Consider the following 55631-nt stretch of genomic DNA (forward strand, 5'->3'; position numbering starts at 1 on the left):
GAATTCGGATGGGCGTTTGCGGTGGCTGCCCTACACTTGACTGGATCGTTCGCGCTGACGGCGCTCGGCATGTGGACCGCGCGCGTATGGCTCGCGGCGGCCTGAGCGTGCCGCCATCGGAGGGTGCGATGGACAAGATCTTCCTGCGCTTCTATGTGCACGAGAAGCACCGGCTGCACTGGAAACCGTTGTGGGAATGGCTGCTGGAGGAGGCGAACCGGATGGGCGTCGCGGGCGGTTCCGCGTTTCGCGCGATGGCCGGGTTCGGCCAGCATCGCGTGCTGCACGAGGACCGCTTCTTCGAACTGCAGGGATCGCTCGCGATCGAGATCGAATTCATCGTCACCGAGGACGAGGCGCAGCGCTTGCTCGACCGGCTGTCGCACGAGAAGGTGCGCGTGTGCTACGCGATGATGCCGGCGCGCTTCGGCGTGATCGACACGCTTGACGCACCGCCGGCGCAGGGGCCGGCGGCGTAGGGTACGGCGTCAGATACCGAACATCGTCAGCGACACGGCGGCGCGCGTGACGATCATCAGCAGCACCTGCACGATCACGAACAGCAGGATCGGCGACAGGTCGATGCCGCCGAGATTCGGGATGACGCGGCGCAGCGGGTTCAGGAACGGCGCGGTGAGCTGGAAGAGGATCGGCATCGCTGGCGAACGCGGGTTGAGCCACGACAGCAGCGCCATCAGGATCGTCATCCAGATCACGAGATTGAGCGCCCACTTCACGACGGTGAGCAGCGCGACCACGACGAGCGTCGCGATTACCGACGCCGGGTCGAAGCCGGCCATCACGACCATCAGCACGACGTAGACAAGCGCGGTGAGCAGCGCGGCGACGACGCTGGCCCAGTCGATGCCGCGCACGCCCGCGATCACGCGGCGCAGCGGCAGTACGAGCCAGTTGGTCGCCTGCAGCACGGCCTGCGTGACGGGGTTGTACGGTGGCACGCGGACGGCCTGCATCCAGACGCGCAGGATCAGCGCGGCGCCGAACAGCGTGAAGACGGTATTGAGCAGAAAACGGGCGATCTCGCCGAACATCGTTGGCATCCTTTTTATACAGTCAGTAGCGTGCGGCCGCCAACGCCGGTTGGCGGCGCATCGGCCGACACCTTATCACGCCTCGTCTCGCGACGGGGAGGGGTGCGCGGCGGTGCGCGCGAGCGACGTTTCGACGGCTTCGGCGAGCGCCGGCAGCGATGCCGGCGGTGTGGCGCGCTGCGCCGCGAGCGCGACCGCGCGGCGGGTCAGCAGCGCATACAGCGTCGCGTGATCGCCGCCGCGCGTTTCAAGCAGTGCCAACTGGCGTTCGACGATGCCCGTATCGCCGCGCGACACCGGGCCGGAGAGCGCATTCGCGAGCCCCTTGTCGCGCGCGGTCTCGATCGTGCCGGCCAGCATCGGCAGCAGCGCGCGCAGCGCGGCTTCCTCGTCGAAACCGAGGCCGCGCCACAGCTCGACCGCTTCCGCCAGCCCGCACAGCGCGAAGCTCGCCGCGTAGTGCGCGGCCGCGTGATAGAGCATCCGGCCGCCGGCCGGAATCGACAGCGGATGGCAGCCGAGTGCGGCAGCAAGTCGCATCAGCGTCGCATGCAACGCGCCGTCGGCTTCGATCGTGACCGAGCAGCCGTCGATGCGGGCGAGGTCGGCGTCGGTGCCGCCGAACAGGTAGAGCGGATGGAAGCCGCCGGTAGCTGCGCCTTGCTCCTTCGCCGGATCGAGCAGTGCGACCGCCGACGCGCCGCTGCAGTGAACGACGGCCTGCTGCGTCGCGCGCGAAGCATCGAAGTGCAGCGCCGCGGCGGTCGATGCGAGATGGTCGTCGGGCACCGTCAGGAAGATCAGGTCGGCGGCGTCGGCGACCTGCTGCGGCGAGTCGACCGCCTGGCAGCCGTCGATGCGCGCGGCCAGCGCCGCGGCCGATGCGGGCGTGCGGCTCGCGATCGCGACGACCGGGAAGCCGGCCTGCGCGAAGCGCTGCGCGACGCAGCGCGCGAGACGGCCGGCGCCGATGAAGCCGAGGCGGGGTGTGTCGGGGAGGGACATGGCAGCGGGCGTAAGCGAAAACGAAGCAACCGCCAGTATCGCAGGAATGACGGCGGGGCCGCGAAAGGGCCATTTCCATGCAGGCAAGTGCCTGGCTGACCGGTATGCGGCGCGGTATCGAGCGTGTATCGACGCCTGGCGTCACGGTCGATTCACGATCCTGGAATCCGACCCCGAAACATATCGCACCCGTATCCGGATTGAAATGTCGGCATCTTGTCTCAAATTTGTAATCGTTCATTACGGTTGCGTGCCCGCTGCGCGCGCCGTATCCGGTAAGACTGACCGGCCAGGATGTTGCGACCCGACTCGTCGGACGGAATCGCGCGGCCCGCAAGGGTCGCCGCAGGCGCTGCAAGCCACGCCGCACGGCGGCGCCGGCCGCGTGCAATTGCAATTTGCAACAAATGCACGACACGTGAGGGGCGGGTTTTCGCTACATTGCTTCCATGCGACGTGCATGCCCGCCGTTGCCGACAGGGGCGCATAAAATACCGCTCCAGCAGGAGAATCGAAGTGAAAAAGCTCATTCCGTTCATCGCCGCCGCCGCGCTGGGCCTGGGTGCCGCAAGCGCCGCGCAGGCTCACGTGTCGATCGGGGTCGGCATCGGTATCCCGGTCGCGCCCGCGTATCCCGTCTATGCACCGCCGCCGCCCGTGTACTACGCGCCGCCGCCTCCGCCCGTCTATTACGCACCGGCGCCGGCCTACTATGCACCGCCGCCCGCCGTGGTCGTCGGCGGCTATGGTGGCTACTATGGCCGTCCGTACTGGCGTCATGGTTACGGCGGCTGGGGCCATCACGGCTACTGGCGTCGCTGATTTATGCCGCGCGGCTTGACCGCGCTTGGCGAAACGGCGCAACGTCCCGAGTGGGGCGCTGCGCCGTTTTTCTTTTGGGGCCGCCGCCCGGCATCGGCTCGCGGCCCATGCAGGCTGGCCTCGATTACACCGCGTGCACGATCAGGTCGCGGTAACCACCGACGATCACGCTGTACGAGAAATACGCGAACAGCAGCGCCGACGCGACGTGACACGCGCGCATCAGCCCGGCGCCCGCGCGCTTGCGGCCCTGGCTTGCGAGCGTGCACATGAAGAGCGTCCACGCGAGGCCGCCGAGGAAAAAGCCGGACAGGAACACCGACGCGGTGGCCGGCGTGGTCGCGCCGGCTTTCGCGATCAGCGCGCCGCCGACCGCCGCGAACCACAGGATCGCGCTCGGCGACGACATCGCGAGCAGCATCCCGCGCAGGAAACTGCGCCGCGCGTTGGCGCGCGGTTGCTGCGTGTCCTCGGCATCGTCGCCGTTCGCCTTGGCCGGCGTGAGCGCTTCGCGCGCCATCTTCCACGTGAGGAACAGCAGTACCGCACCGCCGCCGATCCACACGATCCAGCGCACCGGCTCGAACTGCAGCAGCACGGCCATCCCCGCGAGCGCGAGCGCCGCGTAGACGAGATCGCCGACGCAGGAGCCGATGCCGAGCCAGAAGCCCGGCCGGAAGCCGTGCGACAGCGTCAGCGACAGCATCGCGACGTTTACGAGGCCGATGTCGAGACACAGCGACAGCGACAGAAAGAAGCCGTCGGACAGCATGGAGGCGGGCGGAAAGGTCATCTGCGTTGTTCTTGTAGCAATGGCACGCCATGGGCCGGCAGGCGCCGGCCGCATGGTGTCAGAGACCGATCTCCTGCCAGAGCCGGTCGACGCGCGCCTTCACGGCGGCATCCATCTCGATCGGGCGGCCCCATTCGCGGTTGGTTTCGCCGGGCCACTTGTTGGTCGCGTCGAGCCCCATCTTCGAACCGAGGCCGGCAACCGGCGACGCGAAGTCGAGATAGTCGATCGGCGTGCTGTCGACCATCACGGTGTCGCGCACGGGGTCGACGCGCGTCGTGATCGCCCAGATCACTTCCTTCCAGTCGCGGATGTTCACGTCTTCGTCGACGACCACGATGAACTTCGTATACATGAACTGACGCAGGAAGCTCCACACGCCGAACATCACGCGCTTCGCGTGGCCCGCGTAGCTCTTCTTCATCTGGACGATGGCCATCCGGTAGCTGCAGCCTTCGGGCGGCAGGTAGAAGTCGGTGATCTCGGTGAACTGCTTCTGCAGCAGCGGCACGAACACTTCGTTGAGCGCGACGCCGAGCACCGCGGGCTCGTCGGGCGGCTTGCCCGTGTAGGTCGAGTGGTAGATCGCATCGCGGCGCATCGTGATGCGCTCGACGGTGAACACCGGGAACCACTCCTGCTCGTTGTAATAGCCGGTGTGGTCGCCGTACGGACCTTCGAGCGCGTGCTCGTACTTGGCCGATGCATTGCCGGCCGGGCGCGGCGGTGCGCCGGCTGGAGCGGGGGCGGGCGAGCCTTCCTGCGGATAAATGAAGCCTTCGAGCACGATCTCCGCGCGCGCGGGCACCTGCAGCGTGTCGACGCCGGGCGTCAGGCACTTCGCGAGCTCCGTGCGGCTGCCGCGCAGCAGGCCGGCGAACTGGTATTCGGACAGCGAATCGGGCACGGGCGTCACCGCGCCAAGCGTCGTGGCCGGATCGGCACCGAGCACGACCGCGACCGGATACGGCTTGCCGGGGTTCTGCAGCGCGAACTCGCGGAAGTCGAGCGCGCCGCCGCGATGCGCGAGCCAGCGCATGATCAGCTTGTTGCGGCCGATCAGTTGCTGGCGGTAGATCCCGAGGTTCTGCCGCGACTTGTTCGGCCCGCGCGTGACCGTCAGGCCCCACGTGACGAGCGGCCCCGCGTCGCCGGGCCAGCAGGTCTGGATCGGTAGCCGGTTCAGGTCGACGTCGGCGCCTTCCCAGACGATCTCCTGGCACGGTGGCGACGACACCGATTTCGGCGCCATGTCCCACACGGCCTTCGCGAGCGACAGCAGCTTGCCGGCGTCCTTCAGGCTCTTCGGCGGATCGGGTTCCTTCAGCGCGGACAGCAGGCGCCCGAGATCGCGCAGCGAACCGAGCGCGGCGTCGTCGCCTGCATCGACGCCCATCCCGAGCGCGACGCGGCGCGGCGTGCCGAACAGGTTGCCGAGCACCGGGAAGTCGTAGCCGGTCGGTGCGTTGAACAGCAGCGCAGGGCCGCCGGCGCGCAGCACGCGGTCGCACAGCTCGGTCATTTCGAGCACGGGCGACACGGGCTGCGTGACGCGCCGCAGTTCGCCGAGCGCCTCGAGGCGCTGGATGAAATCGCGTAAGTCTTTGTATTTCATGAAGATGGTCCGGGCCACCCGCAAGGCGGGCAGCGATGGGCGGGTGCAGCGGCCGGCTGCGACCCCGAATCGACCGACGATTTTACCCGCGCTGCCGCATGCCCGCCCGGCGGAGAAAAAAGTCGACCGCGCGCAAACCCCCTACGGCACGGGGCTCGCGATCTGAAGAGCGCCTTTAAATTACTTTTTGTTATGATTTCAATGTTTTATAGTGTTGACGATCTATAAAACCCTGCTAGAATCCGCTCACATTGGCTGCAGGGTAAAAGGCTTCGAGCCGCCAATCACCGATCTTTGACGCAGCGCGTCACCGTCCGCCGAAACCTGCACGGCGTATCCGACGGCCTTTAGTTGTAGTCACAGCCAGCGCCCCCAGGACGCTGGTTTTTGCGTGGGTGCCACCGCGTATGCCCGCCTCGCCCAGTGTGCGAAGGTGCCGGCCCTCTTACACCGTGGCCTCGAACGGTACTTATACCGTTTCCCCGATGCTTGCACGCCCCAACCAAAGCGTGCGGCGTCGTGATTCCGCGGCGCGTTACCTGTCTCGCCATCGAGCTGAGCGAGCCGCACGAGTCATGTTCATGGGAGATGATCTGAATGAACGCTTGGTTATCGTGGCGTCCTAGTGAGCAGCATGCGCAGTTCGTGCGCAGCATGCTGCGTCGCGGGACGCGTGTCAGTCACCATCTATTCAGCGTTGTCGGCTGTCTCGCTGTCGCAGTTGCGCTTGCACTGTGGCTGCTGCCAACCGTCCGCGGCACGCTCGCCGCGAAGCTGATGCCGGTCGTATCCGCGGCCGTGCAAGCCGGCCCGGCCCGTCTGCTGACCGGCCATCCGCTGCCGAACTTCGCGCCCGCCGGCGCGCAGCCGCAGCAGGAAGACAACGGCCCTGAAACGGACGCGCTTGCGGTCGGCCTCGACGTCGCACCGGAAGCCGCCGCCACGCAGGGTGATGCGTCCAACGGCCCGTCGCCCGTCGCGCTTGCGAAGCTGATCCCGACCCAGCGCGTGGCGGCCGATGCGCGTGACGACCGTGCGCTCGCATCGAATCGCGAACAGGCGCTCGTCGCGACCTACCTGTCGCGCCGTTACCGCGTCGCACAGGAGCCGCTCGGCCAGCTCGTCAAGGCTGCGTTCCAGACCGGCCGCGACGTCGGCCTCGATCCGCTGCTGCTGCTGTCCGTGATGGCGATCGAGTCGGGCTTCAACCCGTACGCCGAAAGCGGCGTCGGCGCGAAGGGCCTGATGCAAGTCATGTCGAAGGTCCATTCCGACAAGTTCGAGTATTTCGGCGGCACCGATACCGCGCTGCAGCCGCTCGCGAACCTCCAGGTCGGCGCACTCGTGCTGAAGGACTGCATCGCACGTGGCGGCTCGCTCGCGAACGGCCTGCGCATGTACAACGGGTCGACGAACCCCGAGGACAACGGCTACGGTTCGAAGGTGATGGCCGAGCGCGGTCGCCTGCGTGACGTCGCGCGTGGCCGTAGCGTGCCGGTCAATGCGCCGCAGGCGCCGGCTAAGCCGATCGTCACGGCCGCGGCCGTGACGGCAGCAGCAGGCGGCGCGAAGCGCGTGCATGCGACGCTCGAAACCTCGGCGAAGTCGACTGCATCGAAGGAAGCCGCGTCGCAGGACGACGCGAGCGTCGATACCGCGAAGCAGTCGCACGGCGATCGTTCGGAGCTCGGCGCGTAACTTGCGCGCGGCTCCAGCCGGCAGAAAATGAAAAAGGCACCCGATCCGGGTGCCTTTTCTTTTTTGCGGTGGGCGGAGTGGCCGCCGCGCCAGCCGCGTGTCAGTGCTGCCCGAACAGCGTCGCGAGGCGTTCGACCGCTTCCTCGAGCCGCGAGTAGGCGGTCGCATAGGACAGCCGGATATAGTCGCGCGGTGCATGGACACCGAAGTCCATGCCGGGCACCAGCACGACTCCTGCGTCGTGCAGCATCGCCGTCGTGAGCGCGGCGCTGTCGCCGGCGGCCGGGTGGGCGACGCCGCCGCAGTGCGCATACACGTAGAACGCGCCGTCCGGCATCACGGGCACCGTGAAGCCGAGCCGTTCGAGCGCCGGTGCGATGAAGTCGCGGCGGCGCTTGAATTCGAGCCGGCGCGCTTCGTAGATGTCGAGTGCGGCCGGCTCGAAGCACGCGAGCGCCGCGTGCTGTGCGAGCGCGGACGGGCAGATGAACAGGTTCTGCGCCAGCTTTTCGAACGTGCCGACCAGCGCAGGCGGCACGACCAGCCAGCCGAGCCGCCAGCCCGTCATGCTGAAATACTTGGAGAAGCTGTTCACGGTGACGACGTCGTCGCCGAACGACAGCGCCGACACGGGCGCCGCGTCGTAGCTGAGCCCCTGGTAGATCTCGTCGACGATCGTGAAGCCGCCGCGTGCGCGCACGGCTTCGACGATCCGCTTCAGCTCGTCCGGTTCGAGCGACGTGCCGGTCGGGTTCGACGGCGAGGCGAGCAGCACGCCGCGCGTGCGGTCGCCCCAGCGCGTGCGGACGTCGTCCTCGGTGAGCTGGAAGCGCGCGTCCGGGCCGCTCGGCACGAGCACCGCGCGGCCTTCGGCCGCCGCGACGAAGTGCCGGTTGCACGGATACGACGGGTCGGGCATCAGCACCTCGTCGTCACGCCCGACGAGCGCGAGGCACGCGAGCAGCAGCGCGGCTGATGCGCCGGCCGTCACGACGATCCGTTCCGGACTGATCGTGAGGCCGTAGGCGCGCGCGTAGTGCGCGGCGATCGCCTCGCGCAGCGGTGCAATGCCGAGCGCGCTCGTATATTGCGTGACGCCGCGGCGCAGCGCGGCCGCGGCCGCTTCGACGACCGGCTCCGGCGCGGTGAAATCCGGCTCGCCGATGCCCATGTGGATAACATCGCGCCCGGAGGACTCGAGACGCTGTGCCTCCTTCATCAGTTCCATCACGTAGAAGGGCTGGATCGCGTCGACGCGTGCGGCGAGTCTGACGAGCGAATCGGTGGCGGTATTCATCGGGCGGGCAGGGCGAGGGAGGCGAGACAAAAGAAAAAACGGGCGCATGCGCGCCCGTTCCGGACCAACGGTATCAGCCGTTGCGGCGCGCCTGCGTTTCGGCGGGGCGCAGCTTCGCGGCGAGCTTGTCGAGCACGCCGTTCACGTACTTGTAGCCGTCGGAGCCGCCGAACGTCTTCGCGAGTTCGACAGCTTCGTTGATGATCACGCGGTACGGCGTTTCGACGTGGTGCGTGAGCTCGAACGTCGCGATCAGCAGCACGGCGCGTTCGACCGGCGACAGCTGGTCGATCGGGCGGTCGAGCGACGGCGTCAGTGCTTCGACGAGCGTGGCGTGCTCGCGGATCACGCCGTGCAGGATCGCGTCGAGCAGCTCCTTGTCAGCCTTGTCGTAACCGAGCGCGCCGCGCAGTTGCGCGTCGATCTCACCGGAGGACGCGTTCGACAGCAGCCACTGATACAGCCCCTGCGTCGCCAGCTCGCGCGATTGTCGGCGGGCGCTCTTCTTCATGCGCGCTCCTCTTCGTCGTCTTCGTCTTCCTCTTCGTCCTCGTCGTCATCGCCGAGCTGGTCGAGTGCCATCGTCAGGTTGGCCATCTCGACGGCGACGCGTGCGGCGTCACGACCCTTTTCGGTCATGCGCGCGACGGCCTGCTCGTCGTTTTCGGTCGTCAGGACCGCGTTCGCGATCGGCAGGTTGAAGTCGAGGCCGATGCGGGTGATGCCCGCGCCGCTCTCGTTCGACACGAGTTCGAAGTGGTAGGTCTCGCCGCGGATCACCGCGCCGAGCGCGATCAGCGCGTCGAACTGGCCGCTTTCCGCGAGTTTCTGCAGCGCGAGCGGGATTTCCAGCGCGCCGGGAACCGACACGAGCAGCACGTCTTCACCGGTGACGCCGAGGCGCTCCAGTTCCTCGACGCACGCGTCGGCGAGGCCGTTGCACACGGGCTCGTTGAAGCGCGATTGCACGATGCCGATACGCAGGCCGTCGCCTTCGAGATTCGGTTGGTATTGTCCGATTTCCATGATCTTGTCCGTGGTGTGGATGAACGGTTATTGGGCGAAAGCGCCGTGGCGGGTTACGCGTTGGACGCCGGGCAGGACTTGGCTTCGCCGCCGGGCATCGGAATGAAGCCCGTGACTTCCAGGCCGTAGCCGGACATGCTGCCCAGCTTGCGCGGATTCGACAGCACCTGCATCTTGCTGACGCCGACATCGCGCAGGATCTGTGCGCCGATGCCGAACGTCTTGAAATCAACCGGCCGGCGCTTCAGCGCAGCGGCCTTTTCTTCCTCGTCGAACGCCTTGAAGACGTCGATCAGGTGTTCCTTCGTGTCGCCGCAGTTGAGCAGCACGATCACGCCGAGGTCGCGCTCCGCGATCTCGCGCATCGCGGCGTCGAGCGTCCACGAGTGCGTCGACACGCCCGTCTCGAGCAGGTCGAGCACCGACAGCGGCTCGTGCACGCGCACCGGCGTATCGACGTCGGGCGACGGCGCACCGCGCACCAGCGCGATGTGCGGCGAGCCGCTCGGCTGGTCGCGGTACAGCACCGCGCGGAACGTGCCGTGCGCGGTCTGCATCGTGCGCTCGGCGATCCGCTCGATGATCGATTCGGTGCGGCTGCGGTACTGGATCAGGTCGGCGATCGTGCCGATCTTCAGGTTGTGTTCCTGCGCGAACTCGATCAGGTCGGGCAGGCGCGCCATCGTGCCGTCGTCCTTGATGATCTCGCAGATCACCGCGGCCGGCGTGAGGCCCGCGAGCGCGGTGAAGTCGCAACCCGCTTCGGTGTGGCCCGCACGCACGAGCACGCCGCCCGGCTGCGCCATGATCGGGAACACGTGGCCCGGCTGCACGATGTGCTCGGGGCGCACGTCGTGCGCGACCGCCGTGGCGATCGTGTGCGCACGGTCGGCGGCCGAGATGCCGGTCGTCACGCCTTCGGCCGCTTCGATGCTGACCGTGAAGGCGGTGCCGTACTGCGTGCCGTTGCGGTAGGTCATCAGCGGCAGGTGCAGCTGCTTGCAGCGTTCCTGCGTCAACGTCAGACAAACCAGGCCGCGGCCGAACTTGGCCATGAAGTTGATCGCTTCCGGCGTGACGAATTCGGCGGCGATCACGAGGTCGCCCTCGTTTTCGCGGTCTTCTTCGTCGACCAGGATCACCATCCGGCCGGCTTTCAGCTCGGCGATGATGTCGAGCGTGGAGGCGAGCGTCATAAGGGGGCGAGAAAGAGGAAAGTGCGTATTTTACGCCAGCCGGACGGCGTTTCGGCTGGCATGCGCCGCGCGCGGCCGGCAAGCGCTCCGGAAAGCGCCGTGGCCGGCCTGCGCGGCAGGTCTGGGCGGCTGTGGCGCGCAACCTGCACGCGGGTGCGGACGGTAGCAGGCCGGGCTTCGCCCGGCTGCGCGTCAGGCTTGCTGGTCGCGCCCGCCCAGGTAATCGAGCTTGCCGAGCTCGACGCCGCTGTGGCGCAGGATGTCGTACGCGGTCGTCACGTGGAAGAAGAAATTGGGCAGCACGAAATTCAGCAGGTACGACTGGCCGCTGAACTCGATCGGGCCGACGCGCATCTTCAGCACGATCTGGCGCGCCTCGCTGCCGTCGATCTGCGCGGCGTCGAAGCTTTTCAGGTAGTCGATCGTCTTCTGGATGCGGGCGTGCAGTTCGTCGAAGGTCTGCTCGACGTCCGGGTAGCTCGGGATCTCGACATCGGCGAGGCGCGCGGCGCAGCCCTTGGCCGTGTCGGTCGCGATGTAGACCTGGCGAACGAGCGGCAGCATGTCCGGGTACAGGCGGGCGCCGACGAACACCGACGGATCGATCTGCTTTTCGGCCGCGTGTGCCTGCGCCTTGCCGAGGATGTGCTGCAGGTTGGACAGGCCACGGATCAGCACGGGCACGGAAGCCTGATACATCGAGATGGACATGGGGACGACTCCTTGAGGAAGAGGGTGGCCGGTACGCGGTGCGCCGTGCGTTGCGGCGTTGAAACCGCTGTCGACGCATCTTAGCGCGGCGGCATGACCCATGCGCGTCGTTGGCCATTCGGCCGGGTGTCGGCTGTGCGACTGGCCAGTCGACGCGATGCAGTCGTCACGATTGCACCGGAATACCGGGCCTCACCGGCATCACGCGTCGATCCGTAAAAAGTCGTATCATGAAACACGAAACATGAAATATGAAGCAACGGAGACCCACATGATCGAACTCGACCGCGTCGCGTCGGCCGTCCTTGCCCGGCTGGCGTCCTTCGGCCAGGAAAACGATGCGCGGATGGACGACCGCAGCCGCAAGATGCTCAACCTCGAGCCGGCCACGGCCGAACTGCTGTACCTGCTCGTCACCGGCGCACGGCGCCGGCGCGTGCTCGAGATCGGCACGTCCAACGGCTATAGCGCGATCTGGCTCGCCCATGCCCTGCGCGAAACGGACGGGCAGCCGCTCGTTACCGTCGAGTACTCGCCCGACAAGGCCGAGCAGGCGAGGGCCAACCTGCGCGCGGCGTCGCTGCAGGATTGGGCGCAGGTGATCGAAGGCGATGCGACGCAGGTCTGCGCGGCCGCGACGGGCCCGTTCGACTGCGTGTTCTTCGACGCCGACCGGGTGAGCGCGCCGCAGCAGCTCGCGCACCTGTTGCCGAAGCTGACGGCCGACGCGCTGCTCGTCGCGGACAACGCGTTGTCCCATCCGGACGAAATCGCCGGCTATCTCGCCGCGGTCGACGCATCGAGGCAGTTCGACACGACGATCGTGCCGGTCGGCAAGGGGCTCCACATCGCACGTCGCCGGCGGTTCGCATGACGCGGGCCACACTCGAACGCACGACACTGGGGCGCGACGCGTACGGGGCGATCCGCGAGATGCTGGTCGACGAAGCGCGCTTCGCGGCAGGCGAGAAGATCAGCATCGAGGCGCTGTCGCGCGATCTCGGCATCAGCCGCTCTCCAGTGTGGGCAGCGGTCTCGCGCCTGGAAGCCGAGGGGTTGCTGCAGGTCGTGCCGCGCCAGGGCGTGTTCGTCATCGCGTTCGACCGTGCGCGGATCGTGGCCGTCTTCGAGGCGCGGGAGGCGCTCGAGGGCATGGCCGCGCGCCTGGCGGCCCAGCGCATGACGCCCGACGATCACGCGGCGCTGGACGAAGCGTTGACGCGCCAGGCAACCGCGGTCGACACGCGCGACGGCGATGCCTACCGCATCGCCAACCTCGACTTTCACCACGGGCTGCTTGCCACCGCACGCAACACGACGATCGAGACGTCGCTCAGGGCGCTGTATGCGCAGGTGCAGACGATGTGTTCGGGCGGCGCGAGTCCGATGGGCGATTGGGTACGACTGGGCGGGAATGTTGCCGAACACCGGCAGGTGTTCGACATGATCGCGAAGGGCGATGCGGAAGGTGCGGAGCGCGCGGCACGCGAGCATGTGCGGCAGTTGCTCGGGACGATTCTGGCGCGCGCGGGAGGGGAGGAGGCAGAGGCGTGATCGCCTGCGGGCGATGGCGCGAAGGATGGAGAAAAGCGGCGGCCGACCGTGCTTCGGGGGCCGCCCGCGCGATCAGTCCTGATGCACGCCCTGTGACGTCGACAGCATTCGCTCGACGTATCGCGCAATCATGTCGACCTCGAGATTGACCTTGTCGCCGGCCTTCACGTGGCGAAGCGTCGTGACCTCGACCGTATGCGGAATCAGGTTGATCGAGAACTCGCAGCCGTCCGCGCGATCGTCGATCGTGTTGACGGTCAGGCTCACGCCGTTGACCGTGATCGACCCCTTGTACGCGAGATAGCGGCCGAGCTCGCGCGGCGCGACGATGCGCAGTTCGTGCGACTCGCCGACCGGCGCGAAGCGCGACACGGTGCCGAGGCCGTCCACGTGACCCGACACGATGTGCCCGCCGAGGCGGTCGTGCGCGCGCAACGCCTTCTCGAGGTTCACGTCGCCGGGTGCCGCGAGGCCGACCGTGCGGTTCAGGCTTTCGCGCGACACGTCGACGTCGAACGACGCGTCGGTCTTTTCGATCACCGTCATGCACGCGCCCTGGATCGCGATGCTGTCGCCGAGCGCCACATCGGCGAGATCGAGCTCGCCGGCCAGCACGGTGAGACGCACGCCGGCATCGGCCGACGCGCCGAGCGGCTGGATCGATTCGATACGGCCGACCGCCGCGACAATTCCGGTAAACATCGTGACGATCCCGTTCAGTGAGTGGCGTCGGGCGGCGTGAAGCGCGCGAGGATCCGCAGGTCGTCGCCGACCCGCTCGAACCCGTGGAACGACAGCCGCGTGCGCGCCTCGAGGCTCGCCGGCGCCGCGAGGTCGAACATGCCGGCCGCATCGGCGCCCAGCAGGCTCGGCGCGAGGTAGACGAGCAATTCGTCGACGCACTGCTCGCGCAGCAGCGAGCCGTTCAGCTTGTGGCCGGCCTCGACGTGCAATTCGTTGACGCCGCGCGCGCCGAGCGCCGCCAGCATCGCGGGCAGGTCGACCTTGCCGAGCGCATTCGCGAGCGGCACGATTTCCGCGCCGCGTGACTTCAGCACGTTCGCGCGCACTTCGCCGGCGGCGTCGAGCCGGCCGCAGAAGATCAGCAGCGGCGCGCCTTCGAGCAGCCGCGCGTCGAGCGGCAGGTCGAGGCGGCTGTCCACCAGGATGCGCTGCGGCTGGCGCGGCGTATCGATGCCGCGCACGGTCAGCAGCGGGTTGTCTTCACGCACGGTGCCGATGCCGGTGAGGATCGCGCAGGCGCGCGCACGCCACGCGTGCCCGTCGAGGCGCGCGGCCTCGCCGGTGATCCACTGGCTTTCGCCGGACGGCAGCGCGGTGCGGCCGTCGAGCGACGCGGCGGTCTTCATCCGCACCCACGGGCGGCCGCGCGTCATCCGCGACACGAAGCCGATGTTCAGCTCGCCCGCTTCATGCGCGAGCAGCCCGCAGCGCACGTCGATGCCCGCGTCGCGCAGCATCCCGAGGCCGCGCCCCGATACCTGCGGGTTCGGGTCTTCCATCGCGGCGACGACCTTCGCGACGCGCGCGTCGATCAGCGCATTCGCGCACGGCGGCGTGCGGCCGAAATGGCTGCACGGTTCGAGCGTCACGTAGACGGTCGAACCGGCGACGTCGTAGCCGCGTGCACGTGCGTCCTTCAGCGCCTGCACTTCCGCGTGATCCTGGCCGGCCGGCTGCGTGAAGCCTTCGCCGATCACGTCGCCGTCCTTGACGATCACGCAGCCGACACGCGGGTTCGGCGCCGTCGTATACATGCCGCGCGCGGCGAGCGTGAGCGCGCGCTGCATGTGGGCGAAATCGATATCCGAGAACATGCGCGCGGACCCGGGTCAGGCAGCGAGTGCCGCGAAGGCGCGGCGTGCGGCCGCGAGCGTCGCGTCGATCACCGCGTCGTCGTGCGTGCTCGACACGAAGCCGGCCTCGTACGCGGACGGTGCGAAATACACGCCTTCGTCGAGCATCAGGTGGAAGAAGCGGTTGAAGCGCTCGGTGTCGCTCTTCGTCACTTCGGCGAAGCTGGTCGGCACGCGTTCGGCGAAGTAGAGACCGAACATCGCGCCGATCGAGTCGGCCGCGAACGGCACGCCGGCCGCGCGCGCTTCGGCCGCGAGGCCGTCGGCGAGGCGCTTCGTCTGCGCGGCGAGCGCGTCGTAGAAGCCGGGCGCCTGGATCAGCTGCAGCGTCTTCAGGCCCGCGGCGACCGCGATCGGGTTGCCCGACAGCGTGCCGGCCTGGTAGACGCCGCCGAGCGGCGCGAGGTGGGCCATGATGTCGCGGCGGCCGCCGAACGCGGCAGCCGGCATCCCGCCGCCGATCACCTTGCCGAGGCAGGTGAGGTCGGCCGTGATCCCGTAGTACGCCTGCGCGCCGCCGAGCGCGACGCGGAACCCGCACATCACTTCGTCGAAGATCAGCACGGCGCCGTGCTTCGTGCACAGCGCGCGCAGCGCGTTCAGGAATTCGGGCGTGCCGCGCACGAGGTTCATGTTGCCCGCGACCGGCTCGACGATCACGGCGGCGATTTCGTCGCCGAACGCGCCGAATGCTTCTTCGAGCGCGGCGACGTTGTTGTATTCGAGGACGGTCGTGTGCTTCGCGATGTCCGCAGGCACGCCGGCCGACGTCGGGTTGCCGAACGTCAGCAGGCCCGAGCCGGCCTTCACGAGCAGGCTGTCCGCGTGGCCGTGGTAGCAGCCTTCGAACTTGACGATGCGGCTGCGGCCCGTGAAGCCGCGCGCGAGACGCAGCGCGCTCATCGTGGCCTCGGTGCCGCTCGACACCATCCGCACCTGTTCGATCGACGGCACGAGCTTGCAGATTTCCTCGGCGATCTCGATCTCGGCTTCGGTCGGCGCGCCGAACGAGAAGCCGTCGGCAAGTACATTCTGCACGGCCGACAGCACTTCCGGATGGACGTGGCCGACGATCATCGGGCCCCACGAGCCGATGTAGTCGATGTACTGCTTGCCGTCGGCATCCCAGAAATACGGACCTTGCGCGCGCGCGACGAAGCGCGGCGTGCCGCCGACCGAACGGAATGCGCGCACCGGCGAGTTGACGCCGCCGGGAATGGTCTTCTGGGCGCGTTCGAAGAGGATCTGATTGTTGGACATGGACGAAACCTGCGAGAGAAGGGCGCGGGGGCCTGTGCACGGGCCGCGGCGCCTGGGCGGAACGATCGTCTGATTGTACCGGAGACGCGCGCGGCGGGCCCGCGGCGCGGTCTGCGGCCTTTCGGCGCGTGAGGGATGGCGCGGGCCGGGAAGGAGGAGGGGCGATTCGGCCCCGTTATCGACCCGGCAACGGTGGCGGCTTGCGCTTGCCGGTCAGCTCGGCCCAGCGCTTCTCGAGCGGGCCTTCGACCATCGGCTTGATCACCGTGCCCGAGCTTTGCGCGTCCCAGGTCTGCACCGAGTACGGATGGACGCGCAGCGCGTCGCGCGTGATCACGACGTCCTGGTGCGCGTCGACCAGCCAGTCGTACACGAAGTCGATGCACAGCCGGTAGCCGCGCTTCGTCGCCGGATCGGGCACCTCGTACGGCGCGCGCGTCACGTAGCCGGAACCGAACACGCCCTTGGGCTCCTTCGCGACGCGATGCAGGAACACGCGGTCGCCCGGCAGGATGCCGCGCGCGAAGCCGCAGCCCCACACGTCATGCACGGCCTCGCCGGCCTTCACGCGCGCGGCGACGTCGGGCAGTTCGGGCCACGGCCATTTCTTGGGGCTCCAGATCAACAGGAAAGCGGTCATCGGTTCGATCGTGTGTCGTATTGGTCAGACAAGAGGGGCGAGGAGCTGCAAGCTTAATCGAATCTCCGCGCTCGATCCCGTGTGGCGGGCGCCGCGCCGGTACTTTTCGGCCCGCCGTGCACTGGAGCCGTCAGCACGCAAAAAAGTTGCGCGTACAATCATGGGCCTGGGCGCGCCGTTCGCGACGCGGCCTCCCGTCTTCACCGCCACGCGCGCCCTGATGCGCGCGGGCTCCATTCCGGATACCCATGTCTCACGTCATCCGACGCCGGCCAGATGCCCGGCTGATCCTGTTGCTCGGCGCGCTCGCCGCCTGCGGGCCGATCGCTACCGACATGTACCTGCCGAGCCTGCCGTCGATCGCCGACGGCTTCTCCGTCAGCCCCGGCGCCGCGCAGCGCACGCTCACGAGCTTCATGGCCGGCTTCTCGGTCGGCATGCTGCTGTACGGCCCGCTGTCCGACACGTGGGGCCGACGCCCCGTGCTGCTCGGCGGCATCGCGCTGTTCACGCTTGCGAGTATCGGCTGCTTCGTGTCGACCTCGATCGACATGCTGATCATCGTGCGCTTCCTGCAGGCGCTCGGCGCGGGCGCCGCGTCGGTGCTGTCGCGTGCGATCGCGCGTGATGCGCACGAGCCGACCGACGCGGCGAAGGTGCTGTCGATGGTCGCGATCGTTACCGCGGTCGGGCCATTGCTCGCGCCGCTGATCGGCGGACAGATCCTGCGGTTCTCCGGCTGGCGCGGCGTGTTCGTCGTGCTGGCCGTGTTCGGCGCGGTGTGCGCGGCGACCGCGTACCTGCGTGTGCCCGAAACCTGGCCGAAGGAGCGGCGCAAGAGCGCGGCCGTGCTCGCGTCGTTCGCGTCGTACGGGCGCATCCTGTCCGATCCGGTCGCATGGGGGCACATGCTGTGCGGCGGGATGGCATTTGCGTCGATGTTCTCGTACATCACCGCCACACCGTTCGTGTACATCGAGTATTTCCATGTGTCGCCGCAGCACTACGGGCTGCTGTTCGGCCTGAACGTCGTCGGCATCATGATCGGCAACTTCGCGAACACGCGGCTCGTCGGCCGCATCGGTTCGCTGCGCATCATCGCGGCCGCGTCGCTCGTGAGCTGCATCGCATCGCTTGCGGTCGCGCTCGTCGCGCTGACGGGGTGGGGCGGGCTGTGGTCGATCGTCGTGTGCCTGTTCTTCGTCGTCGGCGTGGTCGGGATCCTGTCCGCGAACTGCACGACCGACCTCATGCATCGCTATCCGCACAACGCGGGCGCGTCGGCGGCCGTGTTCGGCGCGATGCAGCTGGCGCTCGGCGCGCTCGCGAGCGTCGCGATCGGCGCACTCGCGGACGGCACGCCGTTCGCGATGGGCGTGACGATCGGCGTGTCGGGCGTGCTGTGCTTCGCCGGACGCTACCTGGTGTTGCGCTGGCACGGCCGGCCCGTGCCAGCGGGCGCCTGACCGCCAGCCCGGCGGCAGAACGAAAAACGCCACCGCGCGCGAAGCGCCGGTGGCGTTTTTCATTGGGACGCGGGAAGCGGCCGACGCCGCGCCGCGCGTCAATCCCGCGCGACGTCCTTCGCCGCCGGCGATGCGCCGTGGCTCAGCCAGTCGAGCACGTCGGCCGTTTCGTCGTCGTTCGCGCGCGCCTTCGCTTGCGCGACGGCCTCGGGCACCTCGCCGTTCGTCGACGCACGGCGGATCGCGACGCCGACCGCGAGGATGTCGATCATCAGCAGATGCAGGATCCGCGAGATCATCGACAGCTGCGACTCGCGCATCTCGATGTGGTCGGTTTCGAGCGCGACGGTCGCACGCTTCGCGAGCGGCGTGTTGCTCGACGTGATCGCGATCACCTTCGCGCCGGCCTGCATCGCGACGTCGAGCACGCGCAGCAGCTCGGGCGCGCGCCCCGACTTCGACACCGCGACGATCACGTCGCCCTTGCCGAGCAGCGCGGCCGACGCGGCCTGCATGTACAGGTCGCCGTACGCGATCGTCGGGATCCCGAAGCGGAAGAACTTGTAATGCGCGTCCTGCGCGACGATGTTCGAGTTGCCGAGCCCGTAGAACTCGATGCGACGCGCGCCGTTCAGGATTTCGATCGCGTTCTCGACGTGCTCGAAATTCAGGTGCTCGCGCAGCTGCAGGATCGCGGACACCGTGTTGTCGAGCACCTTCGCGCCGAAGTCGGTGGCCGTGTCGCCGAGATGCACCTGGCTGTGGCTCATCGGGATCGTGCCGGTGAGGCCGGTGGCGAGCTTCAGCTTGAAGTCCGACAGCCCCTGGCAGCCGAGCGAGCGGCAGAATCGGATCACCGTCGGCTGGCTCACGTCGGCCTTGCGCGCGATGTCGACGATCGGGTCGTTGATGATCGAGCGCGGATGATTCAGCGCGAGATCGGCGACGCGGCGCTCGGCCGGCGTCAGTGCGTCGCGCATCTGGCGGATCCGTTCGAACACCGCCGACGACGCACCGCCCGAGCGGTTCGACAACTGCTCCGCGAGGATCGCCGACACGCCGAGGAACGCCGGGTATTCGGCGGTGATCAGGTAGGTCGGGATGTTCTCGAGGTAGTGCGTGAAGCGGCCCTTCGCCTCGAAGCGCGCGCGGAACGACGAGCGCGTGAACAGTTCGCCGAGCTTCAGCGCGACACCGCCGCCGATGTACACGCCGCCAAGCGCGCCGAGCGTCAGCGCGACGCTGCCCGCGAACGCGCCGAGAATCCCGCAGAAGCACTCGACCGTCTCGAGCGCGAGCGCGTCGCCCGCATGTGCGCGTTCGACGATCTCGACCGTGTCGACGGTCGCGGCGACTCGCTTCTTGTCGCGCGCGGCGAGCGCGCGATAGATGATCTCCATGCCGGGCCCCGCGCACACGCGTTCGAACGACACGTGCGGAAACTTCTTGCGCGCGTACTGCAGCACCAGGTCCTCGCGCTCGTCCTGCGGCGCGAACGACGCGTGGCCGCCTTCGCTGCCGAGCGCGATCCAGCGATCGTCGGCCGGAATCAGCCCCGACACGCCGAGCCCGGTGCCGGGCCCGAGCAGCCCGATCACGCTGTTCTGACGGCGCGTGCCGCCGCCGACCTGCACGCGCTGCGCGTCGGTCAGGCCCGGCAGCGCCATGGCGAGCGCGGTGAAATCGTTGACGACGAGCAGCGTGTCGAAGCCGAGCGCACGGCGCGTCGCCTCGATCGAGAAGCTCCAGTCGTGGTTGGTCATCGTGACCTGGTCGCCGTCGACCGGATTGGCGATCGCGATCGCCGCGTGATTCACGCGGCTGATCTTCACGTCCTTCAGGTATTTGCGGATCGCGTCGGTGAGCGTCGGATAGTCGGCGCCGGGATACACGCGGATCTGCGTGATGTCGCCCGGGCCGATTTCCAGCGCGAAGCGCGCGTTGGTGCCGCCGACGTCCGCGAGCAGGCGCGGACCGTCGGCATGCTGGCGTGCGACGGCCGCCTTACTTTGCGCACCAGTAGACATCGAGCTGGGTCCCCTTGTCGTTGGCCAGTTGGGAAATCGCGTTCTTCTGCAGCGATGCGGCCGCGGCATCGAGCACCGCGCGCTTGCGTTCGCCCGCGATCAGAAGGAACAGCCGGTCGACGCGCTTGAGCGCATCGAGCGAGAAGCTCACGCGCGCATGCGGCGCGGCGCCGGGATGGACGGCGACGAAACGCTCGGGCGTCGCGATCGCGTGATCCCATTCGGGCGCATCGGCGAAGATCGACGCGGTATGGCCGTCCTCGCCCATGCCGAGCACCGCGACGCTCGGTACGCGGTAGTCGGCGTTCGCGTTCAGCGCGGCGACGTGCGCGTCGAGCGCGGCGCGCGTGTCGACGAGCGGCAGGAAGCGGGCAGGGGCTGCTGCATGCTGCAGCAGCGTGTCGCGCACGAGGTGCGCGTTGCTGGCTGCGTCGTCCTCCGGCACCCAGCGGTCGTCGACCAGCGTCACGTCGACGCCGGCCCAGTCGAGCGCCGCGTGCGACAGCGTTTGCAGGAACGGGCGCGGGCTCGTGCCGCCGGACACCGCGAGCGTCGGGCGCGCTGGGCCGGCGAGCGCGGCGCGCAGCGCATCGCCGACGGCGCGCGCGAGCGCTTCGCTTTGCGCTTCCTGGGTGTCGAAAGCGTGAATCTCGATCACATCTCCTCCGGACTGCTTTGTCTGTTCAAATCGTACGAATCGTGGGGCACGTTGCCGCGTACGGTGGCGTGCGCGGCAACGGTTTGCATCAGTTCTCTTCTTCGAGCCAGCAGGTGTCGTGCTGCGCGAGCATCGCGCTCGCCGCGGCCGGCCCCCACGTGCCCGCCGCGTACGGCTTCGGCGGCTTCAGCGTGCGTGCCCATTCGTTCAGGATAGGCTCGACCCAGCGCCATGCGGCTTCCTGTTCGTCGCGGCGCACGAAGAGGGCGAGACGACCGTTGATCACGTCGAGCAGCAGGCGCTGGTACGCCTCCATCTGCCCCTCCTTGAAGAACTGGTCGAACGCGAGGTCGAGGTGCACGCTCGCGAGGTTCATCCCTTCGCCCGGCTGCTTCGCGAGGCAGTACAGGCGGATCGTCTCGTTCGGCTGCAGCCGGATCACGAGGCGGTTCGAGCCGGGGCGCAGCGCGGTGGGCCCGAGCGCCGAATGCGGTACCGGGCGGAAATTGACGACGATCTCCGCGACGCGATCGGCAAGTCGCTTGCCGGTGCGCAGGAAGAACGGCACGCCGGCCCAGCGCCAGTTCTCGATCTCGACCTTCAATGCAACGAAGGTTTCGGTCTGGCTGTCGGGCTTCACGCCCGGCTCGGTCGCATAGGCCGGCACCTGAGCACCCTTGATCACGCCCGCATGATACTGGCCGCGCACGGCAACCTTGCCGATGTCGCGCGAATCGACCGGCTTCAGCGCGCGCAGTACGCGCAGCTTCTCGTCGCGCACCGAATCCGAATCCATCGAATGCGGCGGCTCCATCGCGACGATCGACAGCAGCTGCAGCAGGTGGTTCTGCACCATGTCGCGCAGCGCGCCCGTATTGTCGTAGAAATCGCCGCGCGCCTCGACGCCGAGCTCCTCGGCGATCGTGATCTGGATGCTCTCGACCCATTCGCGGCGCCACAGCGGCTCGAACAGCGCATTGCCGAAGCGCAGCGCGAGCAGGTTCTGCACGGGTTCCTTGCCGAGGTAGTGGTCGATCCGGTAGATCTGGCCTTCCGCGAAGATTTCGCCGACCGCGTCGTTGATCGCATTCGACGACTTCAGGTCGTAGCCGAGCGGCTTCTCGAGCACGATGCGCGAGCCTTCGCTCAGGCCGACCGACGCGAGCGCCTTGCAGATCGGCACGAACAGCGACGGGCCCGTCGCCAGATAGAACACGCGGATGCCGGGCAGCGATGCGACCGCGTCGCGCAGCACGACGTAGTCTTCCGCGCGGCCGAGATCGAGGTGCACGTACTCGATGCGATCGAGGAAGGACTTCCACGCAGCTTCGTCGAACGCCTTGCCGGCGGCCTTGGCCGCGTGCGGCTTCACATGCGTGTCGACCCATTCGAGATAGGACGCCCGATCCGATTCATGACGCGCCACGGCAACGATCCGGCCGCTCTCCGCCAGCATGTTCGCACGGTGCGCTTCGAACAGCGCGGGCAGGATCTTGCGCATCGACAGATCGCCGGTGCCGCCGAAAAGTACGAAGGTAAAGCTGGAATCGGTATGCATGTGTCTCCGCCGGGTTGGGGTGCTGGGAAGCGATCCGTAGTGCGATAAAAATATTTTTGACACTGAATTGTAGTTTAACTACAATCCGCCGCAAGGGGTAGCACCTGGGTGAAGAAAAAAAGAAGTGCGGTCGATGAACTGCGCGAGCTTCGCCTTCGGGAACGCCTTGTGCCGAATGTTATCGGACATTGACGGCGCGCATCGTCAGCGCGACGTCGGCCCCGGGCTCGCGCCGCATCATCGCGGCGGGCCAGAAACACAAAGAGGAGACACGCCGTTGAATCTCGATTCACGCTTTCTGTAAGAGCCCGGCCGGTCATCGGCCCCGTACGCTGCATGCGTCCCGCGGCTCGATTTCCCCGTCGTTATCAAGAAGCCGGTTCCCGGTCAGGGAACCTCACGAGTTGATTCAGTCTGGAGGAGATAAGTAATGAAAGTTCGCTCGATCATGGGTGCGCTCTGCGCGGCAGGTTTGATGGCTGGCGCCGTGGCGGCGCAGGCAGCCGAGAATGTGACGGTGCTGCACTGGTGGACCTCGGGTGGCGAGTCGAAGGCCGTCGGCGTGCTGAAGGACGACGTGCAGAAGCAGGGCTACGTGTGGAAGGACTTCGCGGTCGCGGGCGGCGCCGGCGCCGCGGCGATGACCGCGCTGAAGACCAAGGTGATCAGCGGCGACGCTCCGTCGGCCGCGCAGATCAAGGGCCCGCTGATCCAGGACTGGGCCGACCAGGGCGTGCTCGTCAACATCGATTCCGCTGCCGGCGACTGGAAGCAGAACCTGCCGCCGGAAATCGACAAGATCATCAAGTACAAGGGCCACACCGTCGCGGCGCCGTTCTCGGTGCACCGCGTGAACTGGCTGTACATCAACAAGGCCGCGCTCGACAAGGTCGGCGCGAAGGTGCCGACCACTTGGCCTGAATTTTTCGCGGTGGCCGACAAGCTGAAGGCCGCGGGCATCCAGCCGGTCGCGATGGGCGGCCAGCCGTGGCAGGACCTGACGTTGTGGGAAGACGTCGTGCTGTCGCAGGGCCCGGCGTTCTACAAGAAGGCGCTGGTCGACCTCGACCAGGCGACGCTGACGTCGCCGCAGATGCTGTCCGTGTTCGACACGGTGCGCAAGATCCAGGGCTACTTCGATACCGGCCGTAACGGCCGCGACTGGAACCTCGCGACCGCGATGGTGATCAACGGCAAGGCCGGCATGCAGTTCATGGGCGACTGGGCGAAGGGCGAGTTCGAGAACGCCGGCAAGAAGGCGGGCAAGGACTACATCTGCGCGGCGGTGCCGGGCACGGCGAATTCGTACACGTTCAACGTCGATTCGTTCGTGTTCTTCCAGCAGAAGGGCGAGAAGGCCGCGACGCTGGGCCAGCTCGCGCTCGCGAAGACGATCATGACGCCGGACTTCCAGGAGCAGTTCAGCCTGCTGAAGGGTTCGGTGCCGGTACGCCTCGGCGTGAAGATGGACAAGTTCGACGACTGCGCGAAGAAGTCGTATGCCGACGAGCAGACCGCGATCAAGTCGGGCGGCTTCGTGCCGTCGCTCGCGCACGGGATGGCGCAGAGCGATGCGACCGCCGGCGCGATCACGGACGTCGTGACGAAGTTCATGAACTCGCAGCAGGATTCGAAGAGCGCGGTCGCCGCGCTCGCGAAGGCCGCGAAGGTCAAGTAACGCGCGACAGGCGCCCGGCCGGAAGCGCTTCATCGGCCGGGCGTTTTTGCATGTGCAGCAAACGGGCTCGCCCGCGGGCTCGTGCCGTATCTGGCGCCGGCCCGGCCTGCGTCGCCCTCGTTCCAGGAGTCGAATCAAGTGGCTGCCCCTCTTAGCGGAAACGGATCCGGCGCTGCCGCCGCACGGCGTACGTCGCCGATGTCGGCCTTCGCCGATCGCTGGATCCCGAAGCTCGTGCTTGCGCCGAGCGTCGCGATCGCCGTGGTGTTCATCTACGGCTTCATCCTGATTACCGGCTATCTGTCGCTGACCAATTCGCGGCTGTTGCCAAACTACGAATTCGACGGCTTCGGCCGTTACACGGACCTGTTCCAGAACGACGTGTGGTGGACCTCCGCCGCGAACCTCGGCTGGTTCGGGATTCCGTTCATCGCGATCTGCGTCGCGCTCGGGCTGTTCCTCGCGATCCTGCTCGACCAGCGGATCCGCAACGAAGGCGCGCTGCGCGCGGTCTTCCTGTATCCGATGGCGCTGTCGTTCATCGTCACCGGCACCGCGTGGCAGTGGATCCTGAACCCGGGCCTCGGCCTCGAGAAGGTGATGCACGACTGGGGCTGGGCGAGCTTCTCGTTCGACTGGCTCGGCGATCCGGACAAGGCGATCTTCTGCGTGGTGATCGCGGCCGTGTGGCAGTCGACCGGCTTCGTGATGGCGCTGTTCCTCGCGGGGCTGCGCGGTGTCGACGCGGAGATCTTCAAGGCCGCGCAGGTGGACGGCGCGACGCTGCCGACCATCTACCGCAAGATCGTGATCCCGAGCATGCGCCCGGTGTTCTTCTCGGTGCTGCTGATCCTCTGCCACATCACGATCAAGACCTTCGACCTCGTCGTCGCGCTGACGGCGGGCGGCCCGGGCACGTCGTCGTCGCTGCCGGCCATGTTCATGTACACGTTTTCGTTCAACCGCGGCCAGCTCGGGCTCGGCGCGGCGTCCTCGGTGATGATGCTCGCGACCGTGGTCGCGGTGCTGGTGCCGCTGATGTATATGGAATCGAGGAGCACCCGCAATGCAGCCTAAGATGACGATCAGCCGGGCAGTGATCTATGCGGCACTGATCCTGTTCGCGCTGTATTTCCTGTTCCCGATCTACGTGATGCTGTCGACGTCGTTCAAGGATCTCGACCAGCTGCGCACCGGCAACCTGCTGACGCCGCCCACCACGTGGACCATCGATCCGTGGGTGAAGGCGTGGAGCGGCGCGTGTACCGGCGTGCGTTGCGACGGGATGAAGCCGTTCTTCCTGAACTCGCTGCAGATGGTGATCCCGGCCGTGCTGATCTCGTCGCTGATCGGTGCGTTCAACGGCTACGTGCTCACGCACTGGCGCTTTCGCGGCGCCGACGCGCTGTTCACGATGATGCTGGTCGGCTGCTTCATCCCGTTCCAGGTGATCCTGCTGCCGATGGCGCGCCTGCAGGGGATGCTGGGCCTCGCCAACACGATTCCGGGCCTCGTGTTCGTGCACGTCGTGTACGGCATCGCGTTCACGACGATGTTCTTCCGCAACTTCTACGTGAGCGTGCCGGCCGAGCTCGTGAAGGCCGCGCGCATCGACGGCGCCGGCTTCTTCACGATCTTCACGAAGATCCTGCTGCCGGTGTCGCTGCCGATCTTCATGGTGTGCCTGATCTGGCAATTCACGCAGATCTGGAACGACTTCCTGTTCGGGATCGTGTTCTCCGGCGTCGATTCGATGCCGATCACGGTTGCGCTGAACAACCTCGTCAACACGTCGACGGGCGTGAAGGAATACAACGTCGACATGGCCGGCGCGATCATCGCCGCGCTGCCGACGCTGCTCGTCTACATCGTCGCCGGCCGCTACTTCGTGCGCGGGCTGACGGCGGGCGCGGTGAAGGGGTAAGCGCGGCTTCATCCGATACGACGAACCGGCCGCGCATCGCGCGCGGCGCATCGAAACGAACCCGACGCGGCGCCGGAGTGCGCCGCGCGAGACGAGACAGAGGATTCACAGCATGGCAAGCCTTTCCATCCGTGACGTGTACAAGACCTACCCGAACGGGGTGCCGGTCCTGAAGGGTGTCGACATCGAGATCGAGGACGGACAGTTCCTGATCCTGGTCGGCGGGTCGGGCTGCGGGAAGTCGACGCTGCTCAACATGATCGCCGGGCTCGAGACCGTGACGAGCGGCGAGATCTGCATCGACGGCAAGGTCGTCAACGACCTGTCGCCGAAGGATCGCGACATCGCGATGGTGTTCCAGTCGTACGCGCTGTATCCGTCGATGACGGTGCGCGAGAACATCTCGTTCGGCCTGAACATCCGCAAGGTGCCGAAGAGCGAACAGCAGCAGATCGTCGACCGCGTGTCGCAGATGCTGCAGATCCAGCACCTGCTCGACCGCAAGCCGGGCCAGCTGTCGGGTGGCCAGCGCCAGCGTGTCGCGATGGGCCGTGCGCTCGCGCGCGATCCGTCGCTGTTCCTGTTCGACGAGCCGCTGTCGAACCTCGACGCGAAGCTGCGCATCGAGATGCGCGCGGAAATCAAGCTGCTGCACCAGCGCCTCGGCACGACGATCGTCTACGTGACGCACGACCAGATCGAGGCGATGACGCTCGGCGACCGGATCGCGGTGATGAAGGATGGCGTCGTCCAGCAATTCGGCGCGCCGCAGGAAATCTACGATTCGCCGTCGAACCTGTTCGTCGCGGGCTTCATCGGCGCGCCGCCGATGAACTTCATCAACGGCAAGCTGGTCGAGCAGGGCAGCGGGATCGCGCTCGAAGTCGACACGGGCGTCAAGCGCGGCGCGCTGAACCTGCCGTTCGATGCGGCGAAGCTGAAGTCGCACGTCGGCCGCGAGGTGATCCTCGGCCTGCGTCCGGAGCGCATCACCGACGTGCGCCACGCGCACAACGGCGACGCGTCGCACCTGCAACCGTTCGACGTGCGCGTCGACGTGACCGAGCCGACCGGGCCGGACACGCACGTGTTCGCGCAGGTGAACGGCAAGCGCATCGTGAGCCGCGTGCATCCGGCCGCGAACCCGCAGCCCGACCAGACGCTGTCGCTGCTGTTCGATGTGTCGAAGGTGGTGCTGTTCGATCCGGCGTCGGAAGAGCGGATCGCGTGACGGCGCGCGCGCGTTGAGGGAGGCAAAAAGGGGTCGTCTTCGGACGGCCCCTTTATTTTGGCGTGACGGTCGATGCCGCGGCGGCGCTCAGTGCGGCAGCCGCACGTCGAACTTGAACGTCGCGAGCCGTGCGACGAGGATGAAGCCGGTCGCGAGCAGCACGCTGTACACCGAGTCGAACTGCAGCCACACCAGTAGCAGGTAGAACCAGCAACCGGCGAAGGCACAGGTCGCGTACGGCCGCGAATCGCGCAGGATCAGCGGGATGTCGTTGCACAGCACGTCGCGAATGATCCCGCCGACCACGCCCGTGATCACGCCCATCATCACCGCGATGAAGCGCGGCATCTCGGCATCGAGCGCGATCGCCGTGCCCGAAATGCTGAAGATCCCGAGCCCGATCGCATCGGCGACGAGCAGCAACCGCTCGGCCGACAGCCGCGACAGCATCCGCAGCACGAACGGCGCGAACAGCGCGAGCACGAAGATCGCGATCACGTAGTCGTCGTGCACGACCCAGTAGAACGGCCGGCGCTCGAGCAGGATGTCGCGCAGCGTGCCGCCGCCGAACGCGGTGGCGAGCGCGACGACGAACGTGCCGACCGAGTCGAGGCGGTTCTTGCGCGCCTCGATGAAGCCCGAGATCGCAAAGGCCAGCGTGGCGATCGCCTCCAGTACCGCGATCGCGAGCGTCAGCCTAGGATGCGGCACGCGGCCCCCGGTCGCCGGGCGCCGCGAACGGTTGCAGCAGCACCAGCACCGCGCCCGCGCCGCCGTCGTTGCCACGGGCCTCGCAGAACGCGATCACTTCTTCCTTCTGCACGAGCCACGCGCGCACCTTGCCTTTCAGCACGGGTTCCTTGCCGATCGAGCCGAGCCCCTTGCCGTGGATCACGCGCAGGCAGCGCAGCCCCTTCTTGCCGGCTTCGCGGATGAACTCGGCGAGCGCATCGCGTGCCTCGTCGCGCCGCATCCCGTGCAGGTCGATCTGCGCCTGCACGATCCACGCGCCGCTGCGCAGCTTGCGCACGACGTCGCGGCTGATGCCGGGGCGGTGGTAGTACAGCGAGTCGTCGCTGTCGAGCAGCGTCTCGGGATCGAATTCGTCGGACAGCGTCGCGTTCAGCACGGCTTCCTCGTCGCGCTGCGTCTGCTTCGGCACCGGGTCGGGCGGCGTGCGGCCGGCCGTCGCGCGCGGCGGCGCCTTGAGCGGCTGGATTGTGCCGACCTCGTTGCGGAACACGTTCGCGTCGGCTTCCGCCTTGCGCTCGGCCTTGGCGGTTTCGACGCGGTTGCGCTCGCGGCGCTCGGCTTCGCCCTTCAGGTTCGCGCGTAGCGCGCCGAGGCCGGCGAGCCCCTGGCCGCGCAACGCGGCGGGATCGGGCGCGGGTGCCGGCGCGGCGGGCGCGGGGTTCGCGGGACGGGCGGCGATCTGCCGCTTCGCGGGATCGCTGGGATGGGGCTGGTTCTTCGCCATGATTCGGTACGCAGGGCAGGCGCGTTCGGGCGCGCGGGCAAAAAAAAGCCGCTGCACGGCGGCAGCGGCTTGTCCGGCAAGACCCGCTTCGCGGCAGCGGACGCCATTGTAGCGCCCGGCGCGACAGGTCTCGCGGCTTACTTCTTGTCGTGCAGGCTTTCGAGGTAGCGCTGCGCGTCGAGCGCGGCCATGCAGCCCGTGCCCGCGCTGGTGATCGCCTGGCGGTACACGTTGTCCTGCACGTCGCCCGCGGCGAACACGCCAGCGACGCTCGTCGACGTCGCGTTGCCGTGCAGGCCGCTCTTCGTCAGGATGTAGCCGTCCTTCATCTCGAGCTGGCCCTGGAACAGGTCGGTGTTCGGCTTGTGGCCGATCGCGACGAACACGCCCTGCACGTTGAGGTCTTCCGTTGCGCCGGTCTTCACGTTCTTGATGCGCAGGCCGGTGACGCCCGAATCCTCGCCGGTCACTTCGTCGAGCACGTGATCCCACTTGATCACGACGGCGCCTTCCTTTTCCTTCTCCAGCAGGCGGTCGATCAGGATCGGCTCCGCGCGGAACTTGTCGCGGCGGTGGATCACCGTGACCTTCTTCGCGATGCCCGTCAGGTAGAGCGCTTCCTCGACGGCCGTGTTGCCGCCGCCGATCACCGCGACTTCCTGGCCGCGATAGAAGAAGCCGTCGCAGGTCGCGCAGGCCGACACGCCCTTGCCCATGAACGCTTCCTCGGACGGCAGGCCGAGATACTGCGCGGACGCGCCGGTCGAGATGATCAGCGAATCGCACGTGTATTCGCCCGAGTCGCCGATCAGGCGGATCGGCTGCTCGTGCAGCTTCGCGGTGTGGATGTGGTCGAAGATGATTTCGGTGTTGAAGCGCTCGGCGTGCTCGAGGAAGCGCGCCATCAGCTCCGGACCCTGCACGCCTTTCGCGTCTGCCGGCCAGTTTTCGACGTCGGTCGTGGTCATCAGCTGGCCGCCCTGCGCGATGCCGGTGATCAGCACCGGGGACAGGTTGGCGCGTGCCGCGTAGACGGCAGCCGTGTAGCCGGCGGGGCCGGAACCGAGAATCAGGACTTTGGCGTGTTTGGGCGTGGACATGTGCGAATCCGTAAAAGGCGGCCGCGGCGGGCGGGGTAGGGCTCGCCGTACGATCCGGGTTGACCGGGATGCCGTCATAGATGGGTATCAGACGCGCATTATAAAGGCCCCGTTGCTGCGGTGCCGAACGAGAGTTTCAATCGAGGCGATAGTGTCGCGCGGCGCAACGGCCGCGCACGCGGGGTGGGCGGGGCGCGCGGCGGCGCGTTGCCGCACGGGGGCTATGGGTCGGGACGCAGGCTCGGGGCGGCGCGGCAGCGGTGCTCGGCGCCGAGCCGGACCGGGGCAAAAGGGCCGCAGCGGAGCATTTCCGCCGGGCCGGCCGTACCCCGGCCCTGTTATGTAACCGTCATTTACACTTGGCGGCCCGGTGCAGCGTTTACAATAAGCGGGATCGAACGACAGGCGGGCGCACGGCCCGTCCTCTTTATACGGATTCATGGCAAAAGCTCCTTATTCCGCCCAGGCACAGGCGTTGCCGCACCGGATGTCGAAGCTCCTCACGGAGATCCGCTGGATTCTCCAGGTCGCGCTCTGCGCATTTCTGGTGATGGCCCTGCTGAGCTACAGCCGGCGCGATCCGAGCTGGACGCACGCCGCCCAGGTGGACCACATCACGAACTGGGCCGGCCGCGTCGGCGCCTGGACGGCCGACATCATCCTGCTGCTGTTCGGCCTGTCGGCCTACTGGCTGATCGTGCCGCTCGCGCGGCGCATCGCCGTCAACTATCGCCGCATCACGCGCCACGAGGCGGTCTCGGACGAACCCGAGCGGCCGATCGGCTGGCTCACCGAAATCCTCGCGTTCGTGCTCGTCGTGCTGGCGTGCGACGGCATCGAGGCGCTGCGCATGTGGTCGCTGAAGGTGCAGTTGCCGCGAGCGCCGGGCGGCGTCGTCGGCGAGGCCGTCGCGGGCGCGATGTCGCACGCGTTCGGCTTCACGGGCGGCACGCTGCTGCTGCTGATCGCGCTGGCGATCGGCCTGTCGCTGTATTTCCGCTTCTCGTGGCTGTCGGTCGCCGAGCGCGTCGGCGGCGGGATCCTGTCCGCCGTCAACGTCGCGAAGCTGCGCCGCGAGGCGGAGCGCGACCGCAAGCTCGGCGAGGCAGCGGCCGTGCGCCGCGAAGGCAAGGTCGAAGAGGAGCGCGTGCGCATCGAGGATCACGAGCCGGTGACGATCGTGCCGCCGGTCGTCACGCCGGCGAAGTCCGAGCGCGTCGAGCGCGAGCGCCAGGTGCCGCTCTTCACCGACCTGCCGGGCGATTCGACGCTGCCGGCGGTATCGCTGCTCGATCCCGCGCCGAAGGCGCAGGAGGCGATTTCCGCCGACACGCTCGAATTCACGTCGCGCCTGATCGAGAAGAAGCTGAAGGACTTTGGCGTCGAGGCGAGCGTCGTCGCCGCGTATCCGGGCCCGGTCGTCACGCGCTACGAGATCGAGCCGGCCACCGGCGTGAAGGGCAGCCAGATCGTCAACCTCGCGAAGGATCTCGCGCGCTCGCTGTCGCTCGTGTCGATCCGCGTCGTCGAGACGATTCCCGGCAAGAATTACATGGCGCTCGAACTGCCGAACCAGCGCCGCCAGACGGTGCACCTGTCCGAGATCATCGGTTCCGAGGTGTACGCGGCCGCGTCGTCGGCGCTGACGCTGAGCCTCGGCAAGGACATCGGCGGCAAGCCGGTTTGCGCGGATCTCGCGAAGATGCCTCACCTGCTGGTGGCCGGCACGACCGGTTCCGGCAAGTCGGTCGGGATCAACGCGATGATCCTGTCGCTGCTGTACAAGGCGACCGCCGAGCAGGTGCGCCTGATCCTGATCGATCCGAAGATGCTCGAAATGAGCGTCTACGAAGGCATTCCGCACCTGCTGTGCCCGGTCGTCACCGACATGCGCCAGGCCGGCAACGCGCTGAACTGGACGGTTGCGGAGATGGAGCGCCGCTACAAGCTGATGAGCAAGCTCGGCGTGCGCAACCTCGCGGGCTACAACAACAAGATCGACGAGGCCGCGAAGCGCGAGGAGAAGCTGCCGAATCCGTTCAGCCTGACGCCGGAAGATCCTGAGCCGCTCGGCCGACTGCCGAACATCGTCGTGGTGATCGACGAACTGGCCGACCTGATGATGGTCGTCGGCAAGAAGGTCGAGGAACTGATTGCACGGATCGCGCAGAAGGCGCGCGCGGCTGGCATCCACCTGATCCTCGCGACGCAGCGTCCGTCGGTCGACGTGATCACGGGCTTGATCAAGGCCAACGTGCCGACCCGGATCGCGTTCCAGGTGTCGTCGAAGATCGACTCGCGCACGATTCTCGACCAGATGGGCGCCGAATCGCTGCTCGGGATGGGCGACATGCTGTACCTCGCGCCGGGCACCGGGCTGCCGGTGCGCGTGCACGGCGCGTTCGTCGCCGACGACGAAGTGCATCGCGTCGTCGAGAAGCTCAAGGAGCAGGGCGAGCCGAACTACATCGAGGGCCTGCTCGAAGGCGGCACCGCCGACGGCGACGAGGGCTCTGCCGGCGCGGGAACCGGCGAAGGCGGCGAGGAGTCTGATCCGCTGTACGACCAGGCGGTCGAGATCGTCATCAAGAACCGCCGCGCGTCGATCTCGCTCGTGCAGCGCCATCTGCGGATCGGCTACAACCGCGCGGCGCGGCTGCTCGAGCAGATGGAGCAGTCGGGGCTCGTGTCGGCGATGTCGTCGAGCGGCAACCGCGAAATTCTTGTGCCGGCGCGCGACGCGGAATGAGTCCGCGGCGCTCGCAGCGCCGGCCACCCAGGGAGAAAACCGCAATATGCAGCAACATTCGTTCGCAATGTCCCTTCGTTCGACGCGGCGCTGGCTCGGCGCGGCGTTCGCCGGCGCATCGCTGATGCTCGCGGCGACGCACGCGTTCGCGGGCGGCACCGAGCAACTGAAGGCGTTCGTGTCGCAGGTGCGTTCGGCGAAGGGCGATTTCACGCAGCAGATCGTCAAGGCGCCGGCGAAAGGCGCGAGTGCCGTGCAGGCCGTACCGAAGCCCACCGACAATTCGAGCGGAACGTTCGTGTTCGCGCGCCCGGGCAAGTTCATCTGGACGTACCAGAAGCCGTACCAGCAGGTGCTGCAGGCCGACGGCGAGAAGCTTTATGTGTACGACCGCGACCTGAACCAGGTCACCGAGCGCAAGCTGAACGGCGCGCTGGGGGCGAGCCCGGCCGCGATCCTGTTCGGCAGCAACGATCTCGACAAGAACTACACGCTGCGCGATGCCGGCGAGAAGGGCGGCATCGAATGGCTCGAGATGCTGCCGAAGGCGCAGGACACGCAGTTCCAGCGGATCGGCATCGGCTTCAAGAACGGCACGCTCGCCGCGATGGAACTGCACGACGTGTTCGGCAACGTCACGCTGCTGACGTTTACGAACATCCAGACGAATCCGCCGCTGAAGGGCGATACGTTCAAGTTCGTCGTGCCGAAGGGCGCGGACGTGATTACCGGCTGACCGGCGCTCCGCGCCGCTGTTTCCCCTACGGGCCTGCCGGCGACGGCAGGCCCGTGTTGTTTTCAGGCGCGGGCACTGGGCGCGGGCACCAGGCGCGGCGGTGCTTTCGCGCGGCTGTCATAATGTCGGGTCCGGCGGCCGGTTCGGCCGCGACCGTTTGATGTGGAGCGAGGGTTCATGTCCGATCTGTTTCAAGTCGAGCCGCGCCGCCCGCTCGCCGAGGCGCTGCGGCCGAAGACGCTCGCCGAGGTGATCGGCCAGACGCATTTGCTGGGTGAAGGCAAGCCGCTGCGGCTCGCGTTCGAATCGGGCAAGCCGCATTCGATGATCCTGTGGGGGCCGCCCGGCGTCGGCAAGACGACGCTCGCGCGGCTCACCGCGCTCGCATTCGACTGCGAGTTCATCGCGCTGTCGGCGGTGCTCGGCGGCGTGAAGGACATCCGCGAGTCGATGGAGCAGGCGAAGGACACGCTGAACCGCACCGGCCGCCACACGATCCTGTTCGTCGACGAGATCCACCGCTTCAAAAAAGCTGTCAAGTCATATATAAATCAACAACTTAGAGTTGTCATTGTGCAGATATTTGGGCTTCCCCATTGTTCGGAGGTGGTGAAGCATGGCTGATTTGTTCGCACAAGAGCCTTCTGCACCACTGGCTGAAGCACTCCGTCCCAAGACCTTGGATGAGGTCATTGGGCAGTCTCACTTGCTGGGTGAAGGCAAGCCGCTGAGACTAGCATTCCAGTCAGGCAAGCCGCATTCCATGATCTTCTGGGGGCCTCCGGGTGTTGGTAAAACCACCTTGGCACGCCTCACAGCCAGTGCCTTCAAGTGCGAATTCATCGCCTTGTCTGCGGTTCTGTCTGGTGTCAAAGACATCAGAGAAGCAATGGAACAAGCAAGGCAGTATCTTGCTCAAGGCAAGAACACCATCTTGTTTGTAGACGAAATTCACAGGTTCAATAAGTCTCAACAAGATGCTCTGTTGCCTCATGTTGAATCAGGGTTGTTCACCTTCATCGGTGCCACTACTGAGAACCCTTCTTTTGAGGTTAACTCGGCTTTGTTGTCTCGTGCTCAGGTCTATGTCCTGAAGTCGCTGACCGATGAAGAGTTGAAGCTGCTGCTCAAAAGGGCTAAGGAAGAAAATGCCCTTGGTGATCTTGAGTTTGAAGACTTGGCTGTTGACACCATTGTTGGCTATGCGGACGGTGATGCCAGAAGGTTTTTGAACCTACTTGAACAATGCAAAACGGCTGCTGGTGCTGCTGGTGTTCAGAAGATTGATGCTGAATTTATCCAGAATGCTTTGTCGCTCAATGCAAGACGATTTGACAAAGGTGGCGATAATTTCTATGACCAGATCTCAGCCTTGCACAAGTCTGTTCGTGGCTCCCATCCTGATGCTGCCCTTTACTGGCTAACAAGAATGTTGGACGGTGGGGCAGATGCAAGATACCTGTCCAGAAGAATCGTTCGTATGGCTTGGGAAGACATTGGGCTTGCTGATCCAAGAGCCATGCAGATAGCCAACGATGCTGCTTTGACCTATGAGCGGCTGGGAAGTCCAGAAGGTGAGTTGGCACTTGGTCAAGCAGTTATCTATCTGGCGATAGCTGCCAAAAGCAATGCTGGTTATATGGCATACAACCAAGCTCGTGCATTCGTGAAGCAAGACAAGAGCCGTGAGGTTCCTGTTCACCTTCGCAATGCTCCAACAAAGCTTATGAAAGAACTAGGTTATGGGCATGAATACCGATATGCTCATGATGAACCCAATGCCTATGCTGCTGGTGAAACCTATCTTCCTGACGGTATAGAAGAACTTGGTTGGTATCAACCAGTTCCTAGAGGTCTTGAGATCAAGATTGGTGAAAAGCTTGCCCTGCTGAAGAAGTGGGATGAAGAGGCTGGCAAGAAGGAGTAAAAATCATATGAATTTAACTACTGACAAGCCAATCAAGCGGTTGATCTTTGGATTACATGAGAATGAATCAGATCTTGAAGTCATTGCTGTAGTCTTCAGTGATGAAAGCAATGAGAAGATTCCTTTGACGGTCGAAAATCTCTCATGGGCTGCTGGACTGGTGAAGAATCAAAATGTGAAGATCAATAGCCTGAACCGTTTGAACATGGCACATCAGAAGATTTGGGATGAACTTCTTCATTCAGATAGCAGCAGGAAATTTCTTGATAAGCTAGTTGATCAAGCCCAACAAGAAATTCAACAGAAAAAATAAAAGCACCTCCGGGTGCTTTTTTATTGTCTACTTGGGTTGGTTTTCAGCTTTATCCTGCTTATTTAGAAACCTCTTGATGGCACGTGGAAGTTCACCTTCAAGAATGGGATTGCCACCTATCCACCATTCCTTGGAGCCGTCAGATCTCTCAACAGCAGGCCCATCCTCACGGTGTAGAAATCCCCTTTGGTAATGCTTGGTTGTGGTGGATATGACTCTTGTGGAATTGTCAGCCACTGTGGTGCAAATAATCTGTTCTTGCACAACACCTGAAAAATCATCTGCTAGTTCTTTTTGTGTCTCCATGTTTTATCTCCTATTTATATTTTGTGAATTTTGATCTTCGGTGCCTCTGTTGCAGCGAACTTAGCTTCAAGCTTCTGATTGGTTGATAGTTTCATGATTTCATGATCAAGTTGCTTTTCATTCAGAATGTTGAGAATGTAAAGGTCAATGTATTGAAGAGCCTGCTGAACATTCTTCATCATGAAGCCAGGTGCTTGATTGAAGTAGTCGTAATTGGTGATGTCGCCAATCCAATGATTGACAGAAATCTTGCCAAGCTTCTGATTTCTTATGGCTATCTCTTTTGGAGACATTTCTGAATTAATTGGATTGATGGCAATGAATCCCTCTCGCACAAAATTCTTCAATGGCTCTTCTTGTGCATAGTAGTTATTAGACAAGGAGGCATAGTTCTCGCCAAAATATTACTTGGTGAGATAGTTGAACTTGAAATGCTCCTGCATAGTGTGGAAGCTAGAATTAGCCATATTTCTTTTCAAGTAGATGGCAAGTTCTTTCTTGAAGTATTTGTAGGCAGTTTTGTCAGCAAGACTCCAATCCCAATAGCCATCTTTCGTTTTCTTATGAAGGGCAATTTCATCCAAGGACAAATTTTTCAGAAAGAGCGATACCAAACGATTGGGTGAAATTTTGGTGGTTTGCTGAATGAGGGATAACTTGGCGATATTTTTCTTGATTAGCCTGTAGGTGTTATTTTTCTTCTTTATCATTAAATCCTCCTGTTGTCATACATCTATCAGGAGAATTTCTTTTGTCAAGTCAAATTCATATGAATTTAACTGACATAGCATAAGCACCTTCGGGTGTTTTTTATGGGCCTGCTTTATTTTTGTGAATGATCCATTCACGAAAATGAAGTAGGTGCTCCCAGCCGGGATCAGAGTTTCAACTTCTTGCCACTCATGCCATTGAATCGCTCTGCTTCTTTGAGCTTCCTAATTCTTTCGGCTGCTACTGCTGCACCGATCTGATTCTCAAGCTGCGTAGCTCTGGTTTTCAATGCGGCTGCTTTGGCTGGATTCCTTGCATTGGCAATCTGCTTCATGAGATCAGCCAGTTGAGAACGAAGACCACCAATAGAGCCATCTGAACTGCTGCCACCAGACGGCATAGAAGGGCTGTCGCTGGCCTGTGGCTGGTTCGTAGATGGTTGCTGCTGCTTGGTGCTGCTAGAAGGCTCTACAACAGGTTTAGAAGGCTGCTGAGGCTGTGCTGTAGGTTGAACCTGTGCAGATGCTTCCTTGACCTTCTGAGGCTGATGAATCTCATTGGTAGGTGCTGGCTGCTTAGGCGTTCCCTTGACAGTGGCTTTCTCACCATATAGGCGATTCTTGTTGCTTCTGCCAGTCATGGGCTGACTGATCAGCTTCTTGTTGAACTGCCTTCTTGAATCAGTCAGTCTTTTTAGGGTGTCACTGACCTTCGTGAAATCAGCATCATTGAGTTGCTTTCTGTAGTCAGCACCTTTGGTAAGAAATTCATTCTTCAATTTCTTGAAGTCTGCACCATATTCATAGACTGGCCCTTTTAGTCTGAATGCTTTCTCAGAACCATGAACCTTCAATGATATGAAATTGTCATTGACTCTGGTGATTTCACCAAAGTTCTCTAGGTAGTCGCAAAGCTGCTGCCTGTTAGTGATATTGCCTTGAAGGATTTGATAGCCAACATTATCACTAATGTTGTCCTTGTTTGGCTTGGTGGCTTTAATCTGCTTTGCAAGCTCAGAATCTGAATGAGGCAAAACCTTGGTTTCAAATTTTGAAGATGATGCTTTAAGTGGATCTCTCACAACCTGGTCATACCCAAGATTGTGGTTTATGACGGCATCAAAGGCATCCTTGAAATCTTCTTTTGCTTGACCGGGTGGAAAAGGGTTGATTCTTTTCCCTGTGGTTAGCTCAGTCAATGGAATGATGTAGTTGAGCTCAATGCGACCTTTGTCTTCGTGAATGTTCCAGAAGTCTGTGAAATTTACACCGTGCTCAAGACCCGCCATGAAGGTGGCACGGAATGATTTAACAACCTCCATGAGTTGTTTATCGGTAGGATGCTCATTGGGTTCAAATGCAAGAGTGCCAGAAACATACTTGTGTTTTCTGTCTATGCTTTCACAAGCTATGAGGCAATCAGCCTCACTACCAGCAAAAAATCTAGGCAAAGGCTTTCTCTCCACCCCTTTGTGATCATGGGTGCCTTTAAGATAATTGATGGCTTCTTGAACTGAATTAGTGCGATGCCCTTGAACTACATTGATCACTAAACCGCACCTTATTTGTTCTTCTTGGTGCAGAACTCTTCTTTGATTTCTTGAAGAACAAGCAAGCCAGATTTCAAATCGTCCACAAGTAATTTCATTTCCTGTGTAGTGAAATCTGATTTTGAATTTAACTGCTTGGCTATTTGATTGAAGTTTTTACCTTGCCTATTTAACTCTGCAAGCAACTTGCCAGCAAGAATTCTGTCCTGCTGTTTTTCTTCAAAGTAGAGATCAATCCTGTGTTCTTGACCGCCAAATAATTTATATCTGGCAAACTTTGCCATTGAATTGAAGTTGGTTTTTCTCCATGTATCCTTGAGACTGTCGTATTCAAGTGGAGATAAATTTATCTCAAGAACCTTTGTTCTTTTGAGTCTTGAATCATCATCAGAGCCAGCCTGACCAGGGTGTAATTTTGGAATTGCTGATGTGTTTTGAATGCTTGTCATTGGGATCTTCTCCTTCTTATTTTTGTGTTTTTTGTTAGGGGTCTGGGGGAACCCCAGCAAGAGACAAATCCACAAAAAGGAGAACCGTCAGGGTTCTCCTGGTGTGGTTTGTTTGTCTTGCTGTTTATATTCTTAATTTTAGCAAAGCAAAATTAGATGTCCACGATTAAGGCTGTAACTCGATAGCTGATAATTTCGGAATGGGCCTTGTTTTATCAATCCAGATTTGTAGGATTGGAGAAAACAGGAGGATCTTTATGAAAGGATGTGTGAAGAAAACTGCTTTCTTACGACAAGAAGATGTTCAATGGATTGATGATTTTTTGATCAATGCAGGGCAGTCCGATAATTTCGGAATGGTGGTTAGAAATGCAGTGAGTGAGTATGTGCAGAAGAAAAAACAGGCTCGTGCTGCTGCCTACTTCAAGTTCATTGGTGAAGAAAATTGCAAAGCTCTTGAGGCACATGCAATAAAGAATGGAACTGATTTGGAACAGGTGATCAAGGAAACATTGATCCAGAAATCAAAGTATGTTTCTAAGTTGAATGGTGGTGGTTCAAATGGAAATTGAATTTCACTATGACAAAAACACCGTGACCACTCAAGATGAATTACTGGTGTCAGTGGCAGACTTGAGGGATGTGATTCAAGCCTTCACCATTTCAAATGAGATCCAGAGGCTTCAGGAACTTCAGTTGATCCTTGAATCAATCGTGAGAAAGAACAAGCTGCCTTCTGGCTCTTTAGGTGTTGAGTGATCCACCTGCTAGGTTCTGCCGTGAGGACACAAACGAGTTGGTCCATTTTTCACTGACGTGCCACGGGTGTACAAGTGGTTTTCAATCAACCACTCTTGATGATCGTTTTCAACTTGCTAGAATTAATATATGGCTGGTTGCAAATTACAGCGATCAACTGAACAGCATTTTTGAGTGATATGGGCACAAGCAATGCAACCAAGCCGCTCACAATGAAGGCCCCTTCTCAGGAGTCTATTTTTGCCTTGCCTTTTGAAATCAGGCATATCTTCTCCACTATCTTGATGATGTGGAGTCTGTCTATCCTTTTGACTCCTTGCAGAAGAGTGGCTATCTGTTTTGCCTGGTCATCAGGCTTTGAACTAATACCAGTTAGAAGCTCTTCAAGCTGACATTCAAAGATTTCAGCAATCCGAATCAATCTCAAAATGTCAGGGGTAGCATCCCCCCGTTCGTAGTCGCCATACGACTTGGGTGTGATACCTAGACGGTCTGCAACCTCTTCTTGAGAGTAGCCAGTCTTCAATCTTTGCTTCTGCAAGCTCTTACCGATTACCTTCAATCGTTGCAGGTCTTTGGCTGACTTTGCCATGTGGGTGCTTTGATAGTTAAATTCATATGATTTTGACTGCCAGAAGGGCAGAGATCAACAAAAAGGCACCTCATGGGTGCCTTTGTTCTTGCGGCTGTTGAAGCTCAGTGTGCAGGAGCTTTCTTGACCAACTCACGAATCTGCTTCCTCTGGTGATTGGTGAAGGTCTTCATAATTGAATCGTAGCCAATCTCAATGGCTTCCTTCATGGACTTCTTCACAGCATCTTCATTCACCTGCTTCAAATCAAAGCCTTGCAAGTGCATTTGAGCCAAGGTATCAATCATTTGATAGACGAAGAGAAAGCTTTGAATCTTGTCTGTTTCAGTAGCTTCAGCAGCCTGAATCCTTTGAAGGGCTTTTTTAACGAGTGTGTCTTCGAGAGCTTCTTCAAGAGTAAAAACACCGTTTGGGATCGCAATAAGGTTAAGTTGATTCATGATGATTTCCTTTAAATTAAGTCATAGTTAGAACCCTCCTTTCCAAGTGAACCATTTCACTGGTAGGTGTTAAGTGGGAAGTCGCTGTAGTTATTGAATGGCTTTGCGTCGCCAATCAATAAAACGAACTTTACGCCCCTTGAAGAAAAAGGTACATGAGGCGACACGTGAGAACCTAACGTGCCACGTTAGACAATAAAAAGGCTCCTTGGTGGAGCCTAAGTTGTTTGATTCAGTATTTCTTTTCAAAATCCTTTGAGATGACCTGGTTGAACTTGTGGGGGTCATACCAATAGCAGCCAACACAAGTTTTTGACTTTTGATCGCCCTGCAAGAATGATTCACTATATCCAAGCAGCTTGGCATCAAACCTCAAACCTGTGTCTTTGCATCTATTGCAATGGGTGCGCTTTGCTCCATTAACGGCTTTTGAAAGTGGTTGAAAATCGGATGGCTGCTGCTTATCCATATCCCCAACAGCAGAATCATCATACATACCATCCTTGTGATCACACTCAATGTTTGAGTTGATGTGCAAAACTGCACAAGGGAGCTTTCTTATTTCTTTTCTAATGCTTTCTTTAATGCCTCTTTCCTTGATGTTCTTATTCCAGCCATCAAGCTTAACAGCCACAATCTTGTTTCCCTTCTTTACTCTGACTAAGTTGAATTCTTTCAATGGACCGTCATCTCTACACCAGCTTCCACCGTTACCCATGCGAAAGTCTTCATTCAACTTAATTAGCTCATCAACAGTGACTTCTCTTGAGAATCCATCTTCATTAGGTTGAGCTACTTCTAAAAACTGTTTTGCTAGTGAGGCATTTTTCTTATTTTTATCGCCTGCCATCTCATTCCTCTATTATTGTTATTTGTCTATCCCATTTTTCAAGCCTCTGTATGCTTTTTTGGTGGTAGGTTGGGTCAAGCTCACAACCCTTGAAATGTCGGTTTGTTTTGATTGCTGCTAATGCTGTTGTGCCGCTTCCTGAAAAACAATCTAGAACTGTGTCATTCTCATTTGAATGCTTTTCAATGAGGCTGGCAATCAAATCAACTGGCTTCTGTGTTGGGTGGAATCTTTCTTTGTCGTGATAGATAGGGTAACTATAAATGCCATTGTCATACTCGCTCTTGAAGGTAGGTTTTGATCCTTTGACTCCAACTACTGCAATTTCTCTAGCACCAGTTAGGTAGTTGATCTTGCTGTTCAATGGGACAGGATTGGTCTTAACCCATTCAATAAAGCGAATCTGTTTGAACTTCACTTCCTCCATTATGTTTTTTAGAGGTGTGATTTTCCAAAGATCGTAGAAGCATATGAAGGTGCCGCCCTTCTTTAATACTCGGTAAGCCTGCTCTAAAACATCCTCTAGACCAGAAAAATCCTTGTCCCATTCACCAAAGTCCATTGAGACAGCAAATCTGTCAATGCCACCACCTTTGGAAAAACCTGTCTCCTTGGAAATCTCGTATGGCGGATCAATCAAGACAAGATCAATGCTGTCATCAGGAAGATTTTTTAGATATTCAAAGCAGGATTGATTTTTAAGCTCAATGATGGTTTGTTTTTTTTAATGCCTTCTGCTTTTTCTGTGGTGGGAAGTTGATGATATTGCTGGCAATTACTTGAAGATTGGTTGCTATCTCCTTTGTTTTTCTGACTGTGCTCATAGATTCCTTTTATTTTTCTTATGCTTCAATTATAAAAAATTAAAAGGAAAGTCAAACCCCATTCGGATATCTAATTGAAATGAAAAAAGCACCCGGTTGGGTGCTTTGAATTGGTGATTAATTTTCGCCGCTGCCAAAATTAATTCTTAATGTTGATTCTGTTGATAATTCCTCTTTTCTGACTAAGCCATCATCATATTTGCTTAGATGATGATTAATTCATCCTTGTATTAAGATGACCTAGTTTTTGCGTTTTTCTAAAGAAAAACGGCAAAGCCTTATCCCTTGCTGACTAGAAAAATCTCAATAAATTTGAGTTCTAGTGCAATTCTGCCTTTGCCGTGTCTTCATTCAATTGAAAACGGCCCATGAGGTTGTTAGTAACCTTTCCGAATCTTGGTTTCTTTCTACCAATCTAACGGTAGGGTGCAGGGTATCCAAGACCTTCCTTTTACAGAAGTAAGCCTAAACCTATAGTGCTCGCACCTCCCAACATCTGGCTTGTGGTAGGTCGGTATAAGTGACCTACCATCAGCAGCTTGAAAGAAGCTCTCCTATCCTTGGATAGAAGCATTTGTGCTATTGGGCTCGTTCATTTGGCTAATTGTGGCAACCTTTCACCTGTTGCCTTTCGGTCTTACCTTATGCCGCATCGCTGTAAATTTGCCAAACTACTTCAATCAATGAGCCATGCTCTTTTCGTCACACAAATGACTGACTGAATACTTCCAGACTTTTGAGACTGCTTGTTGTGTGGGCCACATGGTTCCTCCTGGTTGCTAATTAATTCCCTATCACTCAAGTTCTGCTTTTTCATTCGTCGCTATACAACCAAGAACAAGCATTCTCAAAATTCTGTCTTCTTCATAGATTGACCGATGCTGAGTCATGGGTCTTACGATTACTCTGATTGCCCAAGGACATATAACACTTCAACCTATCTTTCAGGGCAAAAAAATGCCCTTGATTTTCACCAAGGGCAATTAAATAGAAGTTGAATGTTGACAAATGGCTATTAATTTAATACTATTAAATTGCTTTGGTAGAACATCTATATTTGAATTTCTGTAAATGTCAAGTGGTGTTCTGTTAGAAACCGGGTGGTGCCGAATCTAACGAAAAGAAAAAAGGCTAGTCTCAATGACTAGCCTTCTTCTTTTTTGTTGTCTAGATGGCAATTGAAGCAAGTTCTTCCAGATCTATGCGGGTGTCTGTCTCCTTGATATCATTGCGTAACATCTTGGAGGGCATACATGGCGAAGGCACGGTTCCTACTGCAAGCAGTGACTGAGGAAGATCACTCAACTATCATCAAAGAGGCCCTTGGAAAGGACCTGGACAAGCTACTGATCAGTGTTGCCTTTGCGAAGAGTCAAGGTGCTGCTGTCATCAAGGCCGCACTAGAAAAGAACAAGGGGAAGTGTGCTGTCTTCGTGGGCATCCGAAACGACATCACTTCCTATCAGGCCCTGGAAGTGATTTTGGAGACTGGTGCGAACCTCTATGTGGTTGATACAGGGTCACGCACTACCATCTTTCATCCCAAGATATACCTCGCCAAATTCAAAAAATCAGCAACAGCAATCATAGGTAGTGCCAATCTGACTTTTGGCGGCCTACACAACAATATTGAAGCTAGTTCTATCCTTGATCTTGATTTGAGCACTGCTGACGACAAGAGTTTTGTTGATCAGACTGAGGCAATATTTAATCACCTTGCCGCTGCTCATCCTGAGCATGTTCTAAATATCAAGAGCAAGAAGGATATTAGAGAAATCTTTGAGAGTGGTAGAGTTGTTGATGAAACTGTCGTAATAAAGCAGAAGAGCTCCAGGCCATCAAAGGGAAAAGGTGATACTACTCCTTTGATGAAGCTATTCAAGAAGTTTCCACTTCCAGTCACCAAAAAGAAGGCGGGTAAAGAATTTATTGACGAAATCATCGTCAAAGAAGATGGAAAAGAAGAAGTTACCCGCCGCCCTAGCATTGCGAAACCAAACACCCAAGATTACTACTTGGTCTGGCAGAGCAACGAATTGAAAGAACGGGATTTGAATATTCCCAAGGGCACAAACACCAATCCTACTGGATCTATGCTCTGGAAAAAGGGAGCAATGGAAGGCATAGATCAGCGGCATTACTTCCGTGATGAAGTTTTCACTGATGTGGGTTGGGTAGTTGATGCCAAATTGCCTCATTATGAAAGATCTCAAATCAAAGCTCATATATTTACCAAAGGTGAGTATAGAGGAACTTTTGATTTGAAAATATCACACAACACAGACACAACTTCAAAGTCATATCAGCAGAACAATGCTATGACCAATGTTAGTTGGGGTGATGCAAAGAGTCTGATTGCACAAAACGATCTGTTGGGGCGGATTATGACCTTGCATAGAAAAGACTCCACCCCACCAGAGTTCATGATTGAGATTGATTAATCACTGATTCGTTGTCGCCTATTCTTCAAACGCTTCCAAGCATTCAATAGAATAGCCTGCTGCTCAGTGGTAACTCCAAGCGCCCCCAAGACAATTCTTGATTGTTGTTCAAGAATTTCAGGGGCACTTTCTTTTTTATAGATACCGTTCAAAGCTTCCAAATCAAATTTGGTGAGCTTCTTGGGGTAGGCAATAGCTAGTTCTTCAATCTCAGAAGGAACAAGCTCAAGAACTCCGCCTCCATAGTGACGGCCTTCAAGTTCTGCACTCAAAGCAGTAAGTGCCGTTAAAAAGCAGAAGACAAGCTTGTCAGCGGCAATGTTTTCCTTAGCTGTAATCCGATATGCTGTGTCGGTCGTGTAGGCTTCAACAGTATTGAGAATTAGCTTTGGAATATCATGACTGCGTTTGAGCATGCCAATCCTCGTTGAATACACAGAAGGAACCGTATACCAAGGCTTTCTGATCCTGCACTTATAACGAGTATGCAGCTTCTCAGACTCGCCAAGAGCAATGTATTCCTTCACCTTCTTGGGAAGCTTGCTCAATTCATCTTTGATAAGAATGAAGTTGGTAGGGTTGCCTTTTTCAGCATTCTCTTGATGCTGCTTCTCATCATAGATAAGACCGGGACAATGCTCGCTTCGTCCAAACATTGGATGAGCGAACTTTGCCAATCCATATTCATGAACTACTTCATTGGGGACTAAGAAGAATTTGTTTGCACCGGTGACGATACCAACGTCCACTTTCGCAATATCATGGAATTTATGAACTTCATCAAGTTTCAATAGCGACTTGTAGAGTGTTCTTTCTTCACTGGTCAAGAGGGCTTGTGTCCATTTGCCTTCAACAGTTTCGCCATTGATGCGTGGTGTGTTCTCAAAAGTCTTCTCTGGATCTTCTTTAAGAAAATCCTTGCCAGCTACTTTATAGATACCAAGTCCATAAGAATGATCTTTGATTTCTTGCTTCTTTTCTGCAAAAAGAATGATGGCACCTTGAAGTGTGCCTTCAAACCAAATTTCTTCTGGATCAATGATAAGTAGCTTGCTGCATTGTTCACCGAGGTAAGTTCTAAGTGATTGTGCATGCATGACGTGAATGATTTCAGCAGGCAAAATCATTCCAAGCCTACCACCAGGCTTCAAAGTCTTGATTGCTGCAATGACAAATGGAACCCAAGCATTAGTATGCTTGGTGAATTTCAAGTGCTCGCTCTTGAAAATGATCTCAGATTTTTCTTGAGATTCCGCAGGTAGATATTGGTAGCGAATAAATGGTGGATTTCCCACCACTGCATCATACTCAGTCTTTCCTGTCGTCATGAGCTTGATTGCATGATCTAAAAAGTCAGCACACTTGATTGTGCTTTCTATTTTTAACTGCGAAGCTCGTTTTTTTGCCTTCTTGGCTTCATCATCAAATAACTCAAAGCCGTGAAAGTGTAGATTTCCAGTATTGCCAACATTGTGGAAAGCTTTGACAAAAATCCCATCGCCACAGCTTGGTTCTAAGACATGCTGGGGAGATTTTTTTGAAATCCATTTGGCAATGAAAGTGGCTAGATCTTCTGGAGTGTAGTAGCCACCACGAAGCTTTTGTTCAGATTCATTTTCAATGAAGTTCATTTCTTATTATTCTTCATAGTGAAAATTTCTGGGTGATTGTTCTTCATGTGTTCTTCTACGGTTTTTATAAACCAATCTTTCAAAGTGATTTGCTCTAGGGCTAGGCAAGCATAAAATTTTTTCTTTAGCTCAGGCTCTATCTCTAGCACTATTCGCCCTGACTCTCCGATAGCCATTATGTGCCTTATGTGATGTTACATAGATCACATCATCTTAACTGCCAAGCAGTTCTGCGTCAATAAAAAAGCACCCGAAGGTGCTCTTTTTTGGGGGCATTGCCTGCCTGTCTAGACTCGGTATTTTTCAATGTCTTCACCGGCTGCTTGAGCTTCAACCACCCACTTGGGCTTCCTACCTTGCTTGACTCCTGACCAAGTGAGATCACCGTTGCGATACATGACAACAGCCTCCTTGCTACCTGTGGTCTTCTTGGCAGGTTTGGAGGAAGAAGAAAAGCCAAGCTGTGCAGCAGTCAACCCATACTTGGCGATCTTGGCCTTCATGTCAGTCAAGACAGCTTCAATCTCAGATTGCTTGATGGCTTCAGCTTGTTCAGTGAGCTTCTTGATTTGCTCTTGAAGTTCATCATACGTAGGGGTTGCAGTTGCCATTGGCTTGATCCTCTTGGTGGAAGTTTGTTCGCACATCTTAACTTAGTTCCTGTCGCCATAATAGGCATTAGTCATGGCAGAAGAACTATGCCCTGCAAGCAGCATAATTTCTTCTTCATTCAATGATTGGCCTGACCTGAGTTTTGCAAAGACTTCTGCAAGACGATCAGGCATGTTTTGAATGGTTTGTTCAACAGTCTGTGGTGACACTCCCATTTCTTTGGCAATCTGGAAGTTGTTAGACCTCTTCTGGCGAATGAGCTTGGTCAGTGCAGTCCTGCGGGTATCATGGAAGTGAAGCCTTGTGTCAGGGTCATCATAAAGACCAAGAGCCTTCAAGGCATCCACCCAGTATTGCCTGAAATTCCAGTGAGTCAATTTGAAGATAGGGCCTTTGGCAAGTCTGTTGGTCTTGAGCCATTCACGAAACTCTTCATCTTCTGGAATCATGATGTCCCTTGGCTTTCCATTCTTTGTTTTGGGAATGTGGATAGACCAAAGATTAAGATTCACGTTTTCCCACTGAGCACCAAGCACTTCACTCTTTCGTGCTCCTGACTCAAGACAGGTGACAAACAGATAGTAAGGTTCTTGATTGGCTTTGAGCTTCAACCATTCTGCAATCTGAACAGCTTCATCTTCAGAGAGAACCCGTTTCCTTCCAAGATATGCTTTAGGCTTTTCACCCTTGGGCAACATCTTCACTGGGTTCATGAGCCCATTGGGGAATTGTTCAGGATAGAGCTTGTAGACCTTCTCAAAAGCTGAACTGATAGTTGAGATTTCACGAAGGATAGTGTTGTTCTTGATACCTGTGCTTTTCCTTGATTCCATGTAGGCGATCAAGAGCCAGAAGTCCACGGTGTCAATCTTGAATTGTCCAAAATCAATGTGGTCTTTATTGAATGTCCTGCCAAGCATTGCATCAACAATCGTGCTGTGATAACGATAGTTGTCAATCTTGGGGCCAAGTTGTTTAAGATAGATTGGAATTTGGGGAATAGCACGAAGACAACGATTGCTGTTGGTCTTCAGTGAAGTAGGGGAATGCTTGCTCATGTATTGCTCAAAGTAGTCCTTGAGCAGCCTTCTCATGTCAGGCATTTCAAGTTGATACTTTTGATCAAAAATGAGATTCTGAGGAACACCAGTATTGATACGGTGAAGCTCTTGCTCTTCCCATGACCTAGCTACAGCTTCATCATCAAAGAGCTTGGAGAGGTTTTCGCCTCCTTTGCGGATCTGGACACGCCACCTGGTGACGCTGACCTTGCGACCAGTCTCCTTGTTCAGAACCTTGTACTTGATTGGGTAGACCGACACTGTGACCCCTTCCTATGCTGACCTGCACAAGCCACTCTGAGCCTTGGCTTGCACAATCAATTTTGTTGGTGCAAAAAATTGTGCATGAAAAGCGGTGTTTTGTGCAAAAAACCGTGAGTCATGCACTCCAACCTATTGATTTACAACAGGTGCATAGGATCGTATCTGGCTTCAACAAGGGGCAGCAGGACGCGTTGCTGCCGTTCGTCGAGTCGGGGCTCGTGACCTTCATCGGCGCGACGACCGAGAACCCGAGCTTCGAGGTCAATTCGGCCTTGCTGTCGCGGGCTCAGGTGTACGTGCTGAAGTCGCTGGACGACGACGAGATGCGCCAGTTGCTGAAGCGCGCGCAGGAAATCGCGCTCGACGGCCTGTCGTTCGACGACAAGGCGATCGATACGCTGGTCGGCTATGCGGACGGCGACGCGCGGCGCTTCCTGAACCTGCTCGAGCAGGCGCAGACGGCGGCCACGTCGGCCGGCACCGCGACGATCGACGCCGAATTCGTCAGCAGCGCGATGACGCTGAACGCACGGCGCTTCGACAAGGGCGGCGACAACTTCTACGACCAGATCTCGGCATTGCACAAGTCGGTGCGCGGTTCGAGCCCGGACGGCGCACTGTACTGGTTCTGCCGGATGATCGACGGCGGCGCGGATCCGAAGTATCTCGCGCGGCGGATCGTGCGGATGGCGTGGGAAGACATCGGCCTCGCCGATCCGCGCGCGCTGCAGATGGCGAACGACGCGGCCGAAACCTACGAGCGGCTCGGCTCGCCGGAAGGCGAGCTCGCGCTCGGGCAGGCGGTGATCTATCTCGCGTGCGCGGCGAAGAGCAACGCGGGCTACAACGCGTTCAACCAGGCGATGGCGTTCGTGAAGCAGGACAAGTCGCGCGAGGTGCCCGTGCATCTGCGCAACGCGCCGACCAAGCTGATGAAGGAACTCGGCTACGGTCACGCTTACCGTTACGCGCACGACGAGCCGAATGCGTATGCGGCCGGCGAGACGTACCTGCCGGACGGGATGCGCGAACCGCGCTGGTACAAGCCGGTGCCGCGCGGGCTCGAATCGAAGATCGCCGACAAGCTCGCGTGGCTGCGCGAACTCGACCGCGAGGCCGGCAAGAAGGACTGACGGAGCAACGTCCGGCGCGGTCCGCGCCGGTGCCGTCGCGAAGGCATCAGCGCTTGCGGGCCGCCGGCTGCTTCTTCCAGTAGCTGAATGGCTCCTGATGGCATTCGATGTCGAGTTCGGCGACGCGCGCGTTCAGGCTCTGCTGCGCATCGGCGATCGCGAGGTTGTAGATCGCGGGCGCGATCTCCTCGACGAAGAAGTGCAGCAGCGCGCCGGCCTGGATATTGCCGATCGGCTCGTCCATGTTTTCTGTGAAATAGCGTTGCAGCGACGCGATCGCGCGGTCGCGTACATCCTTGTCCAGTTCGATGGCCATCGGGTTCCTTGAGTAGCTGTGACGTGTGGCGGGTGTCTCGTTCGATGCGCTGCCACGGGCGCGCACGGGCGTTTCGCGATCCGCGGCGGTGCGATGCCGCGCGATTCTCGGGTGCCGGCGGGCGGACCGGCAACGCGATACTGCCATGGCCGTCGCACCACGGTCATCGCCCGTTTGCAGCATTGTCCGTCCGGCCAGTGCCGTGGCGGCCGCGCGGTGCGTTAGAATTCCCGTCTTACACAACGATTCTCCAAGTCCTCCCATGCTCGACATCCAGTTGCTGCGCAAAGACCTCGACGGCGTCGCCCAGCGCCTCGCCGATCGCGGCTACACCCTCGACATCGCCGCGTTCTCCGCCCTCGAAGCGGAACGCCGCGCGATCCAGACCCGCACCGAAGAGCTCCAGGCGCGCCGCAACAGCCTGTCGAAGCAGATCGGCGCGATGAAGGGGAAGGGCGAGGACACGTCGGCCGTGATGGCCGAGGTCGGCGGGATCGGCGACGAAATGAAGGCGGGAGAAGCCAAGCTCGGCGAGATCCAGGCGCGCCTGTCCGACCTGATGCTGGGCATGCCGAACGTCGCGCATGAAAGCGTGCCGGTCGGCAAGGACGAAGCCGACAACGTCGAGGTGCGCCGCTGGGGCACGCCGCGCCAGTTCGATTTCGAGGTGAAGGATCACGTCGACGTCGGCACGCCGCTGGGCCTCGATTTCGAGACCGGCGCGAAGCTCGCCGGCGCGCGCTTCACGATGCTGCGCGGCTCGATCGCGCGCCTGCACCGCGCGCTCGCGCAGTTCATGATCGACACGCACACGCAGCAGCACGGCTACACCGAGACGTACACGCCGTACATCGTGAACCCCGAGATCCTGTATGGCACGGGCCAGCTGCCGAAGTTCGCGGACGACATGTTCCGCGTCGAGAAGGGCGGTGAGGAGAACAAGGTCACGCAATACCTGATCTCCACGTCGGAAATCTCGCTGACGAACACCGTGCGCGAATCGATCGTCGACGCGTCCGCGCTGCCGATCAAGCTGACCGCGCATTCCCCGTGCTTCCGCTCGGAAGCCGGTTCGTACGGTCGCGACACGCGCGGGATGATCCGCCAGCACCAGTTCGACAAGGTCGAGATGGTGCAGGTCGTCGCGCCGGACGCGTCGTACGCGGCGCTCGACGAGATGGTCGGCCATGCGGAAGCGATCCTGCAGAAGCTCGGCCTCCCGTACCGCGTGATTACGCTGTGCACGGGCGACATGGGCTTCTCGGCCGCGAAGACGTTCGACCTCGAGGTGTGGCTGCCTGCGCAGAACACCTATCGCGAGATCTCGAGCTGCTCGAACACCGAGGCGTTCCAGGCGCGCCGGATGCAGGCGCGTTTCCGCAACGCGCAGGGCAAGCCGGAACTCGTGCATACGCTGAACGGTTCGGGTCTCGCCGTCGGCCGCACGCTCGTCGCGGTGCTGGAGAACTACCAGAACGCGGACGGCTCGGTCACGGTGCCGGAAGTGCTGCGTCCGTACATGGGCGGCATCGAGCGTATCGACGCACCCGTGCAGGCGTCGTAAGATCCTGCTCCCGCAAGTTCTTGAAGCTCTCGTAAAAATATTTGCAAAAAGGGCTTGTGGGTTTCGAAGAGATCGTTCTATAATCTTTTCTTTCGCGGAAACGACCAACCGCGAAATGCAGTAAAGCAGCAAGGAAGGAGAGGTGGCAGAGTGGTCGAATGTACCTGACTCGAAATCAGGCGTACGGTTTCCCCGTACCGTGGGTTCGAATCCCACCCTCTCCGCCAAAATACGAAGCCCCTTGATCCGGAAGGATCAAGGGGTTTTTCGTTTTGGGCTCGCGGTGCGTGCGTCGTGTTGCAGCCGTAACAGCTCGACCGTCGGCATATCGGATCGTGCCGATGCGATGGCGCCCACCGCGTGCATGATCGTGCCGCGTCCTCGATACAGCCGCGCTGAATGGCAAACTGCGCGTCGGTCGTGCTGAATGCCGTGATGATCGTGTCGACACCGACCCGGGGCACGACCTGTCCGACGTGATCGCGAGGATCGTATTCGGCGTGCTGTCGAGCGTCGTTGTGCGCCGCTGGATGGCGGGGTAGTGCCGTGCCGCGAATCGCCTGCAGGCGCACGGAGCAGGCTTTGAGAACCTGCCCTGACACATCGCACCACCTTGCCGGTTGGGCTGGGTGATGATCCAGTTGTCAGGCGTGTTCGCCGAGTTCGAGTGGGAAATGGTCCGCTGGCGGACGGCGATGCAGTCTTCGAAGGCGCGTTGTGTCCTTTATACAGGCCACGAAGCGTTGAGTCCGAAGACGAGCGCCGCGCGCAATCGCGTCGACCAACACACCTGACCGGTGCTCTCTGCGTAAAGGCCATTTGCAGAGGGGGAGGGGGAATGCCACTCAGCTTGCGCTCCCCGTCCCCGGAGATTCGCGCTGCCAGCAGGCCGCGCTGAACCGCGCGACAAGCGTCACGACTTTGTATCAAAGCCGTCGTTCCAGGTTGCTCCGGGAGCAGTCGGACACACCTGACGCTAGTCGCTTGGCCCATCACCCTGAACACGATGATTGGCGCGGCCCTTCCGCTGGATTATTTCTCGACCGGATTTACTTCCGCGCGCTCCTCGGTCAGAGACGGAAGCGGCGCGGTGATGGGGTGAATGCGCTGGCCATTGTCAACGACACTGTCCATTGAGACGAAGGTAATGGTGCTGCCTGGAACGACGTAGAACGGTGCCTCGCTACCGCCTTGTTTCAGGAACATCACGTAGCCGCGCTCATCGGTGCGCGACCAGGTGGCGGAGTCCCCCGTCGCGCCGGGGAGAACGGCGAAGGTGCCTGGATTTCCGCCGTTGCTGCTCCAGATGTTGATTGCCACGGACAGCGTATTGGGCGATTTGTTTACGATAATAATCTTGCCAGCAGCCATGATTTCACCTTTTTCTGTTTGGATTGATTGAATTGCAATTAAAAGATGCGAGTAGCATTTTGCAATAATTGGATTGTCCGCTGATTTTATGCGCATCGATTGGGCAGTTGAATTCTATATTGAATAAATTAAGTATGATTTACTTTTTGTCTATCAATTATTTATTGTGGTTGATTTGCATTGAGGTTATGGCATTCGATGTGCTGTAATGATTTACATTTTTGGTGTAATAATTTTGATTGAATAATCGGTAGCGTCGATTGTGAAGAGACATGCTTTGTCGATTAAACAGGGAGTCGGATTTTCGTGATCCGCAGGACGGGCACGATGTCCGGCCTCGAACTCGACATACCGGCTGGACGAAGTGACCATCTGGAAGCGGCTGCGTACGTTATGCGCCGCGACCGCCCCTGTGGTGCGCTCGCGCCAGGGCACGCGCGACGCATCCAACCTGATCGTGCCGAGCGGCTCGACTACTCGCGTTCGCTTTTCGCCGCTTTCTTCAGCTTTAAGCCCGCGCTTCCGGCGCCGTTAACACGGGGCGGTGGCCGGCGCCCGTGCCGGACCGCATCGTTTCCCGTCGATTCAAGGTCCCATGAAGCTGAGCTACAAGATTCCCCTCGCATTCGCCGTCGCGCTGCTGCTGATGTTCTGTGGCGCGCTGTACGGTATCCACATACTCAATCGGTCGATCGATACGTTCGCCGAAGACGTGCAGACGAACGTCGGCGACGAACGGCTCGTGTCGGCCACGCTCGTGCAGTTCAAGCTGCAGGTGCAGGAATGGAAGGACACGCTGTTGCGTGGCAAGCAACCCGCGAAGCTCGACCAGTACTGGCAGGCGTTCCAGACGCGCGAGCGGACGGTCGATACGCTCGCCGCGCAGCTCGTGCATCAGTTGCCGCCCGGCGAGAGCCGCTCGCTCGTCGAGCAGTTCATGCGCGCGCACACGGCGATGGGCGAGGGTTACCGGCGCGGGTTCGACGCGTTCAAGGCTGCCGGCTTCGAGCCGTCGGCCGGCGATGCCGCCGTGGCGGGCGTCGATCGCGAACCCGCGGCGCTGCTGGAGCGGGCCGCGAAGTCGATCGCCGACGAGAGTGCCGCCGTGTCGGCGCAGGCGAGCCGCGACGCGCAGCATGCAACCACCGCGAGCCTCGTGCTGATGCTGGTCGTGCTCGGCGTCGCGATGGTCGGCGCGTTCCTGTTCAGCCGCGCGATCCTGCGTCCGCTCGACCGCGCGGTGGCATGCGCGCAGGCCGTCGCCGAAGGGGACCTGACGCGCGACGTCGATGCGGCCGGCCGCGACGAGATCGCCGATCTGCTGCGCGCGTTGCAGACCATGCAGACGAGCCTGTCGGGCGTGGTGCTAGAAGTGCGCACGCACGCCGAAGCCGTCGCGACGGCGAGCGCACAGATCGCGTCGGGCAATCACGACCTGTCGGCGCGTACCGAGGCGCAGGCCGCGTCGCTCGAGGAGACGGCCGCCAGCATGACCGAACTCACGGGCATCGTCCGCCAGTCGGCCGAGCACGCACAGCACGCGGCGCAACTGGCGCACGACGCGTCGAACATCGCGGCGGCAGGCGGCGGCGTGATGACGGATGCCGTCGGCACGATGAACGGCATCGCCGACAGCTCGGCGAAGGTCGGCGAGATCATCGCGGTGATCGATGGCATCGCGTTCCAGACCAACATCCTCGCGCTGAACGCGGCGGTCGAGGCGGCGCGCGCGGGCGAGCAGGGGCGCGGCTTCGCCGTCGTCGCAGCGGAAGTGCGTACGCTCGCGCAGCGCAGCGCCGCCGCCGCGAAGGAGATCAAGGGGCTCATCGAGCAGTCGACGAAGCGGGTCGACGAGGGCGCCGTGCTGATCGGCCGAGCGGGCGAATCGATTCACGAGATCGTCGGCGCGGTGCAGCGCGTCACGACGATCGTCGGCGAGATCTCGTCCGCGTCGCAGGAGCAGAGCGGCGGCATCCAGCAGGTGAACATCGCGGTGACGCAGATGGACGAAGCGACGCAGCGCAACGCGGCGCTCGTCGAGCAGGCCTCGGCCGCGACGCAGGCGCTGGCCGAGCAGGCGAGCGCGCTGCGGCATGCGGTGGCCGTGTTCAGGCTGCCGGAAATGGCGTGACGGCTGTGCCGTCGCGCCGGACTTCAACGTAACCGGGGGCGGCGGCGGCGCCGGCGAGCACCGGCCCGTCCCCCGAGATCAAGCCGCGGCCGGATATTGCGCGAGCACCCGGGCGCGGATAGACGGCTTGATATTCGATTGCGCCATGTTGCCGCCGTAGTGCGCGACGACGCGCGGATTCATCACGCGATACCAGAGCGGCGGCACGTACGCGAACAGGATCATCGTCGCGTAGCCGGCCGGCAGTTGCGGCGCATCGTCGAAGTGGCGCAGCGCCTGGTACGAGCGCGTCGGATTCGCGTGATGGTCGGCGTGCCGCTGCAACTGGTACAGGAACAGGTTGGTGACGACGTGATTGCTGTTCCACGAGTGCTGCGGCGTGCAGCGTTCGTAGCGGCCGCTCGGCAGCTTGCGGCGGCCGAGCCCGTAGTGCTCGACGTAGTTCACGACTTCGAGCAGCGACGCGCCGTAGACGGCCTGGATCACGAGGAACGGGATCACGACCTTGCCGGCCATCGCGATCGCGATGCCCCACACGACGACGGTCATCGCCCACGCGTGCAGCACCTCGTTGCGCCAGGTCCACGGCGAATGCCCGAGCCGTTCGAGGCGCGCCTTCTCGAGCCGCCACGCCGAGCGGATGCTGCCGGTCACGGTGCGCGGCAGGAACGCCCAGAACGATTCGCCGTAGCGCGCGCTCGCCGGATCCTCGGCCGTCGCGACACGCACGTGGTGGCCGCGGTTGTGCTCGACGTAGAAGTGCCCGTATGCGACCGGCGCGAGCGTGATCTTCGCGAGCCAGCGCTCGAAGCGGTCGGTTTTATGCCCGAGTTCGTGCGCGGTATTGATCGAGATGCCCGTCGCGGCGCCGAGCGACAGCGCGAAGCCGACGTAGTCGTACCATGCGAGCGCATGCGTGCCGACGATCCATACGCACACGAAGAACGCGACGTATTCGACGAAGGTCGCGAGATAGACGATCAACCGGTAGTAGCGCTCCCGTTCGAGGTGCGGCACGACGTCCTCGGGCGGGTTGTCGCGATCGTCGCCAATCAGCGTGTCGAGGATCGGGATCACGCCGAACGCGAACAGCGGGCCGAACCACCAGAACACGTGCAGGCCCGTCGACAGCGCGAGCTGGGCGGCGAGGATCGGCAGCGTGATCGTCAGCGCGCCGAGCAGCCACAGGTAACGCTTGCCATCCGACCAGCCCGAAGCCGATCCGTCGGTCATTGCC

Annotated in this window: 56 protein-coding genes, 1 tRNA gene and 1 pseudogene (2 of these 58 only partly in view); 24 read left to right on the top strand and 34 right to left on the bottom strand. The window is 60.7% G+C overall.

The features are described 5' to 3' along the window. Nucleotides 1-105, top strand: the end of a protein-coding gene (crcB, locus tag BCO18175_RS36475) for a fluoride efflux transporter CrcB (protein WP_174988305.1). It extends 282 nt beyond the left edge of the window; only the last 105 of its 387 coding nucleotides appear in the window; the start codon falls outside the window, past its left edge; its stop codon occupies nucleotides 103-105. Nucleotides 106-128: 23 nt separating this feature from the next. Further along, a complete protein-coding gene (locus tag BCO18175_RS36480) occupies nucleotides 129-479 on the top strand; it encodes a DUF190 domain-containing protein (RefSeq protein WP_174918238.1) in 351 nt (116 codons plus the stop codon). 9 nt (nucleotides 480-488) lie between these two features. Here BCO18175_RS36480 and BCO18175_RS36485 read toward each other — a convergent pair whose 3' ends face one another. Both BCO18175_RS36485 and BCO18175_RS36490 read right to left on the bottom strand, forming a co-directional pair. Further along, nucleotides 489-1052, bottom strand: a complete 564-nt coding sequence (locus BCO18175_RS36485) for a YggT family protein (RefSeq protein ID WP_174918239.1) — start codon at nucleotides 1050-1052, stop codon at nucleotides 489-491. A gap of 75 nt (nucleotides 1053-1127) precedes the next feature. Continuing rightward, nucleotides 1128-2057: a Rossmann-like and DUF2520 domain-containing protein gene (locus BCO18175_RS36490; protein WP_174988308.1), complete on the bottom strand. Its 930-nt coding sequence runs from the start codon at nucleotides 2055-2057 to the stop codon at nucleotides 1128-1130. A 516-nt stretch (nucleotides 2058-2573) separates the two neighbouring features. On the opposite strand from BCO18175_RS36490, the gene BCO18175_RS36495 reads away from it, so the two are divergent. Then, nucleotides 2574-2879 (top strand): hypothetical protein, encoded by a 306-nt coding sequence (locus BCO18175_RS36495; RefSeq protein WP_027783774.1) that lies wholly within the window; start codon nucleotides 2574-2576, stop codon nucleotides 2877-2879. 124 nt (nucleotides 2880-3003) lie between these two features. Here BCO18175_RS36495 and BCO18175_RS36500 read toward each other — a convergent pair whose 3' ends face one another. Next, the gene (locus BCO18175_RS36500; RefSeq protein ID WP_174988311.1) at nucleotides 3004-3672 is read right to left on the bottom strand and encodes a LysE family translocator; all 669 of its coding nucleotides are present in this window, start codon (nucleotides 3670-3672) and stop codon (nucleotides 3004-3006) included. A gap of 58 nt (nucleotides 3673-3730) precedes the next feature. Continuing rightward, nucleotides 3731-5287: a UbiD family decarboxylase gene (locus BCO18175_RS36505; RefSeq protein WP_174988314.1), complete on the bottom strand. Its 1557-nt coding sequence runs from the start codon at nucleotides 5285-5287 to the stop codon at nucleotides 3731-3733. Here BCO18175_RS36505 and BCO18175_RS36510 point away from each other — a divergent pair. Continuing rightward, nucleotides 5259-5453, top strand: a complete 195-nt coding sequence (locus tag BCO18175_RS36510; RefSeq protein ID WP_174988317.1) for a hypothetical protein — start codon at nucleotides 5259-5261, stop codon at nucleotides 5451-5453. The genes BCO18175_RS36505 and BCO18175_RS36510 overlap by 29 nt on opposite strands. 431 nt (nucleotides 5454-5884) lie before the next feature. Then, a complete protein-coding gene (locus tag BCO18175_RS36515) occupies nucleotides 5885-6985 on the top strand; it encodes a transglycosylase SLT domain-containing protein (RefSeq protein WP_174988320.1) in 1101 nt (366 codons plus the stop codon). A 100-nt stretch (nucleotides 6986-7085) separates the two neighbouring features. Here the strand turns inward: BCO18175_RS36515 and BCO18175_RS36520 are convergent, their stop codons facing one another. The 5 genes from BCO18175_RS36520 to BCO18175_RS36540 form a co-directional block, all read right to left on the bottom strand. After that, nucleotides 7086-8282: a pyridoxal phosphate-dependent aminotransferase gene (locus tag BCO18175_RS36520; RefSeq protein ID WP_174988323.1), complete on the bottom strand. Its 1197-nt coding sequence runs from the start codon at nucleotides 8280-8282 to the stop codon at nucleotides 7086-7088. A gap of 73 nt (nucleotides 8283-8355) precedes the next feature. Then, a complete protein-coding gene (gene nusB, locus BCO18175_RS36525; RefSeq protein WP_021157083.1) occupies nucleotides 8356-8793 on the bottom strand; it encodes a transcription antitermination factor NusB in 438 nt (145 codons plus the stop codon). Next, on the bottom strand, nucleotides 8790-9308 hold the full coding sequence (gene ribH / locus BCO18175_RS36530) for a 6,7-dimethyl-8-ribityllumazine synthase (protein ID WP_011351235.1): 519 nt from the start codon (nucleotides 9306-9308) through the stop codon (nucleotides 8790-8792). The genes nusB and ribH overlap by 4 nt, the downstream gene beginning before the upstream one ends. A gap of 53 nt (nucleotides 9309-9361) precedes the next feature. Further along, nucleotides 9362-10504, bottom strand: a complete 1143-nt coding sequence (gene ribBA, locus BCO18175_RS36535) for a bifunctional 3,4-dihydroxy-2-butanone-4-phosphate synthase/GTP cyclohydrolase II (protein WP_174988326.1) — start codon at nucleotides 10502-10504, stop codon at nucleotides 9362-9364. Nucleotides 10505-10696: 192 nt separating this feature from the next. Further along, entirely contained in the window at nucleotides 10697-11215 is a 519-nt protein-coding gene (locus tag BCO18175_RS36540; protein WP_174988329.1) for a DUF1993 domain-containing protein, read from the bottom strand. 271 nt (nucleotides 11216-11486) lie between these two features. Between BCO18175_RS36540 and BCO18175_RS36545 the strand changes: the two genes are divergently transcribed. After that, the gene (locus BCO18175_RS36545; protein WP_174988332.1) at nucleotides 11487-12089 is read left to right on the top strand and encodes an O-methyltransferase; all 603 of its coding nucleotides are present in this window, start codon (nucleotides 11487-11489) and stop codon (nucleotides 12087-12089) included. After that, nucleotides 12086-12769 carry a GntR family transcriptional regulator gene (locus BCO18175_RS36550; protein WP_174988334.1) on the top strand — a complete coding sequence of 228 codons (684 nt, stop codon included), beginning with the start codon at nucleotides 12086-12088 and terminating at the stop codon, nucleotides 12767-12769. Before BCO18175_RS36545 ends, BCO18175_RS36550 begins: the two co-directional genes overlap by 4 nt. 72 nt (nucleotides 12770-12841) lie before the next feature. On the opposite strand, the gene BCO18175_RS36555 is transcribed toward BCO18175_RS36550, so the two are convergent. The 4 genes from BCO18175_RS36555 to BCO18175_RS36570 form a co-directional block, all read right to left on the bottom strand. Then, the gene (locus BCO18175_RS36555) at nucleotides 12842-13471 is read right to left on the bottom strand and encodes a riboflavin synthase (RefSeq protein ID WP_174988337.1); all 630 of its coding nucleotides are present in this window, start codon (nucleotides 13469-13471) and stop codon (nucleotides 12842-12844) included. A gap of 14 nt (nucleotides 13472-13485) precedes the next feature. After that, on the bottom strand, nucleotides 13486-14607 hold the full coding sequence (ribD, locus tag BCO18175_RS36560) for a bifunctional diaminohydroxyphosphoribosylaminopyrimidine deaminase/5-amino-6-(5-phosphoribosylamino)uracil reductase RibD (RefSeq protein WP_174988340.1): 1122 nt from the start codon (nucleotides 14605-14607) through the stop codon (nucleotides 13486-13488). Nucleotides 14608-14622: 15 nt separating this feature from the next. After that, the gene (gene hemL, locus BCO18175_RS36565; RefSeq protein WP_124545215.1) at nucleotides 14623-15906 is read right to left on the bottom strand and encodes a glutamate-1-semialdehyde 2,1-aminomutase; all 1284 of its coding nucleotides are present in this window, start codon (nucleotides 15904-15906) and stop codon (nucleotides 14623-14625) included. A gap of 175 nt (nucleotides 15907-16081) precedes the next feature. Next, nucleotides 16082-16546 (bottom strand): hypothetical protein, encoded by a 465-nt coding sequence (locus BCO18175_RS36570; RefSeq protein WP_174988343.1) that lies wholly within the window; start codon nucleotides 16544-16546, stop codon nucleotides 16082-16084. A 248-nt stretch (nucleotides 16547-16794) separates the two neighbouring features. Here BCO18175_RS36570 and BCO18175_RS36575 point away from each other — a divergent pair, with 248 nt between their 5' ends. Beyond that, the gene (locus BCO18175_RS36575) at nucleotides 16795-18012 is read left to right on the top strand and encodes a Bcr/CflA family multidrug efflux MFS transporter (RefSeq protein WP_174988346.1); all 1218 of its coding nucleotides are present in this window, start codon (nucleotides 16795-16797) and stop codon (nucleotides 18010-18012) included. A gap of 98 nt (nucleotides 18013-18110) precedes the next feature. Here BCO18175_RS36575 and BCO18175_RS36580 read toward each other — a convergent pair whose 3' ends face one another. The 3 genes from BCO18175_RS36580 to zwf form a co-directional block, all read right to left on the bottom strand. Beyond that, nucleotides 18111-20039, bottom strand: a complete 1929-nt coding sequence (locus tag BCO18175_RS36580; RefSeq protein WP_174988349.1) for a bifunctional transcriptional regulator/glucokinase — start codon at nucleotides 20037-20039, stop codon at nucleotides 18111-18113. Further along, nucleotides 20017-20697 (bottom strand): 6-phosphogluconolactonase, encoded by a 681-nt coding sequence (pgl, locus tag BCO18175_RS36585; protein ID WP_174918259.1) that lies wholly within the window; start codon nucleotides 20695-20697, stop codon nucleotides 20017-20019. The genes BCO18175_RS36580 and pgl overlap by 23 nt, the downstream gene beginning before the upstream one ends. 88 nt (nucleotides 20698-20785) lie before the next feature. Beyond that, nucleotides 20786-22255, bottom strand: coding sequence for a glucose-6-phosphate dehydrogenase (zwf, locus tag BCO18175_RS36590; RefSeq protein ID WP_174988352.1), 1470 nt, complete (start codon nucleotides 22253-22255; stop codon nucleotides 20786-20788). A 430-nt stretch (nucleotides 22256-22685) separates the two neighbouring features. Here zwf and BCO18175_RS36595 point away from each other — a divergent pair, with 430 nt between their 5' ends. From BCO18175_RS36595 to BCO18175_RS36610, 4 genes are all read left to right on the top strand, one after another. Next, a complete protein-coding gene (locus BCO18175_RS36595) occupies nucleotides 22686-23933 on the top strand; it encodes an ABC transporter substrate-binding protein (RefSeq protein ID WP_174988355.1) in 1248 nt (415 codons plus the stop codon). A gap of 138 nt (nucleotides 23934-24071) precedes the next feature. Further along, the gene (locus BCO18175_RS36600) at nucleotides 24072-25010 is read left to right on the top strand and encodes a carbohydrate ABC transporter permease (RefSeq protein ID WP_122944702.1); all 939 of its coding nucleotides are present in this window, start codon (nucleotides 24072-24074) and stop codon (nucleotides 25008-25010) included. Continuing rightward, nucleotides 25000-25857: a carbohydrate ABC transporter permease gene (locus BCO18175_RS36605; protein ID WP_043181722.1), complete on the top strand. Its 858-nt coding sequence runs from the start codon at nucleotides 25000-25002 to the stop codon at nucleotides 25855-25857. The genes BCO18175_RS36600 and BCO18175_RS36605 overlap by 11 nt, the downstream gene beginning before the upstream one ends. Nucleotides 25858-25969: 112 nt before the next feature. Beyond that, entirely contained in the window at nucleotides 25970-27088 is a 1119-nt protein-coding gene (locus BCO18175_RS36610) for an ABC transporter ATP-binding protein (protein ID WP_174988357.1), read from the top strand. Between the two features lie 87 nt (nucleotides 27089-27175). On the opposite strand, the gene BCO18175_RS36615 is transcribed toward BCO18175_RS36610, so the two are convergent. From BCO18175_RS36615 to trxB, 3 genes are all read right to left on the bottom strand, one after another. Next, complete coding sequence (locus BCO18175_RS36615) at nucleotides 27176-27799, bottom strand: trimeric intracellular cation channel family protein (RefSeq protein WP_174918261.1); 624 nt, start codon at nucleotides 27797-27799, stop codon at nucleotides 27176-27178. Beyond that, nucleotides 27786-28565: a Smr/MutS family protein gene (locus tag BCO18175_RS36620; protein ID WP_174968516.1), complete on the bottom strand. Its 780-nt coding sequence runs from the start codon at nucleotides 28563-28565 to the stop codon at nucleotides 27786-27788. The genes BCO18175_RS36615 and BCO18175_RS36620 overlap by 14 nt, the downstream gene beginning before the upstream one ends. 137 nt (nucleotides 28566-28702) lie before the next feature. After that, nucleotides 28703-29665: a thioredoxin-disulfide reductase gene (gene trxB / locus BCO18175_RS36625; protein WP_174968517.1), complete on the bottom strand. Its 963-nt coding sequence runs from the start codon at nucleotides 29663-29665 to the stop codon at nucleotides 28703-28705. Between the two features lie 439 nt (nucleotides 29666-30104). Here trxB and BCO18175_RS36630 point away from each other — a divergent pair, with 439 nt between their 5' ends. The 5 genes from BCO18175_RS36630 to BCO18175_RS36650 all read left to right on the top strand — a co-directional run bounded on the left by BCO18175_RS36630 (nucleotide 30105) and on the right by BCO18175_RS36650 (nucleotide 35390). Further along, complete coding sequence (locus BCO18175_RS36630; RefSeq protein WP_174988359.1) at nucleotides 30105-32414, top strand: DNA translocase FtsK; 2310 nt, start codon at nucleotides 30105-30107, stop codon at nucleotides 32412-32414. A 46-nt stretch (nucleotides 32415-32460) separates the two neighbouring features. Then, the gene (lolA, locus tag BCO18175_RS36635) at nucleotides 32461-33150 is read left to right on the top strand and encodes an outer membrane lipoprotein chaperone LolA (protein WP_174988362.1); all 690 of its coding nucleotides are present in this window, start codon (nucleotides 32461-32463) and stop codon (nucleotides 33148-33150) included. 177 nt (nucleotides 33151-33327) lie between these two features. Beyond that, nucleotides 33328-33774, top strand: a complete 447-nt coding sequence (locus BCO18175_RS36640) for an AAA family ATPase (protein ID WP_174988365.1) — start codon at nucleotides 33328-33330, stop codon at nucleotides 33772-33774. Continuing rightward, a complete protein-coding gene (locus tag BCO18175_RS36645) occupies nucleotides 33767-35077 on the top strand; it encodes a replication-associated recombination protein A (protein WP_174988368.1) in 1311 nt (436 codons plus the stop codon). The genes BCO18175_RS36640 and BCO18175_RS36645 overlap by 8 nt, the downstream gene beginning before the upstream one ends. Then, nucleotides 35052-35390, top strand: a complete 339-nt coding sequence (locus BCO18175_RS36650) for a hypothetical protein (protein ID WP_174988371.1) — start codon at nucleotides 35052-35054, stop codon at nucleotides 35388-35390. The genes BCO18175_RS36645 and BCO18175_RS36650 overlap by 26 nt, the downstream gene beginning before the upstream one ends. A gap of 27 nt (nucleotides 35391-35417) precedes the next feature. On the opposite strand, the gene BCO18175_RS36655 is transcribed toward BCO18175_RS36650, so the two are convergent. The 5 genes from BCO18175_RS36655 to BCO18175_RS36675 form a co-directional block, all read right to left on the bottom strand. Continuing rightward, the gene (locus tag BCO18175_RS36655) at nucleotides 35418-35696 is read right to left on the bottom strand and encodes a hypothetical protein (RefSeq protein ID WP_174988374.1); all 279 of its coding nucleotides are present in this window, start codon (nucleotides 35694-35696) and stop codon (nucleotides 35418-35420) included. A 14-nt stretch (nucleotides 35697-35710) separates the two neighbouring features. Next, complete coding sequence (locus BCO18175_RS36660) at nucleotides 35711-36076, bottom strand: hypothetical protein (protein WP_174988377.1); 366 nt, start codon at nucleotides 36074-36076, stop codon at nucleotides 35711-35713. A 24-nt stretch (nucleotides 36077-36100) separates the two neighbouring features. Continuing rightward, on the bottom strand, nucleotides 36101-36406 hold the full coding sequence (locus BCO18175_RS36665) for a hypothetical protein (protein WP_174988379.1): 306 nt from the start codon (nucleotides 36404-36406) through the stop codon (nucleotides 36101-36103). A 167-nt stretch (nucleotides 36407-36573) separates the two neighbouring features. After that, complete coding sequence (locus BCO18175_RS36670) at nucleotides 36574-37956, bottom strand: relaxase/mobilization nuclease domain-containing protein (RefSeq protein ID WP_174988398.1); 1383 nt, start codon at nucleotides 37954-37956, stop codon at nucleotides 36574-36576. 11 nt (nucleotides 37957-37967) lie between these two features. Then, nucleotides 37968-38405 carry a hypothetical protein gene (locus tag BCO18175_RS36675; RefSeq protein WP_174988402.1) on the bottom strand — a complete coding sequence of 146 codons (438 nt, stop codon included), beginning with the start codon at nucleotides 38403-38405 and terminating at the stop codon, nucleotides 37968-37970. A gap of 269 nt (nucleotides 38406-38674) precedes the next feature. Between BCO18175_RS36675 and BCO18175_RS36680 the strand changes: the two genes are divergently transcribed. Both BCO18175_RS36680 and BCO18175_RS36685 read left to right on the top strand, forming a co-directional pair. Next, complete coding sequence (locus tag BCO18175_RS36680) at nucleotides 38675-38977, top strand: hypothetical protein (protein WP_174988405.1); 303 nt, start codon at nucleotides 38675-38677, stop codon at nucleotides 38975-38977. Continuing rightward, nucleotides 38967-39164: a hypothetical protein gene (locus BCO18175_RS36685; protein ID WP_174988408.1), complete on the top strand. Its 198-nt coding sequence runs from the start codon at nucleotides 38967-38969 to the stop codon at nucleotides 39162-39164. Before BCO18175_RS36680 ends, BCO18175_RS36685 begins: the two co-directional genes overlap by 11 nt. Before the next feature lie 226 nt (nucleotides 39165-39390). On the opposite strand, the gene BCO18175_RS36690 is transcribed toward BCO18175_RS36685, so the two are convergent. From BCO18175_RS36690 to BCO18175_RS36705, 4 genes are all read right to left on the bottom strand, one after another. Beyond that, entirely contained in the window at nucleotides 39391-39756 is a 366-nt protein-coding gene (locus BCO18175_RS36690; RefSeq protein WP_174988411.1) for a helix-turn-helix domain-containing protein, read from the bottom strand. A 104-nt stretch (nucleotides 39757-39860) separates the two neighbouring features. Next, nucleotides 39861-40196: a hypothetical protein gene (locus BCO18175_RS36695; protein WP_174988414.1), complete on the bottom strand. Its 336-nt coding sequence runs from the start codon at nucleotides 40194-40196 to the stop codon at nucleotides 39861-39863. Nucleotides 40197-40428: 232 nt separating this feature from the next. Next, nucleotides 40429-41046 carry a hypothetical protein gene (locus BCO18175_RS36700; protein ID WP_174988417.1) on the bottom strand — a complete coding sequence of 206 codons (618 nt, stop codon included), beginning with the start codon at nucleotides 41044-41046 and terminating at the stop codon, nucleotides 40429-40431. A 1-nt stretch (nucleotide 41047) separates the two neighbouring features. After that, on the bottom strand, nucleotides 41048-41686 hold the full coding sequence (locus BCO18175_RS36705) for a DNA-methyltransferase (RefSeq protein WP_217483941.1): 639 nt from the start codon (nucleotides 41684-41686) through the stop codon (nucleotides 41048-41050). 1437 nt (nucleotides 41687-43123) lie between these two features. On the opposite strand from BCO18175_RS36705, the gene BCO18175_RS36710 reads away from it, so the two are divergent. Continuing rightward, on the top strand, nucleotides 43124-44311 hold the full coding sequence (locus BCO18175_RS36710) for a phospholipase D-like domain-containing protein (RefSeq protein WP_174988420.1): 1188 nt from the start codon (nucleotides 43124-43126) through the stop codon (nucleotides 44309-44311). Here the strand turns inward: BCO18175_RS36710 and BCO18175_RS36715 are convergent. From BCO18175_RS36715 to BCO18175_RS36725, 3 genes are all read right to left on the bottom strand, one after another. Further along, the gene (locus BCO18175_RS36715; protein ID WP_174988423.1) at nucleotides 44308-45942 is read right to left on the bottom strand and encodes an N-6 DNA methylase; all 1635 of its coding nucleotides are present in this window, start codon (nucleotides 45940-45942) and stop codon (nucleotides 44308-44310) included. The genes BCO18175_RS36710 and BCO18175_RS36715 overlap by 4 nt on opposite strands. A 287-nt stretch (nucleotides 45943-46229) precedes the next feature. Next, nucleotides 46230-46553 carry an H-NS histone family protein gene (locus tag BCO18175_RS36720; RefSeq protein ID WP_174988426.1) on the bottom strand — a complete coding sequence of 108 codons (324 nt, stop codon included), beginning with the start codon at nucleotides 46551-46553 and terminating at the stop codon, nucleotides 46230-46232. Nucleotides 46554-46595: 42 nt separating this feature from the next. Further along, the gene (locus BCO18175_RS36725; protein WP_174988428.1) at nucleotides 46596-47876 is read right to left on the bottom strand and encodes a tyrosine-type recombinase/integrase; all 1281 of its coding nucleotides are present in this window, start codon (nucleotides 47874-47876) and stop codon (nucleotides 46596-46598) included. 170 nt (nucleotides 47877-48046) lie between these two features. Here BCO18175_RS36725 and BCO18175_RS36730 point away from each other — a divergent pair. Continuing rightward, nucleotides 48047-49012: pseudogene (locus tag BCO18175_RS36730) on the top strand (replication-associated recombination protein A); the annotation flags it as partial. Nucleotides 49013-49058: 46 nt separating this feature from the next. On the opposite strand, the gene BCO18175_RS36735 reads toward BCO18175_RS36730, so the two are convergent. Next, entirely contained in the window at nucleotides 49059-49328 is a 270-nt protein-coding gene (locus BCO18175_RS36735; protein ID WP_174968519.1) for a DUF2164 domain-containing protein, read from the bottom strand. A 262-nt stretch (nucleotides 49329-49590) separates the two neighbouring features. Between BCO18175_RS36735 and serS the strand changes: the two genes are divergently transcribed. Both serS and BCO18175_RS36745 read left to right on the top strand, forming a co-directional pair. After that, nucleotides 49591-50892: a serine--tRNA ligase gene (gene serS / locus BCO18175_RS36740; protein WP_174988431.1), complete on the top strand. Its 1302-nt coding sequence runs from the start codon at nucleotides 49591-49593 to the stop codon at nucleotides 50890-50892. Nucleotides 50893-51028: 136 nt separating this feature from the next. After that, nucleotides 51029-51119: transfer RNA gene (locus BCO18175_RS36745), tRNA-Ser, on the top strand. Between the two features lie 805 nt (nucleotides 51120-51924). On the opposite strand, the gene BCO18175_RS36750 is transcribed toward BCO18175_RS36745, so the two are convergent. Then, nucleotides 51925-52263: a hypothetical protein gene (locus tag BCO18175_RS36750; protein WP_174988434.1), complete on the bottom strand. Its 339-nt coding sequence runs from the start codon at nucleotides 52261-52263 to the stop codon at nucleotides 51925-51927. A gap of 595 nt (nucleotides 52264-52858) precedes the next feature. Between BCO18175_RS36750 and BCO18175_RS36755 the strand changes: the two genes are divergently transcribed. Beyond that, nucleotides 52859-54394 (top strand): methyl-accepting chemotaxis protein, encoded by a 1536-nt coding sequence (locus BCO18175_RS36755; RefSeq protein ID WP_174988437.1) that lies wholly within the window; start codon nucleotides 52859-52861, stop codon nucleotides 54392-54394. A gap of 78 nt (nucleotides 54395-54472) precedes the next feature. Here BCO18175_RS36755 and BCO18175_RS36760 read toward each other — a convergent pair whose 3' ends face one another. Then, a protein-coding gene (locus tag BCO18175_RS36760; RefSeq protein ID WP_174988440.1) for an alkane 1-monooxygenase crosses the window boundary here: on the bottom strand, nucleotides 54473-55631 show its 3' portion. 2 nt of this gene lie beyond the right edge of the window; the window shows 1159 of its 1161 coding nt (coding positions 3-1161); the start codon is cut by the window's right edge — 1 of its three bases falls inside, at nucleotide 55631; it ends in the stop codon at nucleotides 54473-54475.

The organism is Burkholderia lata, from assembly GCF_902499335.1.
Lineage (GTDB): Bacteria > Pseudomonadota > Gammaproteobacteria > Burkholderiales > Burkholderiaceae > Burkholderia > Burkholderia lata_B.

Coding starts and splice junctions, on each gene's coding strand:
- BCO18175_RS36695 (WP_174988414.1), bottom strand. CDS start 40,196: ATGAATCAACTTAACCTTATTGCGATCCCAAACGGTGTTTTTACTCTT.
- BCO18175_RS36665 (WP_174988379.1), bottom strand. CDS start 36,406: ATGATAAAGAAGAAAAATAACACCTACAGGCTAATCAAGAAAAATATC.
- BCO18175_RS36655 (WP_174988374.1), bottom strand. CDS start 35,696: ATGGAGACACAAAAAGAACTAGCAGATGATTTTTCAGGTGTTGTGCAA.
- BCO18175_RS36550 (WP_174988334.1), top strand. CDS start 12,086: ATGACGCGGGCCACACTCGAACGCACGACACTGGGGCGCGACGCGTAC.
- BCO18175_RS36675 (WP_174988402.1), bottom strand. CDS start 38,405: ATGACAAGCATTCAAAACACATCAGCAATTCCAAAATTACACCCTGGT.
- BCO18175_RS36575 (WP_174988346.1), top strand. CDS start 16,795: ATGTCTCACGTCATCCGACGCCGGCCAGATGCCCGGCTGATCCTGTTG.
- BCO18175_RS36505 (WP_174988314.1), bottom strand. CDS start 5,287: ATGAAATACAAAGACTTACGCGATTTCATCCAGCGCCTCGAGGCGCTC.
- nusB (WP_021157083.1), bottom strand. CDS start 8,793: ATGAAGAAGAGCGCCCGCCGACAATCGCGCGAGCTGGCGACGCAGGGG.
- BCO18175_RS36545 (WP_174988332.1), top strand. CDS start 11,487: ATGATCGAACTCGACCGCGTCGCGTCGGCCGTCCTTGCCCGGCTGGCG.
- ribBA (WP_174988326.1), bottom strand. CDS start 10,504: ATGACGCTCGCCTCCACGCTCGACATCATCGCCGAGCTGAAAGCCGGC.
- BCO18175_RS36510 (WP_174988317.1), top strand. CDS start 5,259: ATGAAATCGCGTAAGTCTTTGTATTTCATGAAGATGGTCCGGGCCACC.
- BCO18175_RS36755 (WP_174988437.1), top strand. CDS start 52,859: ATGAAGCTGAGCTACAAGATTCCCCTCGCATTCGCCGTCGCGCTGCTG.
- BCO18175_RS36685 (WP_174988408.1), top strand. CDS start 38,967: ATGGAAATTGAATTTCACTATGACAAAAACACCGTGACCACTCAAGAT.
- BCO18175_RS36700 (WP_174988417.1), bottom strand. CDS start 41,046: ATGGCAGGCGATAAAAATAAGAAAAATGCCTCACTAGCAAAACAGTTT.
- BCO18175_RS36485 (WP_174918239.1), bottom strand. CDS start 1,052: ATGTTCGGCGAGATCGCCCGTTTTCTGCTCAATACCGTCTTCACGCTG.
- BCO18175_RS36520 (WP_174988323.1), bottom strand. CDS start 8,282: ATGAATACCGCCACCGATTCGCTCGTCAGACTCGCCGCACGCGTCGAC.
- BCO18175_RS36605 (WP_043181722.1), top strand. CDS start 25,000: ATGCAGCCTAAGATGACGATCAGCCGGGCAGTGATCTATGCGGCACTG.
- BCO18175_RS36710 (WP_174988420.1), top strand. CDS start 43,124: ATGGCGAAGGCACGGTTCCTACTGCAAGCAGTGACTGAGGAAGATCAC.
- BCO18175_RS36555 (WP_174988337.1), bottom strand. CDS start 13,471: ATGTTTACCGGAATTGTCGCGGCGGTCGGCCGTATCGAATCGATCCAG.
- BCO18175_RS36580 (WP_174988349.1), bottom strand. CDS start 20,039: ATGTCTACTGGTGCGCAAAGTAAGGCGGCCGTCGCACGCCAGCATGCC.
- BCO18175_RS36480 (WP_174918238.1), top strand. CDS start 129: ATGGACAAGATCTTCCTGCGCTTCTATGTGCACGAGAAGCACCGGCTG.
- BCO18175_RS36570 (WP_174988343.1), bottom strand. CDS start 16,546: ATGACCGCTTTCCTGTTGATCTGGAGCCCCAAGAAATGGCCGTGGCCC.
- BCO18175_RS36690 (WP_174988411.1), bottom strand. CDS start 39,756: ATGGCAAAGTCAGCCAAAGACCTGCAACGATTGAAGGTAATCGGTAAG.
- BCO18175_RS36620 (WP_174968516.1), bottom strand. CDS start 28,565: ATGGCGAAGAACCAGCCCCATCCCAGCGATCCCGCGAAGCGGCAGATC.
- BCO18175_RS36645 (WP_174988368.1), top strand. CDS start 33,767: ATGGCTGATTTGTTCGCACAAGAGCCTTCTGCACCACTGGCTGAAGCA.
- ribH (WP_011351235.1), bottom strand. CDS start 9,308: ATGGAAATCGGACAATACCAACCGAATCTCGAAGGCGACGGCCTGCGT.
- BCO18175_RS36650 (WP_174988371.1), top strand. CDS start 35,052: ATGAAGAGGCTGGCAAGAAGGAGTAAAAATCATATGAATTTAACTACT.
- BCO18175_RS36595 (WP_174988355.1), top strand. CDS start 22,686: ATGAAAGTTCGCTCGATCATGGGTGCGCTCTGCGCGGCAGGTTTGATG.
- BCO18175_RS36490 (WP_174988308.1), bottom strand. CDS start 2,057: ATGTCCCTCCCCGACACACCCCGCCTCGGCTTCATCGGCGCCGGCCGT.
- BCO18175_RS36720 (WP_174988426.1), bottom strand. CDS start 46,553: ATGGCAACTGCAACCCCTACGTATGATGAACTTCAAGAGCAAATCAAG.
- hemL (WP_124545215.1), bottom strand. CDS start 15,906: ATGTCCAACAATCAGATCCTCTTCGAACGCGCCCAGAAGACCATTCCC.
- BCO18175_RS36715 (WP_174988423.1), bottom strand. CDS start 45,942: ATGAACTTCATTGAAAATGAATCTGAACAAAAGCTTCGTGGTGGCTAC.
- trxB (WP_174968517.1), bottom strand. CDS start 29,665: ATGTCCACGCCCAAACACGCCAAAGTCCTGATTCTCGGTTCCGGCCCC.
- zwf (WP_174988352.1), bottom strand. CDS start 22,255: ATGCATACCGATTCCAGCTTTACCTTCGTACTTTTCGGCGGCACCGGC.
- BCO18175_RS36515 (WP_174988320.1), top strand. CDS start 5,885: ATGAACGCTTGGTTATCGTGGCGTCCTAGTGAGCAGCATGCGCAGTTC.
- BCO18175_RS36610 (WP_174988357.1), top strand. CDS start 25,970: ATGGCAAGCCTTTCCATCCGTGACGTGTACAAGACCTACCCGAACGGG.
- BCO18175_RS36640 (WP_174988365.1), top strand. CDS start 33,328: ATGTCCGATCTGTTTCAAGTCGAGCCGCGCCGCCCGCTCGCCGAGGCG.
- BCO18175_RS36750 (WP_174988434.1), bottom strand. CDS start 52,263: ATGGCTGCTGGCAAGATTATTATCGTAAACAAATCGCCCAATACGCTG.
- BCO18175_RS36630 (WP_174988359.1), top strand. CDS start 30,105: ATGGCAAAAGCTCCTTATTCCGCCCAGGCACAGGCGTTGCCGCACCGG.
- BCO18175_RS36500 (WP_174988311.1), bottom strand. CDS start 3,672: ATGACCTTTCCGCCCGCCTCCATGCTGTCCGACGGCTTCTTTCTGTCG.
- BCO18175_RS36540 (WP_174988329.1), bottom strand. CDS start 11,215: ATGTCCATCTCGATGTATCAGGCTTCCGTGCCCGTGCTGATCCGTGGC.
- ribD (WP_174988340.1), bottom strand. CDS start 14,607: ATGTTCTCGGATATCGATTTCGCCCACATGCAGCGCGCGCTCACGCTC.
- lolA (WP_174988362.1), top strand. CDS start 32,461: ATGCAGCAACATTCGTTCGCAATGTCCCTTCGTTCGACGCGGCGCTGG.
- serS (WP_174988431.1), top strand. CDS start 49,591: ATGCTCGACATCCAGTTGCTGCGCAAAGACCTCGACGGCGTCGCCCAG.
- BCO18175_RS36735 (WP_174968519.1), bottom strand. CDS start 49,328: ATGGCCATCGAACTGGACAAGGATGTACGCGACCGCGCGATCGCGTCG.